The organism is Allorhizobium sp. nf9_anc (genome assembly GCF_056323085.1).
On sequence record NZ_CM150481.1, the window covers coordinates 2,317,988 to 2,373,398 of the forward strand.

The 55,411-nt window shown below is 62.4% G+C and carries 58 protein-coding genes (2 of these 58 cut by a window edge); 39 read left to right on the forward strand and 19 right to left on the reverse strand.

Annotated features, from left to right (window positions below; all coding sequences use genetic code 11):
* The 4 genes from fabF to fabD form a co-directional block, all read right to left on the reverse strand.
* On the reverse strand, positions 1-791 hold the 5' portion of the coding sequence (gene fabF / locus AC02Y0_RS11195) for a beta-ketoacyl-ACP synthase II (RefSeq protein ID WP_476378931.1). The gene continues 466 nt to the left of window position 1, outside the view; the window shows 791 of its 1,257 coding nt (coding positions 1-791); its start codon is at positions 789-791; the stop codon falls past the left edge of the window.
* Between the two features lie 131 nt (positions 792-922).
* Positions 923-1,159 carry an acyl carrier protein gene (locus AC02Y0_RS11200; protein WP_006727438.1) on the reverse strand — a complete coding sequence of 79 codons (237 nt, stop codon included), beginning with the start codon at positions 1,157-1,159 and terminating at the stop codon, positions 923-925.
* 276 nt (positions 1,160-1,435) lie between these two features.
* A complete protein-coding gene (gene fabG, locus AC02Y0_RS11205; RefSeq protein WP_006727437.1) occupies positions 1,436-2,173 on the reverse strand; it encodes a 3-oxoacyl-[acyl-carrier-protein] reductase in 738 nt (245 codons plus the stop codon).
* 30 nt (positions 2,174-2,203) lie between these two features.
* Entirely contained in the window at positions 2,204-3,148 is a 945-nt protein-coding gene (fabD, locus tag AC02Y0_RS11210; protein WP_476378934.1) for an ACP S-malonyltransferase, read from the reverse strand.
* 209 nt (positions 3,149-3,357) lie between these two features.
* Between fabD and AC02Y0_RS11215 the strand changes: the two genes are divergently transcribed.
* The 7 genes from AC02Y0_RS11215 to rplI all read left to right on the forward strand — a co-directional run bounded on the left by AC02Y0_RS11215 (position 3,358) and on the right by rplI (position 9,505).
* Positions 3,358-4,494, forward strand: a complete 1,137-nt coding sequence (locus tag AC02Y0_RS11215) for a hypothetical protein (RefSeq protein WP_476378936.1) — start codon at positions 3,358-3,360, stop codon at positions 4,492-4,494.
* A 101-nt stretch (positions 4,495-4,595) separates the two neighbouring features.
* The gene (locus AC02Y0_RS11220; RefSeq protein WP_476378938.1) at positions 4,596-5,639 is read left to right on the forward strand and encodes an aldo/keto reductase; all 1,044 of its coding nucleotides are present in this window, start codon (positions 4,596-4,598) and stop codon (positions 5,637-5,639) included.
* A 133-nt stretch (positions 5,640-5,772) separates the two neighbouring features.
* On the forward strand, positions 5,773-6,705 hold the full coding sequence (locus AC02Y0_RS11225) for a calcium/sodium antiporter (RefSeq protein ID WP_102021417.1): 933 nt from the start codon (positions 5,773-5,775) through the stop codon (positions 6,703-6,705).
* 312 nt (positions 6,706-7,017) lie between these two features.
* The gene (rpsF, locus tag AC02Y0_RS11230; protein ID WP_102021418.1) at positions 7,018-7,482 is read left to right on the forward strand and encodes a 30S ribosomal protein S6; all 465 of its coding nucleotides are present in this window, start codon (positions 7,018-7,020) and stop codon (positions 7,480-7,482) included.
* Between the two features lie 23 nt (positions 7,483-7,505).
* The gene (gene rpsR, locus AC02Y0_RS11235) at positions 7,506-7,754 is read left to right on the forward strand and encodes a 30S ribosomal protein S18 (protein WP_003502063.1); all 249 of its coding nucleotides are present in this window, start codon (positions 7,506-7,508) and stop codon (positions 7,752-7,754) included.
* Positions 7,755-7,935: 181 nt separating this feature from the next.
* On the forward strand, positions 7,936-8,913 hold the full coding sequence (locus AC02Y0_RS11240; RefSeq protein ID WP_476378942.1) for a DUF2232 domain-containing protein: 978 nt from the start codon (positions 7,936-7,938) through the stop codon (positions 8,911-8,913).
* 13 nt (positions 8,914-8,926) lie between these two features.
* Positions 8,927-9,505 carry a 50S ribosomal protein L9 gene (rplI, locus tag AC02Y0_RS11245; protein ID WP_476378944.1) on the forward strand — a complete coding sequence of 193 codons (579 nt, stop codon included), beginning with the start codon at positions 8,927-8,929 and terminating at the stop codon, positions 9,503-9,505.
* A gap of 90 nt (positions 9,506-9,595) precedes the next feature.
* On the opposite strand, the gene AC02Y0_RS11250 is transcribed toward rplI, so the two are convergent.
* Genes AC02Y0_RS11250 through AC02Y0_RS11260 form a run of 3 tightly spaced genes read right to left on the reverse strand, consistent with a single transcriptional unit; the run spans position 9,596 to position 12,766 of the window.
* Positions 9,596-10,642 carry an HlyD family secretion protein gene (locus AC02Y0_RS11250; protein WP_476378946.1) on the reverse strand — a complete coding sequence of 349 codons (1,047 nt, stop codon included), beginning with the start codon at positions 10,640-10,642 and terminating at the stop codon, positions 9,596-9,598.
* 19 nt (positions 10,643-10,661) lie between these two features.
* The gene (locus tag AC02Y0_RS11255) at positions 10,662-12,314 is read right to left on the reverse strand and encodes an MFS transporter (protein ID WP_476378947.1); all 1,653 of its coding nucleotides are present in this window, start codon (positions 12,312-12,314) and stop codon (positions 10,662-10,664) included.
* Positions 12,311-12,766 (reverse strand): MarR family winged helix-turn-helix transcriptional regulator, encoded by a 456-nt coding sequence (locus tag AC02Y0_RS11260; RefSeq protein WP_476378949.1) that lies wholly within the window; start codon positions 12,764-12,766, stop codon positions 12,311-12,313. Before AC02Y0_RS11260 ends, AC02Y0_RS11255 begins: the two co-directional genes overlap by 4 nt.
* 406 nt (positions 12,767-13,172) lie before the next feature.
* Between AC02Y0_RS11260 and AC02Y0_RS11265 the strand changes: the two genes are divergently transcribed.
* Entirely contained in the window at positions 13,173-14,669 is a 1,497-nt protein-coding gene (locus AC02Y0_RS11265; protein ID WP_102021424.1) for a replicative DNA helicase, read from the forward strand.
* Positions 14,670-14,710: 41 nt separating this feature from the next.
* Here the strand turns inward: AC02Y0_RS11265 and AC02Y0_RS11270 are convergent, their stop codons facing one another.
* From AC02Y0_RS11270 to AC02Y0_RS11280, 3 genes are all read right to left on the reverse strand, one after another.
* Entirely contained in the window at positions 14,711-15,013 is a 303-nt protein-coding gene (locus AC02Y0_RS11270) for an AzlD family protein (RefSeq protein ID WP_476378951.1), read from the reverse strand.
* A complete protein-coding gene (locus AC02Y0_RS11275; protein ID WP_476378953.1) occupies positions 15,010-15,711 on the reverse strand; it encodes an AzlC family ABC transporter permease in 702 nt (233 codons plus the stop codon). Before AC02Y0_RS11275 ends, AC02Y0_RS11270 begins: the two co-directional genes overlap by 4 nt.
* 68 nt (positions 15,712-15,779) lie before the next feature.
* The gene (locus tag AC02Y0_RS11280; protein ID WP_476378955.1) at positions 15,780-16,643 is read right to left on the reverse strand and encodes an AraC family ligand binding domain-containing protein; all 864 of its coding nucleotides are present in this window, start codon (positions 16,641-16,643) and stop codon (positions 15,780-15,782) included.
* A gap of 84 nt (positions 16,644-16,727) precedes the next feature.
* Here AC02Y0_RS11280 and alr point away from each other — a divergent pair, with 84 nt between their 5' ends.
* The 8 genes from alr to AC02Y0_RS11320 all read left to right on the forward strand — a co-directional run bounded on the left by alr (position 16,728) and on the right by AC02Y0_RS11320 (position 24,068).
* Positions 16,728-17,894: an alanine racemase gene (gene alr / locus AC02Y0_RS11285; RefSeq protein ID WP_476378957.1), complete on the forward strand. Its 1,167-nt coding sequence runs from the start codon at positions 16,728-16,730 to the stop codon at positions 17,892-17,894.
* A gap of 53 nt (positions 17,895-17,947) precedes the next feature.
* On the forward strand, positions 17,948-18,235 hold the full coding sequence (locus AC02Y0_RS11290; RefSeq protein ID WP_476378959.1) for a type II toxin-antitoxin system ParD family antitoxin: 288 nt from the start codon (positions 17,948-17,950) through the stop codon (positions 18,233-18,235).
* Complete coding sequence (locus AC02Y0_RS11295; protein WP_476378961.1) at positions 18,232-18,552, forward strand: type II toxin-antitoxin system RelE/ParE family toxin; 321 nt, start codon at positions 18,232-18,234, stop codon at positions 18,550-18,552. Before AC02Y0_RS11290 ends, AC02Y0_RS11295 begins: the two co-directional genes overlap by 4 nt.
* Entirely contained in the window at positions 18,553-19,956 is a 1,404-nt protein-coding gene (gene radA, locus AC02Y0_RS11300; protein ID WP_102021430.1) for a DNA repair protein RadA, read from the forward strand. It abuts the gene before it with no gap.
* A gap of 89 nt (positions 19,957-20,045) precedes the next feature.
* A complete protein-coding gene (locus AC02Y0_RS11305; protein WP_102021431.1) occupies positions 20,046-20,657 on the forward strand; it encodes a CvpA family protein in 612 nt (203 codons plus the stop codon).
* 125 nt (positions 20,658-20,782) lie between these two features.
* Positions 20,783-22,273, forward strand: a complete 1,491-nt coding sequence (gene purF, locus AC02Y0_RS11310) for an amidophosphoribosyltransferase (protein ID WP_476378963.1) — start codon at positions 20,783-20,785, stop codon at positions 22,271-22,273.
* A gap of 121 nt (positions 22,274-22,394) precedes the next feature.
* Entirely contained in the window at positions 22,395-23,135 is a 741-nt protein-coding gene (locus tag AC02Y0_RS11315; RefSeq protein ID WP_476378965.1) for an SDR family NAD(P)-dependent oxidoreductase, read from the forward strand.
* 54 nt (positions 23,136-23,189) lie between these two features.
* On the forward strand, positions 23,190-24,068 hold the full coding sequence (locus AC02Y0_RS11320; RefSeq protein ID WP_476378966.1) for a DMT family transporter: 879 nt from the start codon (positions 23,190-23,192) through the stop codon (positions 24,066-24,068).
* Here AC02Y0_RS11320 and AC02Y0_RS11325 read toward each other — a convergent pair whose 3' ends face one another.
* Positions 24,069-25,310 carry a GGDEF domain-containing protein gene (locus AC02Y0_RS11325; protein WP_476378967.1) on the reverse strand — a complete coding sequence of 414 codons (1,242 nt, stop codon included), beginning with the start codon at positions 25,308-25,310 and terminating at the stop codon, positions 24,069-24,071.
* Between the two features lie 312 nt (positions 25,311-25,622).
* Here AC02Y0_RS11325 and cysS point away from each other — a divergent pair, with 312 nt between their 5' ends.
* The 6 genes from cysS to rarD all read left to right on the forward strand — a co-directional run bounded on the left by cysS (position 25,623) and on the right by rarD (position 31,837).
* The gene (gene cysS / locus AC02Y0_RS11330) at positions 25,623-27,107 is read left to right on the forward strand and encodes a cysteine--tRNA ligase (RefSeq protein ID WP_476378969.1); all 1,485 of its coding nucleotides are present in this window, start codon (positions 25,623-25,625) and stop codon (positions 27,105-27,107) included.
* A gap of 35 nt (positions 27,108-27,142) precedes the next feature.
* Entirely contained in the window at positions 27,143-27,610 is a 468-nt protein-coding gene (locus AC02Y0_RS11335; RefSeq protein ID WP_476378971.1) for a GFA family protein, read from the forward strand.
* Positions 27,607-28,095: a GFA family protein gene (locus tag AC02Y0_RS11340; RefSeq protein WP_476378973.1), complete on the forward strand. Its 489-nt coding sequence runs from the start codon at positions 27,607-27,609 to the stop codon at positions 28,093-28,095. The genes AC02Y0_RS11335 and AC02Y0_RS11340 overlap by 4 nt, the downstream gene beginning before the upstream one ends.
* Position 28,096: 1 nt before the next feature.
* Positions 28,097-29,056, forward strand: coding sequence for a prolyl aminopeptidase (gene pip / locus AC02Y0_RS11345; protein ID WP_476378974.1), 960 nt, complete (start codon positions 28,097-28,099; stop codon positions 29,054-29,056).
* A 150-nt stretch (positions 29,057-29,206) separates the two neighbouring features.
* A complete protein-coding gene (gene cimA, locus AC02Y0_RS11350; protein ID WP_476378976.1) occupies positions 29,207-30,823 on the forward strand; it encodes a citramalate synthase in 1,617 nt (538 codons plus the stop codon).
* A gap of 117 nt (positions 30,824-30,940) precedes the next feature.
* A complete protein-coding gene (rarD, locus tag AC02Y0_RS11355; protein ID WP_102021441.1) occupies positions 30,941-31,837 on the forward strand; it encodes an EamA family transporter RarD in 897 nt (298 codons plus the stop codon).
* 10 nt (positions 31,838-31,847) lie between these two features.
* Here rarD and AC02Y0_RS11360 read toward each other — a convergent pair whose 3' ends face one another.
* The gene (locus AC02Y0_RS11360) at positions 31,848-32,468 is read right to left on the reverse strand and encodes an LOG family protein (RefSeq protein WP_476378978.1); all 621 of its coding nucleotides are present in this window, start codon (positions 32,466-32,468) and stop codon (positions 31,848-31,850) included.
* A 157-nt stretch (positions 32,469-32,625) separates the two neighbouring features.
* Here AC02Y0_RS11360 and AC02Y0_RS11365 point away from each other — a divergent pair, with 157 nt between their 5' ends.
* The gene (locus tag AC02Y0_RS11365) at positions 32,626-34,683 is read left to right on the forward strand and encodes a LysM peptidoglycan-binding domain-containing protein (RefSeq protein WP_476378980.1); all 2,058 of its coding nucleotides are present in this window, start codon (positions 32,626-32,628) and stop codon (positions 34,681-34,683) included.
* Positions 34,684-34,798: 115 nt separating this feature from the next.
* Positions 34,799-36,688 carry an ABCB family ABC transporter ATP-binding protein/permease gene (locus tag AC02Y0_RS11370; RefSeq protein ID WP_476378982.1) on the forward strand — a complete coding sequence of 630 codons (1,890 nt, stop codon included), beginning with the start codon at positions 34,799-34,801 and terminating at the stop codon, positions 36,686-36,688.
* Positions 36,689-36,712: 24 nt separating this feature from the next.
* Here AC02Y0_RS11370 and AC02Y0_RS11375 read toward each other — a convergent pair whose 3' ends face one another.
* On the reverse strand, positions 36,713-37,804 hold the full coding sequence (locus AC02Y0_RS11375) for a sensor domain-containing diguanylate cyclase (protein ID WP_476378984.1): 1,092 nt from the start codon (positions 37,802-37,804) through the stop codon (positions 36,713-36,715).
* Between the two features lie 442 nt (positions 37,805-38,246).
* Between AC02Y0_RS11375 and AC02Y0_RS11380 the strand changes: the two genes are divergently transcribed.
* The 3 genes from AC02Y0_RS11380 (at position 38,247) to AC02Y0_RS11390 (ending at position 40,148) form a co-directional block, all read left to right on the forward strand.
* A complete protein-coding gene (locus AC02Y0_RS11380) occupies positions 38,247-38,945 on the forward strand; it encodes a phosphatidylserine decarboxylase (RefSeq protein ID WP_476378986.1) in 699 nt (232 codons plus the stop codon).
* 11 nt (positions 38,946-38,956) lie between these two features.
* Complete coding sequence (locus tag AC02Y0_RS11385) at positions 38,957-39,817, forward strand: CDP-alcohol phosphatidyltransferase family protein (RefSeq protein ID WP_476378988.1); 861 nt, start codon at positions 38,957-38,959, stop codon at positions 39,815-39,817.
* A gap of 193 nt (positions 39,818-40,010) precedes the next feature.
* Complete coding sequence (locus AC02Y0_RS11390; RefSeq protein ID WP_166601271.1) at positions 40,011-40,148, forward strand: hypothetical protein; 138 nt, start codon at positions 40,011-40,013, stop codon at positions 40,146-40,148.
* A gap of 13 nt (positions 40,149-40,161) precedes the next feature.
* Here the strand turns inward: AC02Y0_RS11390 and AC02Y0_RS11395 are convergent, their stop codons facing one another.
* Positions 40,162-40,926, reverse strand: a complete 765-nt coding sequence (locus tag AC02Y0_RS11395; RefSeq protein ID WP_102021448.1) for an SOS response-associated peptidase — start codon at positions 40,924-40,926, stop codon at positions 40,162-40,164.
* On the reverse strand, positions 40,926-41,060 hold the full coding sequence (locus AC02Y0_RS11400; protein ID WP_476378991.1) for a hypothetical protein: 135 nt from the start codon (positions 41,058-41,060) through the stop codon (positions 40,926-40,928). Before AC02Y0_RS11400 ends, AC02Y0_RS11395 begins: the two co-directional genes overlap by 1 nt.
* Here AC02Y0_RS11400 and AC02Y0_RS11405 point away from each other — a divergent pair.
* The 9 genes from AC02Y0_RS11405 to AC02Y0_RS11445 all read left to right on the forward strand — a co-directional run bounded on the left by AC02Y0_RS11405 (position 41,059) and on the right by AC02Y0_RS11445 (position 47,026).
* Positions 41,059-41,484, forward strand: a complete 426-nt coding sequence (locus AC02Y0_RS11405; protein WP_476378992.1) for an NUDIX hydrolase — start codon at positions 41,059-41,061, stop codon at positions 41,482-41,484. The two genes, AC02Y0_RS11400 and AC02Y0_RS11405, sit on opposite strands and share 2 nt — an antisense overlap.
* Positions 41,481-41,909 (forward strand): TIGR02301 family protein, encoded by a 429-nt coding sequence (locus tag AC02Y0_RS11410; protein WP_476378993.1) that lies wholly within the window; start codon positions 41,481-41,483, stop codon positions 41,907-41,909. The genes AC02Y0_RS11405 and AC02Y0_RS11410 overlap by 4 nt, the downstream gene beginning before the upstream one ends.
* Positions 41,910-42,002: 93 nt before the next feature.
* Complete coding sequence (locus AC02Y0_RS11415) at positions 42,003-42,260, forward strand: hypothetical protein (RefSeq protein ID WP_102021450.1); 258 nt, start codon at positions 42,003-42,005, stop codon at positions 42,258-42,260.
* Between the two features lie 18 nt (positions 42,261-42,278).
* Entirely contained in the window at positions 42,279-43,019 is a 741-nt protein-coding gene (locus AC02Y0_RS11420) for a hypothetical protein (protein ID WP_476378995.1), read from the forward strand.
* Between the two features lie 95 nt (positions 43,020-43,114).
* Positions 43,115-43,948 carry a CAF17-like 4Fe-4S cluster assembly/insertion protein YgfZ gene (gene ygfZ / locus AC02Y0_RS11425; RefSeq protein ID WP_476378997.1) on the forward strand — a complete coding sequence of 278 codons (834 nt, stop codon included), beginning with the start codon at positions 43,115-43,117 and terminating at the stop codon, positions 43,946-43,948.
* A gap of 1 nt (position 43,949) precedes the next feature.
* A complete protein-coding gene (locus tag AC02Y0_RS11430) occupies positions 43,950-44,579 on the forward strand; it encodes an HD domain-containing protein (protein ID WP_476378999.1) in 630 nt (209 codons plus the stop codon).
* Positions 44,576-45,112, forward strand: a complete 537-nt coding sequence (locus tag AC02Y0_RS11435; RefSeq protein WP_476379001.1) for a tyrosine phosphatase family protein — start codon at positions 44,576-44,578, stop codon at positions 45,110-45,112. Before AC02Y0_RS11430 ends, AC02Y0_RS11435 begins: the two co-directional genes overlap by 4 nt.
* Positions 45,109-46,077 (forward strand): NUDIX hydrolase, encoded by a 969-nt coding sequence (locus AC02Y0_RS11440; RefSeq protein ID WP_476379003.1) that lies wholly within the window; start codon positions 45,109-45,111, stop codon positions 46,075-46,077. The genes AC02Y0_RS11435 and AC02Y0_RS11440 overlap by 4 nt, the downstream gene beginning before the upstream one ends.
* Positions 46,078-46,135: 58 nt before the next feature.
* Positions 46,136-47,026: a mechanosensitive ion channel family protein gene (locus AC02Y0_RS11445; RefSeq protein WP_476379005.1), complete on the forward strand. Its 891-nt coding sequence runs from the start codon at positions 46,136-46,138 to the stop codon at positions 47,024-47,026.
* Between the two features lie 58 nt (positions 47,027-47,084).
* Here AC02Y0_RS11445 and AC02Y0_RS11450 read toward each other — a convergent pair whose 3' ends face one another.
* From AC02Y0_RS11450 to nadA, 4 genes are all read right to left on the reverse strand, one after another.
* The gene (locus AC02Y0_RS11450) at positions 47,085-47,336 is read right to left on the reverse strand and encodes a hypothetical protein (RefSeq protein WP_476379007.1); all 252 of its coding nucleotides are present in this window, start codon (positions 47,334-47,336) and stop codon (positions 47,085-47,087) included.
* A gap of 240 nt (positions 47,337-47,576) precedes the next feature.
* Positions 47,577-48,482, reverse strand: a complete 906-nt coding sequence (nadC, locus tag AC02Y0_RS11455) for a carboxylating nicotinate-nucleotide diphosphorylase (RefSeq protein WP_476379009.1) — start codon at positions 48,480-48,482, stop codon at positions 47,577-47,579.
* A 13-nt stretch (positions 48,483-48,495) separates the two neighbouring features.
* On the reverse strand, positions 48,496-50,088 hold the full coding sequence (locus tag AC02Y0_RS11460; protein WP_476379011.1) for an L-aspartate oxidase: 1,593 nt from the start codon (positions 50,086-50,088) through the stop codon (positions 48,496-48,498).
* A 26-nt stretch (positions 50,089-50,114) separates the two neighbouring features.
* Positions 50,115-51,185 (reverse strand): quinolinate synthase NadA, encoded by a 1,071-nt coding sequence (gene nadA / locus AC02Y0_RS11465; RefSeq protein ID WP_476379012.1) that lies wholly within the window; start codon positions 51,183-51,185, stop codon positions 50,115-50,117.
* 252 nt (positions 51,186-51,437) lie between these two features.
* On the opposite strand from nadA, the gene AC02Y0_RS11470 reads away from it, so the two are divergent.
* From AC02Y0_RS11470 to AC02Y0_RS11480, 3 genes are all read left to right on the forward strand, one after another.
* Entirely contained in the window at positions 51,438-54,230 is a 2,793-nt protein-coding gene (locus AC02Y0_RS11470; RefSeq protein ID WP_476379014.1) for a DUF2339 domain-containing protein, read from the forward strand.
* Positions 54,231-54,296: 66 nt separating this feature from the next.
* Positions 54,297-54,950, forward strand: a complete 654-nt coding sequence (locus AC02Y0_RS11475) for an HD domain-containing protein (RefSeq protein WP_476379016.1) — start codon at positions 54,297-54,299, stop codon at positions 54,948-54,950.
* A 9-nt stretch (positions 54,951-54,959) separates the two neighbouring features.
* Positions 54,960-55,411, forward strand: the 5' portion of a protein-coding gene (locus AC02Y0_RS11480) for an MOSC domain-containing protein (RefSeq protein WP_476379018.1). It continues 394 nt past the right edge of the window; 452 of the gene's 846 nt are visible here — the first part of the coding sequence; its start codon is at positions 54,960-54,962; its stop codon lies beyond the right edge, outside the window.

Below are 55,411 nucleotides of genomic sequence, written 5' to 3' on the forward strand. Positions count from 1 at the left end.
ACAACTTCGGCGTAGATCTTGGCGCCGCGCGCCTTGGCATGCTCCAGCTCTTCCAGAACCACGATGCCTGCACCTTCACCCATGACGAAACCATCACGGTCCTTGTCATAGGGGCGCGAGGCTGCGGTCGGGTCGTCGTTGCGGGCCGTCGACAGCGCCTTGCAGGCGGCGAAGCCGGCCAGCGAGATGCGGCTGATCGGCGATTCCGTGCCGCCGGCGACCATGACATCGGCATCGCCGAGTGCCACGAGACGGGCAGCGTCACCGATTGCATGCGCGCCGGTCGAGCAGGCCGTGACCACGGAGTGGTTCGGACCGCGCAGCTTGTGGCGGATCGAGACCTGGCCGGAAGCAAGGTTGATCAGACGGCCGGGAATGAAAAACGGCGAGAGACGACGCGGGCCCTTGTCGCGCAGGATATGACCTGCCTCGACGATGCCTTCGAGGCCGCCGATGCCAGAGCCGATCAGCACGCCTGTCTGGCACTGGTCTTCATAGGTGGTCGGCTCCCAGCCGGCATCCTTGAGCGCCATGTCGGCCGCGGCCACCGCGTAGATGATGAAATGGTCGACCTTGCGCTGCTCCTTGAGCTCCATCCAGTCGTCAGGATTCCAGGCGCCTTCACCTTCGGTCGGGATGCGGCAAGCGATCTTGGCGGGAAGGTCATCGACCTCGAATTCCGTGACCAGACGTGCGCCGCTCTGGCCGGCAAGAAGCCGCTGCCAGGTCAGTTCCGTTCCACATCCCAGAGGCGATACCATGCCGGTACCGGTGATGACGACACGTCTCATCGTGCGAAGCCCACCCAATTTATTTGACCGAAGTCATTGTAAACAAAGGTCCAGATACAACAAGGCCCGCTCATCGCGGGCCCAAGCGGACAGGACGGGCTCTCGCCCGCCTTCCGCAGCAATGTGATCGATCAGGCCTGGGCCTTCTCGATGAACTTGACAGCGTCGCCGACCGTCAGGATCGAGTCAGCAGCGTCGTCCGGGATTTCAACGCCGAACTCTTCTTCGAAGGCCATGACGAGTTCGACGGTGTCGAGCGAGTCAGCGCCCAGATCGTCGATGAAGCTGGCGCCTTCGACGACCTTTTCAGCGTCTACGCCGAGATGATCAACTACAATTTTCTTCACGCGTTCTGCGATATCGCTCATGTCGGTATCCTCGACCTTCTAAAATTCAGAGGGAGCCTTAATGGCGTCCCTGCCCTGCATTCCGCCAGTGACACTTACGTCCCCACCAGCAAACCCGTTCGGCCCTGACCCAGAGCGGTTTATGCAAACAAAAGCATAAACTTCGGCTCATGAGACGGAGCAACTGCTCACAGTCATGGCCCGCTTAACACGGTTTAAGCGCGCCGCAAAGCCAGAAATTCGCCCCTTTGCCTCGGTCAACATCCTATTGCAGAGGGGCTCTTTCCGGCAATTCAATCAGATCATCGCCATGCCGCCGTTTACGTGCAGCGTCTGCCCCGTCATGTAGGAGGCTTCATTGGAGGCAAGGTAGACCACGGCGGAGGCGACTTCGGCGCCGGTGCCCATGCGCTTCATGGGGATTGCACCCATGATGGCCTCCTTCTGCTTGTCGTTCAGCTTGCCGGTCATCGCGCTTTCGATGAAGCCCGGTGCTACGCAGTTGACGGTCACGTTGCGGGTCGCGATTTCCTGGCCGAGCGACTTGGTGAAGCCGATCATGCCGGCCTTGGAGGCGCAGTAGTTGGCCTGGCCCGGGTTGCCGGTAACGCCGACGACGGAGGTGATGTTGATGATACGGCCGAAGCGGCGGCGCATCATCGGATGGGTCAGCTCGCGCGTCAGGCGGAAGACGGCCGTCAGGTTGACTTCCAGAACCGCGTCCCAGTCGGCATCCGACATGCGGACGAAGAGGCCGTCCTTGGTGATGCCTGCATTGTTAACGAGGATATCGACGCCTTCGAGTTCGGCTTCGGCCTTCTCGCCAAGCGCCTTCACTTCGTCGCGGTCGGACAGGTTGGCCGGGAAGATCTTGACGCGGTCGCCGAGATCGGCGGCCAGAGCTTCGAGCTTTTCGACGCGCGTGCCATGGAGGCCGACGATGGCGCCCTGGGCATGCAGCTGCCTTGCGATTTCCTCACCGATGCCACCGGTTGCGCCGGTGACGAGGGCCTTGCGGCCGGTCAGATCGAACATGATCGGTTTCCTTGTTGTTCGTTAAAGCGTTCAGCCGTTGAGGGCAGCGAGCGCTGCGTCGATGTCGGCCGGACCGTTCACAGCGACGCCATTGATGTTCTTGTCGATGCGGCGAGCGAGACCCGTCAGGACCTTGCCGGCGCCGATTTCATAAAGCGTGGTTACGCCATTGGCGCCGAACCACTCGACCGTTTCGCGCCAGCGCACCTGACCGGTGACCTGCTCGACGAGCAGATCGGCGATCTCGGCGGCAGACGTGACGGGGGCTGCACGCACATTGGCGATCAGCGGCACGACCGGATCCTTCTTTTCGACCTTGGCCAGCGCCTCGCGCATGGCATCGGCCGCCGGGCCCATCAGAGCTGAATGGAAAGGTGCGGAGACCGGCAGCATGATGGCGCGCTTGGCGCCCTTTTCGGTGGCGAGTGCTGCTGCTTTCTCGACAGCGGCCTTGCCGCCGGAGATGACAAGCTGCCCGCCGCCATTGTCATTGGCGATCTGGCAGGGACCTTCTGCGGAAGCAGCCTCGCAAACGGCCTGCACGTCGCCGTGCTCCAGACCGATGATCGCTGCCATCGCGCCTGCGCCGACCGGCACAGCCGCCTGCATGGCGTTGCCGCGGATGCGGAGGAGCCGAGCGGTGTCGGCGATCGAGAAGGTCCCAGCAACGCAGAGCGCCGAATACTCGCCGAGCGAATGGCCGGCGACGTAAGCAACCTCCGACTTGAGATCCAGGCCCTTGGCTTCCAGCACGCGGATGACGGCCATCGACACGGCCATCAGCGCCGGCTGGGCGTTGGCGGTCAGCGTCAGCGTCTCTTCCGGACCGTTCCACATGATGTCGGAGAGCTTCTGACCGAGGGCCTCGTCGACTTCCTCGAAGAGGGCACGGGCTTCCGGGAAGCTGTCCGCAAGGTCCTTGCCCATTCCGACTGCCTGGCTGCCCTGGCCCGGAAAAGTGAATGCGACTTTCATAGAGAGGGATCTCCTAATTCAGCAAACCTGCCCCGATCATGCGAACATCCTGCGGGACACATCATCAAATTGTTGACAGGCCCGGCTGGACAGCCGCAAAGGCGCCACTATCTCCGAGCTGACGCCCGGGGGCCGCTGTCCGATATACACTCGGATCCGTAGATCCGCGCGAACGCGACCGCCATAGCACAAAGAGATCGAAAGACAATATGAAACTGGAACGCCTCCTGGTTACTTCCGACTTGCTGCGCGTCACCGGCAAGGCCCAATCTCGTACCGGTTTCAAGACCAATACGGAATTCTTCCTGGCCCTTCTCGGACCGCAGCTCAGGGCCGCAACACGGCTGCCGATCGGTCTTCTGGAATGGGATGACACAAGCGATTTCGACGGCAGCAAGGTCTACGAGGCCATGGGCCTTACGGCGGATGCGACAGGCTGGGCGGAACTCTACGATTCCGCTCCGAACGCGGCGGCTGTCGCTGCATTTGCCCCGCATGTCGAAGGCGCACTTATCATCGGCTTCGAGCTGCCGCCCTTTGTTCAGCGGGTCCTCGATCGCCTCGGCGTCCCCTATGTCGACGCACGCTGGCACCCCTTGCGCTTCCTCGACGACATCTTCTTTGGTTTTCACAGCAATATTGAGGCTGTGGTCGACGCGATGGAGCCGTATCATCTGACGGCTGAAGAGGTTGAGATCCATGTCGGCATGCATCAGGCCTCGGCCATCAGACGCCAGGGCTTCGACACGCTTTCCACGGACTTTGACCGGCTGCTGATCGGCCAGACGCCCTTCGACAGCTCGCTGATCCATGCCGGACGCATCGCCACCTGGGACGCCTATGAGCCGGTGCTGGAGAACCTCCCGGCAGACAGCAAGACGGGATATCGACCCCATCCGTTCTCGCCGGAGCCCGTCGCTTCGCTCCGCGCCCTGCTTTCGCGCCACGGCATCGGCATCGCCGACAGCGGGTCGGACATGTACCGGCTGCTCGCCACCGGCAGCATGAAGGAGCTGATCAGCCTGAGCTCAGGTACGCTCATCGAAGCAGCCTTTTTCGGCATTCCGGTCCGCCGGCTTCTGCCGGAGCGGCAGGCTTACCTGCCCCACCCGCCGAAAGCACGGCGGACGGAAAATGATCAGACCGCCTATGCCGGCGTCTATCACGCGTTTCTCAGCATCGACTTCTGGGCGGATATCCTGCGTCCGGTGCTGGGTGAGACCTATCGCAATGAGCGGCCTCTCGCTTTCCGGGCCGATCGTCTGCGACAGATCAATGGTTCCTATTGGGGATATTCGGGATCCGGCGGCCAGAATCTTGTCATGTCCTATAACAGGCCGGAATGACCGAGCCGTCTTGATGTTGTGACCTGACCGGACGTAGTTATTGCAATAAGCAATTTCCCACCTCCCGCCAAAAACCAATCCATTGCAGAAAGCCCAAGACTATGAAGATGAACCGGCTCGGCCGAACCGATATCCTTGTTTCCGAAATCTGCCTGGGCACCATGACCTGGGGCTCGCAGAACAGCGCCGAGGAAGCCTTCGCGCAGATGGATTACGCGCTGGAACACGGCGTCAACTTCTTCGACACGGCCGAACTCTATCCCACGACGCCGCTTTCGGCCGAAACCTATGCCGATACGGAGCGGCTGATGGGCGACTGGTTCGAAAAGACCGGCAAGCGCGATCAGGTCGTGCTCGCGACCAAGGTTGCCGGCCCCGGCCGCCCCTATATCCGCGAGGGCAAGCCGATCACGGGCGCCGTGGTCAAGGAGGCACTCGACGCCAGCCTGAAGCGGCTGAAGACCGATTATGTCGACCTCTACCAGATTCATTGGCCGAACCGCGGCCATTTCCACTTCCGCGGCGCCTGGAACTATAACCCCTACAAGCAGGACAAGGCGCAGGCGGCTTCAGACATCGCTGAAATCCTCGAAGCGCTCGGCGACTGCATAAATGCCGGCAAGCTCAAGGCATTCGGCCTTTCGAACGAGACGACCTGGGGCACGCAGAAGTATCTTTCGCTCGCCGAAGCGAAGGGGCTGCCTCGTGTGGCGACGATCCAGAACGAGTACAACCTGCTCTACCGGCACTATGACCTCGACCTTGCCGAACTCTCGCACCACGAAGATGTCGGTCTGCTCGCCTATTCGCCACTCGCCGGCGGCATCCTGTCGGGCAAGTATCTCGAGGGGCAGAAGCCGGCAGGCTCGCGCGGCTCGATCAATGGAGACATCGGCGGCCGCCTCGTGCCGCAACAGCAGGCAGCGACCCGCGCCTATGTCGATCTTGCGAAGAAGCATGGGCTTGATCCGTCCGCTATGGCGCTCGCCTTCTGCCTGACGCGCCCCTTCATGGCCTCTGTCATCATCGGCGCGACCACGATGGACCAGTTGAAGGTGAATATCGGCGCTGCCGATCTCAAGCTTTCGGACGACGTCATGGCGGAGATCGCGAAGATCCATCGCGAATACCCGATGCCGATCTGAGGACTTGAATTTCGCTGGCTATTCAAACCAACAAAATCGTGAACACACGTGACCTACACATCGCCGCCGCGCATCACCACTTGCGGCGGCGATCGAAATAGGGCCTGCGGGCCATGGATGATGGGGGACTGACTTGGATTATCTGTTCGTTGCTGGAGGCCTGGTCGGCCTCTATTTCGGAGCCGAGTGGCTATTGCGCGGCTCGATCGCGCTCGCACAGAAGCTGGCCATTCCGACATTGATCGTGTCGCTGGTCATCGTCGGCTTCGGAACCTCGATGCCGGAATTGCTCGTTTCCGTGCGCGCCGCCATCAGCGGCTCCTCCGACATCGCCCTCGGCAACGTGGTCGGCTCGAATACGGCCAATATCCTCCTGATCATCGGCGCCTGTGCCATGATCTTCCCGATCACCCAGTGGGACAAGGGTGTCAAACGCGACACTTACGTGATGATCGCCGCAGCCGTTCTGCTGCTGGGTCTGGCACAGTTTCCGGCCATCGGCCGCCTGGCCGGCCTGATCATGGTCGCCGTGCTTCTGGCCTATGTGGTCTATGCCTATGTGAACAGCAGAGGCAGCGTCGAAGAAGCCACGGACGAAGAGGTCAAGCACGAGACTTTGAGCAACGCCTTTACGACCTTGCTGATCCTTGGAGGCCTCGGCACCCTTTTCGTCGGCGCGGAATTGCTGGTACGCGGTGCGACCAACCTCGCGCGTGACTTCGGCGTCTCGGAAGCCGTCATCGGCCTGACCGTGGTTGCGGTCGGCACGTCCCTTCCGGAACTCGCCACCGGCATCATGTCGGCGCTGCGCAAGCATTCGGACATCATGATCGGCAACATCGTCGGATCGAACATCTTCAACATCCTGTTCATCCTCGGCGTCACCTCCGTCATCCAGCCGATCGTCGTCGCGCCGCGCTTCGCAAGCTTCGACATTCCGGTCATGCTGGGCGTCACCCTCGGTTTCGCCTTCCTGCTTCTCGCCCATCTCGGGGTCCGCAGGCTGACGGCCGGCGCAATGCTGGTTGCCTATGTGGGTTACACGGTTGCGCTGGTTCAGGTCTAAAGCCTAGCAAACCGCCGACTATCGACAGGGCCGCCGGCAGAAAATGCCGCGCGGCCCTTGCTTTTGTGGCCAATGCGCGTATAAGCGCGCCGTTCACAACACCCGGTCCTCTGGCTGGTGGCTGAACGGAGGGCTGGCAGGCCGATAAGGCTTGCAGCAGGAACCATAAGGGTTTCCGGCCTCCCGTGTCTCCGCTCTCGACCGTCTCGAACACATCGCTTTTCTTGCCGCGGCGCATGCCGCACAGGAGCAGTCTGTGAGGCTTAGCGCCGGATCCGGGTGACGACAACCGCAAGAAAAGGCAAAGCTTACATGGCTCTTTACGAACACGTATTCCTTGCCCGGCAGGATATGTCCGCTCAGCAGGTTGATGCCCTCGTCGAACAGTACAAGGGTGTCATCGAAGCAAATGGTGGCAAGGTCGGGCGCGTAGAAAACTGGGGCCTCAAGTCCCTGACCTACCGCATCAACAAGAACCGCAAGGCTCACTACGCCCTGATGGACATCGAAGCTCCGGGTGCAGCGATCCACGAAATGGAACGCCAGATGCGCATCAACGAAGACATCCTTCGTTACATGACCATCGCCGTCGAAGCCCACGAAGAAGGCCCGTCTGCCATGATGCAGAAGCGCGACCGTGACGACCGTCCGCGTCGTGACGGCGACGACCGTGGCCCGCGCCGTGACTTCGGTGACCGTGGCGATCGTGGTCCGCGTCCGGACCGTGGCCCACGCGAAGGTGGCTTCGAGCGTCGTCCGCGCGAAGACCGCGCGTAATCTGAGCAATAGGAGAACACACAATGGCTGATGCATCCTCTTCTCAGGCACGTCGTCCTTTCCATCGTCGTCGCAAGACCTGCCCCTTCTCGGGCGCGAATGCTCCGAAGATCGACTACAAGGACGTCCGTCTCCTGCAGCGCTACATTTCTGAGCGCGGCAAGATCGTTCCTTCGCGTATCACCGCAGTTTCTCAGAAGAAGCAGCGCGAACTGGCCCAGGCCATCAAGCGCGCCCGCTTCCTCGGCCTGCTGCCTTACGTCGTAGCGTAACCTGATCCGAAGCCTGCCGGCTTATGCCGGCGGGCTTCATCCCTTCCGCGTTGGGCGCGGATCGGAACCGACCGCCAGATGGCGCGCTTTTGCGACATCCGGCGAAATCCCATGTTGGGGATGCTATTGCGAGATCGCTCAAGCCCCTCCCCTAACTGCTAGAACCAGCAGGACAGCGACGTTGAAAAAACTGGATGCGAAATTGCTGACGACCGGCTTTGTTGCCGGCATTACCGCCGCCCTGCTTGTGCTGGGTGCTGCGGCGCAGCCGACGCTTGCCTCCATTCTCTATGCGGCTTCCGCTCTTCCCATTCTCATCGTTGGCCTCGGCTGGGGCAATGTCGCGGCCATCACCGCGATCGTGACCGCCGCGTTGCTCGGCTCGATCCGCGTCTCGCCGATGTTCGCCTTCGGTATGGCGATCTTTACCCTGGCACCCGCCGGCTGGCTGGCGCATCTGTCGAGCCTTGCGCGCCCCGCATCCGAGATCGGCGGCCCGGACCATCTGATCGCCTGGTATCCGCTCTCAGACATTCTTCTGCAGCTCTGCAGCTTCGTCACGGTCGCCGTCGTTGTGCTCGGCGTCATCATCGGCTTTGGTCCTGAATTCACCGGCCAGCTGGTGGATGCGATGGCGCAGGCAATGAATGCGCAGGATCCGGCCATGGCACCGGATGCGGTCGCACTCGAGCAGCTGAAGCGCAGCATGGTCGTGCTTCTGCCGATCATCCAGGGCGGTACCTGGGTGCTGCTGCTCACCATGATGTATTACATCGCCATGCGGATCGTGACGGCTTCCGGCCGCAACAAGCGTCCGCGCGAAGACTTCCCGTCGGCGCTCCGGATGAACCGCAATACGGTCTTCATCTTCCTCGCCGGCATCATCGCCTGCTTCATCGGCGGCGTGCCCGCGATGATCGGGGCGACCGTCTGCGGCACCTTCGGCGCCGGCTTCCTGATGGCGGGCTTTGCCTCGCTGCATCACAAGACACGCGGCAAGGACTGGCGTCTGCCGGCACTCGTGCTTGCCTATCTCTCTTCGATCATGCTGCTTCCGCTCATGATCCCCTTCATCATCGGTCTTTCGGATACCCGGCGGACCGTTGCCCTTACGCCGGCCCAAAAGGCCGACCCTTCAAACTCCGATACTGACAACTGAAAGGAACAGGATCATGCAGGTCATTCTCCTCGAACGCATCGCAAAGCTCGGCCAGATGGGCGAAACCGTCAAGGTTCGCGACGGCTTCGCTCGTAACTTCCTGCTGCCGCAGGGCAAGGCGCTGCGCGCCAACGAAGCCAACAAGAAGCGCTTCGAATCCGAGCGCGCCACGCTCGAAGCTCGTAACCTCGAGCGCAAGTCGGAAGCCCAGGCCGTTGCCGACGCTCTCGGCGGCAAGTCCTTCATCGTCGTCCGTTCGGCTGGCGAAACCGGCCAGCTCTACGGTTCTGTTGCTGCTCGTGACGTCGTTGAAATCCTGGCTGCCGAAGGCTTCAACATCGGCCGCAACCAGGTCGAGCTGAACACCCCGATCAAGGCTATCGGCCTGCACCAGGTGACCCTGCACCTGCATGCTGAAGTCGAGCTCTCGGTCGAACTCAACGTTGCCCGTTCGTCTGAAGAAGCCGAGCGCCAGGCCAAGGGCGAAAGCCTCACCTCCGCCGACGCCATCTACGGCGTTGACGAAGACGCTCTGCGTCCGGAAGACTTCTTCGATCCGGAAGCCGACATGGACGGCGAGGACGACCGCTAAGACCTTTCACGCCTTCGGGTGTGAGTTCATGGAAAAGCCCGGCCTTGCACCTGCAAGGCCGGGCTTTTTCGTTCTACACAACCGATTGTCTCAGGCAGGATCGACGCTCTTGTCGATCCGCACGACCACCGACATGCCGGGGGTCAGAAGACCTGCTGCTTCCTGCATGTCGTCAATCGTGATCCGGACCCCCATGCGCTGGGCGATCTTGACGAAGTTGCCGCTCGCATTGTCCGCCTTGATGACCGAGAATTCGGAGCCAGTCGCCGGCGAGAAGCGCTCGACCTTGCCCTTCAGTACGCGGCGATCCAGCGCATCGACCTGGATTTCAACCGGCTGACCCGCTGCCATGCGGGCGAGCTGGGTCTCCTTGAAATTGGCGATGATCCACACTTCATGTGGCACGACCGCCATCAACTGCGTACCGGCGGCCACATATTGGCCGACGCGGACGCCGACTTCGCCAAGCTTGCCCTCGCGGGGTGCGCGGATCTCGGTGTTGGACAGATCGATCTTCGCCAGTTCCACGGCGGCCTGTGCATTCGCCACGGCCGCTTCGAGCGAACCACGGTTGACGATGATCGTCTGCAGATCCTGGCGGGAGACTTCGACAGCGGCCTTGGCCTGGGCCATGGCGGCACGCGCGCGTTCCAGTGAGGCATGCGCCTGTTCCTGGGCACTGGTGGCCACGACACCGCTGCGGATCAGGCTATCCTGGCGGTCGGACTGGCTCTGGGCCTGTTCGAGGTCTGCATTGACCGAATCGACCGCGGCCTCACTGGAAGCGATGCGCGCCTGCGCGGCAGTCTCCTGCTGACGGGAGTTGTCGAGGGCTGCCATCTGGGTGGCAAGCGCTGCCTGCGCCTGAGCGAGCTTCTGGCGGTAGATGCGGTCATCGATGCGGGCCAGGAGCTGGCCCTTCTCGACGGTCTGATAGTCCTGTACCGGCACATCGACGACATAACCGCTGACCTGCGGGCTCAAAGTCGTGACGTATCCGCGGACATAGGCGTTGTCGGTCATTTCGACCGAACTCGTGAAGGGCGGCAGGCGCCACGCGTAAAGCACCAGGGATGTGCCAAGCAGGGCGCCGAGGATGATCAGGATGGTTGCGGGTGTGAATGTCTTCTTCAACATGACGGCGGTTCTTTCGACTTCAGGATTGAGGGACGTGTTCGACCGGCGCGATCTGCGACAAACGGATCCGGCGCCAGGCGAGATGGACGAGCAGCACGACGAGGGCTGCGGTCGTCACAAGGGAAATCAGCAGGAAGGTGTCGGTATAGGCGAGCACATAGGCCTCGCGTGTCACCTGCTGCGAAAGCATGGTCAGCCCTTCTGCGTTGAGGATTGTCGGGTCGGTGATGACCTTGCGATAAGCACCGGCCAGTTGGCTGACGCGCTGGGCGACATCCGGGCGGGTCAGCAGAATGTTCTCGACGAGGACGCTCGAGTGGAATTTCTCACGGATGGTGACGAAGGTCCCGAGTGCTGCCGTCGTCAACAAGGCTCCCGTGATCTGGGTGAAGAGAAAGATCACGATGAAGTTGACGATGTAGGCCGGGCCCTTCTGCAGAGCACTCGCAAAGCCCTTCGCCATCACCGGCGGCAGGAACATGGCTGCACCGAAGGCAATCATGCCCTGGCTCAGATACATCTGTTCCGGACGGGTCAGGTTGGTCGCAAGGCTGTCGAGATAGGCACCGCCTGCAATCAGCGAGAGCGCGATCACATGGGCAGTCTCCACGTAGCGCGAAGACATCAGTGCCATGCAGAGCAGCGCACCACCGACCGAGGCGAGCAGGACAAGCGCCCAGAGAACAAACTGCTGATCGTTGAGCAGACCAATCTGCTGGAAGAAGCTGACGGCCGTCGACGACTGCTCTGACGAGACGGCGCGGAAGACCAGAAGGACGGCTGCCATATGCAGATTGTCCTTCGAGAAGATCCAGCGGAAATCGAGCATGGGGTTGGTGCGGCGGGATTCGATCAGCGCTGTCATCGACAGGAAGAGGATCGCTGCGGCGAGCAGTGCGCCGAGCCACCAGGTCTCGAACCACCAGTAGAGGCGACCGAGCGTCAGGAAGACCGCCAGACAGCCGATCCCGACCGCCATCAGAAGGTAGGATGCAATATCGATGCGCTCGATCACCTTGGCGCGCGGCGGTGGCGTGAGCGGCAGAGCGAAGATGATTGCCATCGACACCAGCGCCAGTCCGACCTCCAGGGAGTAGAGGGCGTGCCAACCGTCGAGTTCCAAAAGCCCGGGGGAGATCATGCGTGCGAGCGGTGCCGAGAGCAGCGTGCCGAGAAGCGCAATGTTCAGCCCCTGGCTGAGCTTGCGTTGCAGCGGAAAGGCTTCCAGCACATACATGAAGCCGAGGGTGGAGATCGGGGCTGCGGCACAGCCGCTGATGAAGCGCACGACAAGCGCCGAGTGCAGGTCGTTGACGAACAGGTTCAGCGCCGAGGCCGCCACGAAGAGCAGGATGCTCCATTCCGCAAAGGGGCGCAGTCCGTATTGTGTCCGCACCTTGAAGAGCGCAATCGAGAGCGTGGCATAAGGCGCCATATAGGCTGCCGACAGCCATGCGGCTTCGGCCGCCGTGGCGGAGAACTCGCCCTGCAGCTGGAACAGGTTGGCATTAACGATATTCATCCCCAACCCCTGGGTGATGAACAGCAGAAGTCCGGAGGCCACATAGATCGCAGCCAGCCAGAGCGGCTTTGCCGGGGGAGCAGCCGGAGCAGCGGCTACAGGCGCCGGGGCATTGTCTGACGGCGCGGTGGTTTGGACGACGGTGCTCATGGCCGCACCTTGCCCTGGTCGAGATGCTGCAAATTGCGCATCAGCCGCCGGACAACGGAGAGTGCCACGTCGATGTCATCTTCCGAGATGTCGGTGGCAATCTGTCCTCTTAGATCGGTCGCGAGGACATGCATGCGTTCAAAGGCGAGCTTGCCCGCCGCCGTCATATCGATGCGCTTGGCACGACGGTCTGTTGCGTCTTCGGTCCGCACGATCAGGTCCTGACGCGCCATGCCATCAAGCACGCGCACCAGAGTCGGGGTCTCGATTTCGAGTTCCTCGGCCAGCTCCTTCTGAGTGAGCGGCCCACGGCGGGAGAGCGCAAACAGGGCGCGCGCCCGGGCCAATGTCAGCCCCTCCTCCCGCACGGCGGCGTCGAAGAAGGCCCTGAGCTTGCGGTTGAATGCCGACATCTCATCGAAAAGCTGTTCATTCCTGGACTCGCGAGACATGCGTCACGCCTCCTAATAATTAGGTTGCCATCTATATTGACCCTAATTAATTGACCCGCAGCGAAATTCAACGGCATACATGTGATGGCAGCCATGCGTTGACGGCATGGACGAAATCTGCGAGCGGGAACGCTGAGCAGGCACAAGGACGGAAGAGGCTGTGATGCGTGCCCGCTTGCAACGCATTTTTCCGGCTCAATCCTGCTGCTCGCTCTGCTAGAATAAAGCCCTTCGAGGCCGATTCGGTGAATGTCACAGTCAACCGAAAAGATCGGATCCTTGGGCTTTTTCTAAAGTTGACAGGGCGTGCCTGTGAATCAATGTGGGTTGCGCTGCGAGCCATTTCGCCGGCCCAGCTTCTCGCTATGGTGCAGCCACCGCCGACACACTGATTGGATGCGAACGAATGAATGATGCTGCGCGCAAACTGAGCCCGGTCCAATCGACCGAGCCGCTCTATCGGGAGGCTCCGAACAACATCGAAGCCGAACAGGCCTTGTTGGGGGCGATCCTCGTCAACAACGATGCCTTCTATCGCGTGTCGGACTTTCTCAAGCCCGAGCATCTCTACGAGCCGCTGCACCGGAAGATCTTCGAGGTCGCTTCGGAAATCATTCGCATGGGCAAGACGGCAAACCCCGTCACGATCAAGACCTTCCTGCCGGCCGACCAGAAGGTCGGTGATCTCACGGTCGCGCAATACCTCGCGCGTCTGGCTTCCGAAGCGGTCACGATCATCAATGCGGAAGACTATGGTCGCGCTATCTATGACCTCGCACTGCGCCGCTCGCTGATCCAGATCGGCGAGGATGTCGTCAACATTGCCTATGACGCGCCGCTCGACATGCCGCCGCAGGCGCAGATCGAAGATACCGAGCGCCGCCTCTTTGCGCTCGCCGAAAACGGTCGCTACGACGGCGGCTTCCAGTCCTTCTCGGACGCGGTTGCCCAAGCCGTCGACATGGCCGGGGCTGCCTTCGAGCGTGACGGCAATCTCTCCGGCATCTCGACCGGCATCATGTCTCTCGACGCCAAGATGGGCGGCTTGCAGCGGTCCGACTTGATCGTGCTTGCCGGTCGTCCGGGTATGGGCAAAACCTCGCTTGCCACCAACATCGCCTGGAACATCGCAGCCGCGTACGAACCCGAAGTGCTGCCCGACGGCTCGTTCAAGGCGAAGAACGGCGGCGTCGTCGGCTTCTACTCACTCGAAATGTCGGCCGAACAGCTCGCCACCCGTATCATGTCCGAGCAGACAGAAGTCTCCTCGTCGAAGATACGCCGTGGTGACATCACCGAGCACGAATTCGAAAAGCTCGTGGGCTTTTCCCAGACCATGCAGAAGGTGCCGCTGTTCATCGACCAGACCGGTGGTATCTCGATCGCGCAGCTCGCCGCGCGCGCTCGTCGTCTGAAGCGCCAGCGTGGCCTCGACTTCCTCGTCGTGGACTATATCCAGCTGATGACCGGTGCCGGCAAGGCGGGCGAAAACCGCGTGCAGGAAATCACCCAGATCACCACAGGCCTGAAGTCGCTCGGCAAGGAACTCGCCGTGCCGATCGTCGCGCTGTCGCAGCTCTCCCGTCAGGTCGAAAGCCGCGAAGACAAGCGCCCGCAGCTCTCCGACCTTCGTGAATCGGGCTCGATCGAGCAGGACGCCGACGTGGTGCTCTTCGTGTTCCGCGAGGAATACTACGTGAAGAACCTCGAGCCGCGCGATCTGGCCGATCCGAAATATCCGGAATGGGAAGCGCATATGGAAAAGGTGAAGGGCACAGCCGACGTGATCATCGCCAAGCAGCGTCACGGACCGACCGGTACCGTGAAACTCGCCTTCCAGTCGGAATTCACGCGCTTTGCGGACCTCGCCGAGCCGAGTTTCGTTCAATACGAAGAACCGTGAGATCAAAGGGCGCCCCGAGAGGCGCCCTTTTCTTTTCGTGACTAGAGCCCCGCAGTCCTCAAGAGCGCCACGGAGAAGACGCCGAGTGCAGCCGCAGGCAACAGGGACAGACGCAGGGCTGCTGCGGCAACCACCAGGCATCCGATCGTCTCCGGCCAGCCCGTTGCCAGCGCCGTCGGCGCGACCACGGCCATCAACACGGCAGGCGGCACGGTGGCGAGTGCCTTTTCGGCGCCGGCGCCCAGTTTCAATCTGCGCACCAGGAAAGCTCCTGACAGACGTGTGAAGACGGTGGCCGCCATCATGGCGAGGATTGTGGCAAGGGTTGCGGGATCGAGGCTCATGCCGCCTGCTCCTTCTGCCTAAGCGGAATGAAGGCCGCTCCAAGGCCGGCCAATGCGCCTGCGGCAATGTACCAGGCGCCCGGCACGAACGCGTGGACGGCAAGTGCCGCAAGCCCGCTTGCCGCCAGCACCAGACCGGTCTCCCTGCCCTTCCAGAAGCCGGTCAGCAGCACGATGAAGACCGCCGGAAAGGCAAAATCCAGACCATAGATGGTGATGTCTCCGATCAGCGCACCGAAGAGCGCGCCAGCCAGGCTCGACGCCACCCAGCCAAGGTAGAAGGGTAAGGCGAGCCCGAGATAGTAGGCTGGTGTCAGCACGGTCGACCTTGCCCGCGCCTCCGCCAGCGCCCAGTTCTCGTCCGCCATGATGAGCAGCGTCGGCAGCTTCTGCCAGGGGCGGAAGAGGCCGAGGCTGCGCTCCAGCGAGGCGCCCATCAGCACGTGGCGGAGATTGACAAGAAGGGCGGCAAAACCGAGCGCCGTCCAGGAGGCCGGATGGGTCCACAGATCCATGGCGACGAATTGCGAGCCACCGGCAAAGACCAGCGCGCTCATAAGCACGGTCTCCAGAGGCGACAAGCCGTTACCGGTGGCAACCGCGCCGAAGACGAAACCGATGGGGACTGCGGCGATGATCAAGGGAAGGATAGCGCGAAAGCCGTCAATGGCTTCGCGCCGGAAAACATGTTCTGGCATGGGACCTCCTGTTGGCGGAGGATCTAGCCGCTTCGAAGTGGCGCCGTCTTGAACGAAAGTGACTGATGTCAGCCGGCGCGAAATACGGCTGGGGTCAGCCCCGTGCGCGCCTTGAACTGGCGGGTCATATGCGCCTGATCAGCGAAACCACAGGCGGCTGCCGTGTCGGACGGGGTCGCACCCGAGCGCAGCAGATGGCGGGCATGGCGGATGCGCATATCCGTCTGGAAGGCATGCGGCGTGATGAAATACTGCTTGCGGAAGGCCCGGATCATGTGGGCGCGGCTGAGGTTGGCCACTTTCGCCAGCGTTTCGAGGCCGATCTCCTCATCGAAATGGGAAGCGATATGGTCGCGGACCCGGCGCATGGCGAGCGGTTCGCGGTGGTCAGGCGCGCGGATGATCTCGCTGCCGTGGCGGGCAAACATGGTGGCGAGCACGCAATACATGCTCTCCTCGCCCTCGAGCGCTGCGACCTCGCCGCTCTCGATCCGGCGATGGGCGAGGTTGAAGGCATTGGCGAGTTCTGGATCCGTGAGAAGCTGTCGACCGAAGCTCGGCATGCCATGGAAAGCCCTACCCGTCACGTCCTCGATGATGTCGGTCAGTAGCGCGACCTCGGGATAGATCATCCGGTAGCGATAGCCGTCGGGCGCACCGGGCTGGCCGTCATGGATCTCGCCCGGATTGATCAGGTAGAGCGCGCCGGGGCCCGTGTGTTCGCGCGTGCCACGAATGCTCGCCACCTGGCAGCCGACTTCGATGGCACCGATTGAAAAGGTGTCGTGCGAATGCGGCGAGAATTCATGGGTGATGAACGATGCCGTCAGGCATTCCATGTCGCTGAAGCGTCCGTCCCGCCAGAAGCGGGTTCGCTCCTTGCGTGAGACCGGATTGGCCTCGGCGGCCTCCTGCTGCGAAACACTGTGCATAGCAGCATAATATCGGGCCGCCGCATTTTCGTCTTGAAGAAAAGTGCTAGGGTCGGCGCATCGATCAACTGACCCGAAGCCTTCATGACAGACCGTTTCACCATTCTCGATGCGCCGGAGGAGTTTCTTTCGGCACCGCTGCGCCTGACCGTGGATCTCTCGGCGATCGCCGAGAACTGGCGAGAAATGGCACGCCGCTCGGGCAAAGCGCGGGCTGCTGCTGTCGTCAAGGCGGATGCCTATGGTCTCGGCATCGAGGATGTCGGCCAGGTGCTTTACCGGGCTGGTGCCCGCGACTTCTTTGTCGCCGTGCCGGCGGAAGGAGCGACACTCCGCCCCTATGCGCCCGAGGCCCGCATCTTCGTGCTCTCGGGCATCTGGCCCGGCCAGGAAGAGATCTTCTTCGAGAACGATCTGGTCCCCGTGATCGCATCGGAAGAGCAACTCGCGTTCTGGATGGCGGTGCTCACCGAGCGAGGCCCCTACCCTTGCGCCCTGCATGTCGATACCGGCTTCAACCGGCTCGGGCTGCCGATGGCCGACGCGCTGGCGCTGACCGACGATGTCTCGCGTCCGGCCAGCCTCGATCCCGTTCTCGTGATGAGCCATCTCGCCTGCGGCGATGATCCGTCTTCGCCGATGAACCGCCAACAACTTGAAAAATTCCGGGAGGTTAGCGCGGCTTTCGAAGGTGTTGATTCCAGTCTATCGGCCTCGGCCGGTATCTTCCTCGGCTCTGACTACCACTTTGATCTGACCCGGCCGGGCATCGCGCTCTATGGCGGCGAGGCGGTCAACGGCGCGAAAAACCCGATGCAGCCGGTGGTCAAGGCCGAGGCGCGCATCCTGCAGATCCGCGAGGCCAAGACGGGCGAAAGCGTCTCCTACGGCGCAACGCATGTGCTCAGCCGCGACAGCCGTCTCGCCGTAGCAAGCGTTGGCTATGCCGACGGCTATCTGCGCAATCTCTCCGGCTCCGGCATTCCCCTGCGCGACACCGGCCTGCCCGGCGCGTATGGCGTGATCGCCGGCAAGCGCGCTCCCGTCGTCGGGCGGGTCACCATGGACCTCACCATCTTCGACGTCACCGACCTGCCTGACAATGCGGTCCGCAGCGGCGACTACATCGAACTTCTTGGCCCCTCGATGCCGCTCGACGACGTCGCTCGCGCCGCCGGCACGATCGGCTATGAGATGCTGACGGGGCTTGGTCTGCGCTACGAGCGCATCTACCTCGAGGGGGAAGACTGAGGTCTGGCGCGGGCGGATTTGTTCTGCTATTGTTCCGGCCAATGGAGCATCCAATGACTGAAGAACATCCAGCTCACTCGACTGTGCAGCTAGAGCTCGAACCAGACGAATCCGCATTCATTGAGCGGCAGGTCAGCAACGGCGCCTATGCTTCCGCCGAGGACATGCTGCGCGCGGGTCTGCGCCTGCTGGCCCAGAACGAGCGTCAAGAGCGGATTGCAGAACTTCGGTCGATGATCGATGAAGCCGATCAATCCGTCGAGGCTGGGGACTTCAAGGAATTTTCGAATCCGGGCGACCTCACTGCCTTTATCGTCGCCGAAGCGAAAGCACGAAGGTGAACAGCAGTTTTGGTCGACGCTATCGACTGTCGCCCCAAGCCGTCGAGGATTTGATCCAGATCTACAATTACCTCTATGAGCGAAGCCCTGTTGCGGCCGAGCGATTCACCCGCGATATCGAGCAGAAGATCACAGACCTTGCAGGATCCCGAAATCCCGGGGTCTCGCGTGACTGGCTGAAACCCGGCCTGCGCGCATTTCCCTATCGCCGCCGCTGCATCTACTTCCGTATCGTCGCAGATACTCTTGTGGTCCTCCGCATCGCGCATGGACGACAAGACATCACGTCCGATACCTTCCCTGAAAGTGACGACTGAATGGCCAAAGCCAAAACCCAATTCATCTGCCAGAACTGCGGCACGGTACATTCCCGCTGGGCGGGCAAATGCGACGGATGCGGCGAGTGGAATACCATCGTCGAAGAAGACCCCATGGGCGGGATCGGATCCGGTCCCGGCAAGGCACCGAAGAAGGGCCGGCCCGTCACGCTCACCTCGCTGTCCGGCGAGATCGAGGAAGCGCCGCGTATTCCGACCGGCATGGACGAACTCGACCGTGCCACCGGCGGCGGTTTTGTGCGTGGCTCGGCGGTTCTCATCGGCGGTGATCCCGGCATCGGAAAGTCGACGCTCCTGATGCAGGCGGCAGCAGCCCTGTCGCGGCGCGGCCATCGCGTCATCTATGTCTCGGGCGAAGAGGCCGTGGCGCAGGTTCGGCTGAGGGCACAGCGCCTCGGGGCCGCCGATACCGACGTGCTGCTGGCCGCCGAAACCAATGTCGAGGACATCCTCGCCACCGTTTCCGAAGGCAAGCGGCCAGATCTCGTCATCATCGATTCGATCCAGACGCTGTGGAGCGATACGGCCGACAGTGCGCCGGGCACCGTCACCCAGGTGCGCACCGGCGTGCAAGCGATGATCCGCTATGCCAAGCAGACCGGGGCCACCATGGTGCTGGTCGGCCATGTCACCAAGGAAGGCCAGATTGCCGGCCCTCGTGTGGTCGAGCATATGGTCGATGCCGTCCTCTATTTCGAAGGCGATCGTGGCCATCATTACCGCATCCTGCGCACGGTGAAGAACCGCTTCGGACCGACGGACGAGATCGGCGTCTTCGAAATGTCCGACAAGGGTCTGCGTGAAGTCGCCAACCCTTCCGAACTCTTTCTCGGCGAGCGCAACGAGAAAGCCCCCGGGGCTGCCGTCTTCGCCGGCATGGAAGGCACGCGCCCTGTGCTCGTCGAAGTCCAGGCGCTGGTGGCAGCAACCTCGCTCGGCACACCGCGTCGTGCCGTGGTCGGCTGGGATTCCTCACGCCTCGCCATGATTTTGGCGGTATTGGAGGCGCATTGCGGTGTACGGCTTGGGCAGCATGACGTCTATCTGAACGTCGCCGGCGGCTACCGGATCAGTGAACCGGCAGCCGACATGGCGATTGCTTCGGCTCTGGTTTCATCGCTGGCCGGTCTTGCCCTTCCGGCCGATTGCGTCTATTTCGGCGAAGTCAGCCTGTCAGGGGCCGTGAGGCCGGTGGCCCACACGGCCCAGAGGCTGAAAGAGGCGGAAAAGCTTGGTTTCTCCGCCGCGGTCTTGCCGGCTGCCTCGCCGGACCTTCCCAAAGGTTCGAAGGGCAAATGGAGGGAAGTGGACAGCCTTCCCGATCTCGTGGCGCGGATCGCCGGTTCCCGGCTGAAAGCCCCCACGGATCAGGAGGATGGTTGATCCGGTCCGACGCGTGTGACCCACGCGTTCCGGCGGTATCGCGGTGACATCAATGCCGGCTTTTGCCGGTGGCCCTGGAGTTGGAATTTATGCCCATCACAATTTTCGACGGTATCGTCATCGGCGTCGTCCTGTTTTCAGCGGTGCTGGCGATGGTGCGCGGCTTTTCGCGTGAAGTGCTCTCCATCGCAAGCTGGGCAGGCTCCGTCGCGGCCGCCTATTATCTCTATCCGCTGCTCGTCCCCTATCTGATGAACTATACCAGCGACGAGCGCATCGCGCTTGCCGGCTCGGCGGGCATCATCTTCCTGATCGCCCTGATCATCATCTCCTTCATCACCTCGCGCATCGCCGATTTCATCATCGACAGCCGCATCGGCGCGCTCGACCGGACGCTCGGCTTCCTGTTCGGTGCTGCCCGTGGCCTGCTTCTGCTGGTCGTCGCCGTCGCCTTCTGGAACTGGCTGATCGATTTCCGCCAGCGTCCCGACTGGGTCAACGAATCCAAGTCGAAGCCCTTCCTCGATTCGCTGGTTCTCAAGCTGGAAGCGGTTTTGCCTGAGGATATCGAGCCGCAGATCCGCGAACGTATCCTTGGCCGCGAAGACACCGAAGCGGGCACCGCTGGCGAGACGGCACCTGCCGAACAGGCGCCTGCCGACCAAGCCCCGGCCGAACAGGCTCCGGCCCCGAGCAACTGATCGTTTCGCGGCCAACAGCCGCGCGACCTTAAGACAAGACAGACGCCGCCGGATCGGGACAGACCGGCGGCTTCCCTGTTCAAAGCATACCACCCGCGTCTGTCCCCGGAGCAAAGGCCCTCGCCATGAAGCAGATCAGCCCTTCTTACGTCGTCTATGGCAATCAGGACGACAAGTTCCATGAAGAATGCGGCGTGTTTGGTATCCTCGGCCATCCGGATGCGGCAACGCTGACGGCGCTCGGCCTGCATGCACTCCAACATCGTGGCCAGGAAGCAGCCGGTATCGTCTCCTTCGACGGGCGGCAGTTCTACACCGAAAAGCATATGGGTCTGGTTGGCGATCACTACACCAACCCGGTGACGCTGGCGAAGCTGCCGGGGCCGCAGGCGATCGGCCACACCCGCTACTCGACGACAGGCGAAGTGGCGCTTCGCAACGTGCAGCCACTGTTTGCCGAACTGGAAGAAGGCGGCATCGCCATTGCCCATAACGGCAACTTCACCAACGGGCTGACGCTCCGCCGCCAGATTATCGCCACCGGCGCGATCTGCCAGTCGACCTCCGATACCGAAGTCGTGCTGCATCTTATCGCCCGTTCGCGCCACGCTTCGACCACCGACCGTTTCATCGATGCCATCCGCCAGATGGAAGGTGGCTATGCGATGATCGCGCTCACCCGCACCAAGCTGATTGCAGCCCGCGACCCGATCGGCATCCGGCCACTGGTCATGGGTGATCTCGACGGCAAGCCGATCTTCTGTTCGGAGACTTGTGCGCTCGACATCATCGGCGCCAAGTTCGTGCGCGATGTGAAGAACGGTGAAGTGATCATTTGCGAAACGCAGCCTGATGGCTCTGTGACCATCGAATCCCGCATGCCGGCGCGTCCGCAGCCGGAGCGCGTCTGCCTGTTCGAATATGTCTATTTCGCCCGTCCCGATTCGGTCGTCGCCGGCCGCAACGTCTACACGACCCGCAAGAGTGCCGGCATGAACCTCGCGCTCGAAGCGCCTGTAGAAGCCGATGTCGTCGTGCCGGTTCCGGATGGCGGCACGCCGGCGGCTCTCGGCTATGCGCAGCAGAGCGGCATTCCCTTCGAATACGGCATCATCCGCAACCATTATGTCGGTCGTACCTTCATCGAGCCGACGCAGCAGATCCGCGCTTTCGGCGTGAAGCTCAAGCACTCGGCCAACCGGGCGATGATCGAGGGCAAGCGCGTCGTGCTGGTCGACGATTCCATCGTCCGCGGCACGACCTCGCTGAAGATCGTGCAGATGATCCGCGATGCCGGTGCCAAGGAAGTGCATATCCGTGTCGCCTCCCCGATGATCTTCCATCCTGATTTCTACGGCATCGACACACCGGATGCCGAGAAGCTGCTTGCCAACCAGTATCTCGGCATCGAGGCCATGGCGAAGTATATCGGCGCTGACTCGCTTGCCTTCCTGTCGATCGACGGCCTCTACAAGGCGGTCGGCGGCAAGCCGCGTGATCCTGCCAATCCGCAGTTCACCGACCACTATTTCACCGGCGACTACCCGACGCGCCTCGTCGACAAGGAAAGCGAGAAGCCGGGCCGCAAGGAAAGCATGCTCGCCGCCAACGGCTGAGCTCCAGAGCAGGTCCAGCAAAAGTCCGCCAGCGGCTTTGCGTCCGGACTGCGTTAAAACAAGGAGATAGAGCATGTAATCCGGCCTAAGCCGGACATGCTCTAGGGATACAGGACAGATCATGACCATCGACCTCAAGGGCCGGATTGCGCTCGTCACCGGCGCCTCGCGCGGTATCGGCTATTTCACCGCGATCGAACTGGCCAAGGCCGGCGCCCACGTCATTGCCTGTGCCCGCACGGTAGGCGGCCTGGAAGAGCTTGACGATGCGATCAACGCCGTCGGCGGCACCGCAACGTTGGTGCCCTTCGACCTCTCGGACATGGCCGCGATCGACCAGCTCGGCGGTCACATCTTCGAGCGCTGGGGCAAGCTTGACATCGCCGTTCTGAATGCCGGCGTTCTCGGCGTCATCTCGCCGATCGGCCATGTCGAGGCGAAGGTCTTCGACAAGGTCATGACGATCAACGTCACCGCCACATGGCGGCTGATCCGCTCGCTGGAGCCGCTGCTGGTCAAATCGGATCAGGGCCGCGCGTTGATCCTGTCTTCGGGTGCCGCCCACAAGTGCCGCCCGTTCTGGGGGCCCTACTCCGCCTCCAAGGCCGCCGTCGAGGCGCTGGCCCGCACCTGGGCCGCCGAGACCCAGCGTCTCCCGCTGCGCGTCCTCTCCGTCGATCCCGGTGCCACCCGCACCGCCATGCGCGCCCAGGCCATGCCGGGGGAAGATCCGGCCACTCTGCCGCATCCTTCGGAAGTCGCGGCCAAGCTTCTGCCGCTCGTCGGCCCGGACCAGACGGAAACCGGCAGGCTTTACCAGCTGCGCGAAGGCAAGATCGTCGACTACCGGATGCCGGAGTAAGGCCTGCAGGATCGTGCCTGCGGCCTCATGGTCGTCAATTGTCAGGACTTAAGCATGGCCCCCAGAGACTTTGCCGCCTATGCCTATCTGTCTCTAGCCTGGGGCCTCTCCTTCCTGTTGTTGCTGCACGTCGTCGATGCCTTCGGCTGGATCGGTGCAGTTACCTTTCGATGCTTCATCGCAGGCGCCCTGCTTTATGCGATTGCGCTGATGATGCGGCGCAGGCTGGATTTTAGCGCCGGCTGGCTGCCCTTCACGATCGTTGGCGCCACGACCGTGGCCGGACAGTTGATCGGGCTCTCCTATGCGACACCGCTGATCGGAACGGCCATGGCCGCGATCTTCGTTGCCTCGATCCCGCTCTTCTCGATGGTCATCGCACAGCTCTGGGGACTGGAGCGCATTACGCCGACGCGCGTGCTCGGTCTGGTGCTCGGGACGATCGGAATCATGATGCTGGTCGGCTTTCCGGCCGTGCCTGTCACCGGCGCCTTCCTGCTCGGCTGCTTCGCGATGATTGGCTCGACCTTCTCGGCGGCCTTCGGCAGCAATTACGCGAGCCGGTATCTCGCCGACACCGGACCGTGGGAAGTCACCACCGGCTCCTTCATCGCTGGCGGCATCCTGACGCTGCCGCTTCTGTGGTTCGTGCCGGTGCCCGGCACGCCTGCCACCATCGATTACGTCTATCTGCTGGCCCTCGCCGCATTGATGAGCGCCCTCACCTATGTGCTCTATTTCGGGCTTGTCAAAAGCATCGGGGCAACCGCTGCGATCAGCGTGGAATTTGCCGTGACGGTGGTGGCGGTTCTGGTGGGTGGTCTGGTGCTCGACGAACCGCTGACCGTGCTTCAGCTCTGCGGCGGGGCCGTCATCATCATCGGATGTGCGCTGGTACTCGGGCTCGTTCGCCTGCCGCGGGCTGCCGCCTGATCAGCTGCTGCGGCGACGGATGCGGGCGAGCGAACGACGCGGCGCGCCGACAGCGAGCGCCAGCGTCTCGACTGTTTCTTTGAGCAGGATCGTCGGCTCATAGAGGCGGACGCAGTTTCGACCATCCGCCTTCGCCCGATAGAGAGCGGCATCCGCCCCGGCCAGCAGCGTGTCGAGGTCCATGCCGCGTGCATTGGCCTCGCTGACGCCGATGCTGACGGTGACATGCAGGGCAGAAGGCCCGGCGATGATCATGTCGGCGATGGCGAGACGCAGATTTTCCGCAACAGCAACCGCCTTTTGCGCACTCATGCGCGGCATGAGACAGCCGAACTCCTCGCCCCCGATGCGGGCAAAGAGCCAGCCCTTCGGCATGCGCTGTTCGATTGCGCGGGAGAAGGCGAGCAGAACCTGATCGCCAGCGGCATGCCCGTAGGTGTCGTTGACCGCCTTGAAGTGGTCGATATCGAGCAGCAGCAGGCTCGCGCCGCCCTCCTCCTGCTGCAGAACCTGATTGGCCTGCGTGACGAAGGTGCGTCGGTTGGCGAGATTGGTCAGCGGATCCCGTTCGGATGCCAGGCGGTAGCGAAGCTCGTCACGTTCTTTCGCCAGCATCAGCAGGGCAACCAGCGACAGCACGATCATCATGGAGTTTGCCAGAACGACAAAGGCAAACCAGGGCGCGGTGGACCCATCGGCGGCGTAAGCCGGCCCAACGAAAATGGAGAGCGGAGCCGGGGCCAGCCACACCACGCCGCGAATGACATTGGCGAGTGCCGCGAGCGACCTTGAAGGTAGCGGTTCCGGCTTCGCCTTGCGCATCATTTCGCCTGCCGTGAGGAAGCAGTAGGCTGCCACCAGGAAGCCGAGCACGCAGGTCCGGACAGTGATCGATTCATGGAGGATGGGCATGAACCAGAGAACAGCCCAGATCACCAGACCAACCGATGCCTTGAGGATGGAGACACGTCCACCTTCAAAGGCGACCACCGCCTGCCAGTAGAAACCGACAGCAAGTACGCCGAGGCCGAGACCCAGACCGGAGGACAAGATCAGAGGCAGTGTCTCGCGCGCGGCATGTAGCAGCATGGCGGCACAGGCCGCCACACCGGCGGCCACCAGCAACGGCATGATCCGGCTGCCGCGATTGCGAAACCACATGAATATCGTCACCACCGTCGAGATCAGTGTGATCAACGCGTGGACAATCATGATGGTAGGCAGATGCAGGCTGTGGTCCATGCCGAAGATCATCTCCGAGGGCGGGGGAATGCCTCGCTAGAATTGGGGGAGTTATCTTGAAAAAGACTTAACCCGAAGCGTGACTATCCACAGTTGCCACCTGGCGTGTGGCCTATTCCGGCACGATGGCATGTGCCCTTGACCAAAATCGCGACGCGCGCCATAACAGCGCCCATGAAAACGAGCCTCTGCATCATTTGCGGGATCATTATTCGCTAGCGCTTCGCTGGCCTGGCCGTTTTCGTCTCCTGCATAGACCCAGATGACAAACGACCCGGTCCAGCCGGGTACCATTCGTTCTGGGAGTTTCTCATGGCCGGCGGCCTCAAGCTTTACAACACGCTCACACGCGACAAGGTCGATTTCGAGCCGATCGACCCGGACAATGTGCGCCTGTATGTCTGCGGACCGACCGTCTATGACTTCGCCCATATCGGCAATGCGCGCCCCGTCATCGTCTTCGACGTGCTCTATCGCCTGCTGCGCCACACCTATGGGGCGGACAAGGTCACCTATGTCCGCAACATCACCGACGTGGACGACAAGATCAACGCACGCGCCTTGCGCGATTTCGGCGGACAGATCGCCGATGGTTCGATGAGCCTCAACGAGGCGATCCGGGCTGTCACCGGCAAGACGGAGAGCCAGTTCCACGAAGACGTGGCCTCGCTCGGCTGCCTGAAGCCGACCGTCGAGCCGCGGGCTACCGACAATATTCCGCAGATGATCACGATCATCCAGCGGCTGCTCGATATGGGGCACGCCTATGTCGCCAGTGGTTCGGAAGGCCACGAAGTGCTGTTTTCCACCGCCTCGATGGCGGATTACGGCATGCTGTCGAAGCGCAAGCTTGAGGACCAGCAGGCGGGCGCCCGCGTCGCCGTCGAAAGCCACAAGATGAACCCGGCTGACTTCGTGCTATGGAAACAGTCTGCAGACACTGAACCCGGCTGGCCGGCGAGCTTCACTTTCGAGAAGACGACCACGCCGATCTATGGCCGTCCCGGCTGGCATATCGAATGCTCCGCCATGGCCGACCGCTATCTGTGGGAAGAGATCAAGGATCGCCTTTCGCCAAAGGCAAAGTCAAAGCCGCACCAGTTCGACATCCATGGCGGCGGGCTCGACCTGATCTTCCCGCACCACGAAAACGAGATCGCCCAATCCTGCTGCGCCTTCGACAACGACCTGATGGCCACCGTCTGGATGCATAACGGCTTCCTGCAGGTCGAGGGCCGCAAGATGTCGAAGTCGGACGGCAATTTCGTCACGATCAACGAGTTGGTGGCGACGGAAAAATTCGGCGGGCGGAAGTGGCCGGGTGAAGTTCTGCGGCTTGCGATGCTGATGACGCACTATCGCGAGCCGATTGATTTCTCGGTGAAGCGGCTGGAGGAAGCAGAACGCCTGCTGGCAAAATGGCCGGCGGGTGATCCCGGCGATGTGGCGCCGGATGCTTCCGTCCTTGAAGCCCTTGCAGACGACCTGAACACGGTCGCAGCCGTTCAGGCGGTCCATGCGCTGGCCCAGGCGGCAAATGCCGATCCGTCGAAGCTGCCGCTGTATGTCGCCTCGGCGGCCCTTCTCGGTGTTGCGCCGAAGAAGGCCGAAGTCAGCGACGACCTCTCCGCCGCCGTTCAGGCGCTGGTCGACATGCGGCTCGAAATGCTGAAGGCGAAGAACTTTGCCGAGGCCGACCGGATCCGCGACGAACTTGCCGCCAAGGGCATCCAGCTCAAGGACGGCAAGGACAAGGAGACCGGCGAGCGGGTCACGACCTGGGAGGTCAAGCGGTAGGATGGTTTTGGCTGCAGCGGAATGAGGACGAACAGATGAGCGAGACCCATAGCGGCGGCTGCCAATGCGGCGCGATCAGGTTCCAGGCGTCGAAGCTGGGACGGCCGTCGATCTGTCATTGCCGCATGTGCCAGAAACATTTCGGCTCCTTCTTCGGCGCCTTCGTCACCGCTGATCAAGCGCATCTGACCTGGACGCGCGGACAACCGATGCTCTACCGCTCCTCGTCCAAGGTGAAGCGCGGGTTCTGCGGCAAATGCGGCACGCCGCTTTCCTATCATCACCCAAACGGGGTGGAACTTGCGATCGGCGCCTTCGACCATCCGGAGAATTTCGAACCGCAGGTTCAGGTGAACCACCAGAAGCGCCTGCCGTGGATCGATCAACTCTTCGAGAAGCCCGCCTATTCCAGCCCTGCGATGGAGGAGTTTTTTGCCTCGGTCGAGAGCTTCCAGCATCCCGATCACGATACGCCTGCATGGCCGCCGGAGGATGAACGATGACCCGTCAGGTGCATTCCGGCGGCTGCCAGTGCGGCGCGATCCGCTACAAGATCGCGGGCGAACTCGGCTATCCGCATATCTGCCACTGCCGCATGTGCCAGAAGGCGAGCGGCAATGTCTTCATGGCGCTTGCCGGCTCCCGGCAGGAGGATTTCCTGCTGATGCGCGGCGAGCCGAGCTGGTTCCAATCATCAGACCCTTGCGGGCGCGGCTTCTGCAAGGACTGCGGCACGCCGCTGTTCTTCCGCACGAAGGGTTCGCCCTATATCAGCGTGACAATCGGCAGCCTCGACAAGCCGGAACTCGCAGAGCCCATCTCGCAGGACGGCGTCGAGAGCCGGGTGCCCTATTTCGACAGACTTTTCGGCCTGCCCGAGAAGCAGACCGACCGTTCGGACCTTCCGGCGGGCAATGCCGGGATCGCAGCCACCTCACGGCAGCATCCCGATCACGATACGGTGGCCTGGCCACCGAAGAGGACATGACATGACGAAAGAGTTGCGCGGCTTTTATCCTGAGATCGAACCCTATGAGACCGGCATGCTCGATGTCGGCGACGGTCACCAGATCTATTGGGAACGCTTCGGCACCAAGGGCGCCAAGCCGGCCGTCTTCCTGCATGGCGGTCCGGGTGGGGCCATCAGCCCTACACAGCGACGTCTCTTCGATCCCGCCCTCTACGACGTGATCCTGTTCGACCAGCGCGGCTGCGGCAAATCCACACCGCATGCCTCGATCGAGGCCAACACCACCTGGCACCTCGTGGCCGATATCGAACGTCTGCGCGAACTGATGGGCGTCGAGACATGGCTCGTCTTCGGTGGCTCCTGGGGCTCGACGCTGGCGCTCGCCTATTCCGAGACGCATCCCGAGCGGGTGTCAGAACTGGTGCTGCGCGGCATCTACACGCTGACCCGTGCGGAGCTCGACTGGTACTACCAGTTTGGCGTCTCCGAGATGTTCCCGGACAAGTGGGAGCGCTTCATTGCCCCGATCCCGGAAGAAGAGCGTCACGAGATGATGGCTGCCTATCGCCGGCGCCTCACGGGCACCGACCGCGAGGAACAACTGCGCTGCGCCGTTGCCTGGAGCACCTGGGAAGGCGAGACCATCACGCTTCTGCCTAATCCTGATTATTCCGACCACTTCTACGACCCGGAATTCGCATTGGCCTTTGCGCGCATCGAGAACCACTTCTTCGTCCATGCCGGCTGGCTGGAAGAAGGACAGTTGCTGCGCGATGCATACAAGCTGAAGGACATACCGGGCGTGATCATCCATGGCCGCTATGACATGCCCTGCCCGGCCAAGTATGCATGGGCTCTGCACAAGGCCTGGCCGAAGGCGGATTTCCATCTGATCGAAGGGGCGGGCCACGCCTATCTCGAGCCTGGCATTCTCGACCAGCTGATCCGGGCGACGGATCGGTTTGCGGGGAAGAACTGAAGTAAAGACTGCCCCTCACCCTACCCTCTCCCCGCAAGCGGGGAGAGGGGGCGCAAGCGGTGCCGCATCGCCCTTCTCCCCGCCTGCGGGGAGAAGGTGGCGGCAGCCGGATGAGGGGCCGATATCACCGAGTTGTCCAAGGATTGCATCATGACGCTTGAAAAGATCACCCTGTTCGACACGACACTGCGCGACGGCCAGCAGACGCCGGGCGTTGATTTCTCGGTCGAGGACAAGATCGCGATTGCGGCCATGCTGGACGAGTTCGGCATCGACTTCATCGAGGGCGGTTATCCCGGGGCGAACCCGACGGACACGACGTTCTTTTCCAGGAAGCGCACGCAAAAGGCCGGCTTCGTCGCCTTTGGGATGACCAAGCGCGCCGGCATCTCCGCCTCTAATGATCCGGGCCTGAGCCAGCTCATCCAGTCGAAGGCGGATGCCGTCTGTCTGGTCGCCAAGAGCTGGGACTATCATGTGAAGGTCGCGCTCGGCTGCACCAACGAGGAAAACCTCGAAAGCATCCGCGACAGCGTCAAGGCCGTGGTCGAAGCGGGCAAGCTTTCCATGGTCGACTGCGAGCACTTCTTTGATGGCTACAAGGCCAATCCTGACTATGCCCTCGCCTGCGCCAAGGAGGCTTACGACGCCGGCGCGCGCTGGGTCGTGCTCTGCGACACCAATGGCGGCACGCAGCCGCCAGAAATCCGGGACATCGTTTCGGCCGTCATCGCCTCCGGCATCCCCGGCTCCTCGCTCGGCATCCACGCGCATAACGACACCGGGCAGGCGGTTGCCAATTCACTCGCCGCCGTCGAGGCCGGCGTGCGGCAGATCCAGGGCACGCTGAACGGCATCGGCGAACGCTGCGGCAATGCCGATCTCGTCACCATCATCCCGACGCTCTGTCTGAAGGAGACGTATTCCTCGCGCTTCGAGACCTCGATCGATCGCGAGAAGCTGGTTGGCCTGACGCGCCTGTCGCGCGCCTTCGACGAGTTGCTCAACCGCTCGCCCAACCACCAGTCGCCCTACGTTGGCGGCTCGGCCTTCGCCACCAAGGCCGGCATCCATGCCTCGGCACTTCTGAAAGATCCGAAGACCTACGAGCATGTGGAGCCGGAAAGTGTGGGCAATTTCCGCAAGGTCATGGTGTCGGACCAGGGTGGCAAGGCGAATTTCCTCAACGAGTTGAAGCGTCGCGGCATCACGGTTGCCAAAGACGATCCGAAGCTCGACACGCTGATCTCGGTCGTCAAGGAGCGGGAAGCCTCGGGCTATGCCTATGAAGGGGCCGATGCCAGCTTCGAATTGCTGGCGCTGAAGACGCTCGGCACTGTGCCGGAATTCTTCGCCGTCGAGAGTTTCCGCGTCATGGTCGAACGTCGTTTCGACAGCCATGGCCGGCTGAAAACAGTCTCGGAGGCCGTGGTCCGGGTGATCGTCGATGGCGAAACCGTCATGTCGGTTGCGGAAGGCGATGGTCCGGTCAATGCGCTCGACATCGCGCTGCGTAAGGATCTCGGCAAATACCAGTCCGAAATCCTCGACTTGGAGCTGGCGGACTACAAGGTCCGCATCCTCAACGGCGGCACCGAGGCCATAACCCGCGTGTTGATCGAGTCCACCGATGCGACAGGCGCCCGCTGGTGGACGGTGGGCGTGTCCGAGAACATCATCGACGCCTCCTTCCAGGCCCTGATGGACTCGATCGTCTACAAGCTGATGAAAAACCGCGAACTTGCGGGCCAGATCGCGGCGGAGTGAGATCGGCCGCGCGCAAATCATCGGCCCGGCTGAACGATGCTTCACAGAAATGAATTGGCGCCTGCAACCCTGCGGGCGTAATCCCGTTTCCAAGCATAACAAAAGTCAGGAAACACCATGGCCGACGTCTCCGCTCCTGCCGAGAACCGGGACAGCCTGAATGGCTTTCTCTTTGCGCTCTCGGCCTATCTCCTGTGGGGCTTCCTGCCGCTCTACATGAAGGCGCTCGCGCATATCTCGCCGGCGGAGGTGATCGCGCATCGCATTCTCTGGTCGATCCCGGTCGCCGGCCTTCTCCTGATCATCCTCAAGCGCACCGATGAGTTGAAGAAGGCGATGCGCAATCCGCGCATGCTCGGCATGGCCGCCGTCACTGCGACGCTGATCAGCGTCAACTGGGGCATCTATGTCTGGGCAATCGGAACCGGCCATGCGCTGGACACTGCACTCGGCTATTTCATCAACCCGCTGTTTTCGATCCTGATGGGTGCGGTCCTCCTGAAGGAAAAGCTGAAGAAGACCCAGATCGCGGCCCTGGCGCTCGTTGTGCTCGCCGTGGTGATCCTGACCGTCGAAGCGGGCCGACTGCCGGTGGTGGCGCTGGCGCTCACCTTCTCCTGGGGCTTCTATGCCTTCTTCCGCAAGACATTGCCGATCGGGCCGAACCAGGGCTTCCTCCTGGAAGTGCTGCTGCTCTCGCCGATCGCGCTCGGCTATCTCGTCTATCTCAACTTGCAGGGCGGCGGGCATTTTCTGATGGGCAACATGACCGATACGATCCTGCTCGCCTCGGCGGGGCTGGTGACGGCGGTGCCGCTGATCCTCTATGCCAATGGCGCCAAGCTGTTGCGCCTCTCGACCATCGGCATCATGCAGTATATCGCGCCGTCGATGATCTTCATCACCGCCGTGTTCGTTTTCAACGAACCCTTCAGCATGGCGAAGGCTGTCGCCTTCCCGCTCATCTGGTCGGCACTGGTGATCTATACGCTGCCGATGCTTCGGCAGCGCTGATCGCTTCGTCTCAAAGCTTTGAGATTGTCTCCGGGTCGCCTTCGGGCGCTCCGGTCTCGGCCCAACGCTTTTCGATCGCCGGCACGATATCCTCGATCCTGTCGATAACCAGCGGCCGCACGAGATGGGCCGTGTGGATGAAGCCGGAGGCAGACATGTGGTCGACGAGCTCCAGCATCGGCTTCCAGAAGTCATTCACATTGGCAAAGACCATCGGCTTGGCGTGACGGCCAAGCTGGCCCCAGGTCATGATCTCGACGATCTCCTCCAGAGTACCAATGCCGCCGGGCAGCGTCACGAAGGCATCCGAGCGCTCGAACATGGCGTGCTTGCGCTCATGCATGTCCTTGGTGATGATCAGTTCGTTGAGCTGGCCGAGCGAATGGCGCGTCGCTTCCATATCGACGAGGAATTCGGGTATGATGCCCGTCACGTGACCGCCGGCTGACAAAACGCCCGAGGCAACTGCCCCCATGATGCCCTTGGTGCCGCCGCCATAAACCAGGCGGAGGTTGTTTTCGGCCAGCGCGCGGCCGAAATTGCGGCCTGCTTCCATGAAGGCGGGATCGCGTCCGGGCTGAGAGCCGCAATAGACGCAGACGGATCGAATCGGGGTTTTCTGTTCGCTCATACGGGGCAAAAAACAGGCTCGCCCGCTGAAGGTCAACAAAATTGGCTGAAAACCCTTGTCCGGCCGGGTGGATTGATCCATCGCCGCTTGTCGATTCATCGGGTTGACGCTAGCAATTCCAAGGGAATGGCGGCTGTTCCGCCGGGAGACTTGAGAAATGAAGAACCGTGCCCTCTGGGTGGTCCTGCTGGTCCTTGCCATCGTCAGCCTGCTGATGGTGTTCGTCATCATGCCGCGGCTCAACACGCCGACGGCCGATCTGCCGACGGTGAACGCGGCCGCCGATGCTGCGAAGTCCGCAGCCGACCAGGTCCAGGCCACTGCCGAGACCGCAGCCGCCGATGTCGCCGCAACGGCAGCAGAGAAGATGGATCGCCTGAAGAGCGAGGCGGTGAAGGCCGTCGACGGCATCTCGGCGCTGTTTGCCGATGGCCGCACGCCAGGCATCGAGGCCTATTCGGCAGCCAAGACGCTGGCCCAGGGCGCACTCGAGGCTCTTTCGACCATCGATATTCCAGAGGGGCTGGATACGGCCGTAATGGATGGCATCAAGGCGGTTCAGGCTGATGCCGCGCTAGCGCTGGCGCTCGTGCAGAAACTGCCTGCCGACCCTGCCCAGGCAGCCAACATGGTCGCGTCGATCAAGGACGCGCTTCTCGGCAAGCCGGTCGCTCCGGCACCGGTGGCGGAGGCTCCTGCTGATGCTGCGCCGCGTTTCGACATCCTGCGCGTCGAGCCGGATGGTTCGACCGTCATTGCCGGCAATGCAATCCCCGGCGCCAAGGTTGAAATCCTCAATGGCAACGAGGTCATTTCCTCGCAGACCGTCGACGGCACGGGCGATTTTGCAGCCGTGCTCGATCAACCGCTGGCACCTGGCGACCACTCGCTGCAGATCCGCGCCACGGCCCCCGATGGTAATGTCGTGACCTCGGAAGAAGTCGCAACGATTTCCGTGCCGGAAGGTGGCAAGGGCGAGCTGCTCGCCATGGTGTCGAAGCCGGGCGAAGCGAGCCGCATGATCACGCTTCCCGGCTCTGACAATGCGTCCACTACGGCGCCTGCACAGACTGCGGCAGCAACCACGCCCGCGACGGCTGGCGGCGTCACCCTGCCGGAACTTCCGGCTGCGGCGAGCGAACTTGCGACCTCTGCACCCGTCATGCCCGGCAGCGCGGAGACTGCGGCTGCCCCTGCCAACCAGCCGACGACCGAGACCCCGGCGTCGCTTCCGGGCGCCACAGAGGTTCAGGTTACCGCCGTCGAGATCGAGGGCGACCGCATCTTCGTGGCCGGAAAGGCACCGGCCGGTGCCACCGTGCGCGGCTTTGCCGACAAGGCCGTGATCGGTGAGGCCGTCAGCGACACGAGCGGCAATTTCGTCATCGAGGGCGAGATGAAGCTCGAAGTCGGAAACCACATCATCGAAGTCGAACTGCTGGATGCGACCGGCAAGGTCGTCGTGCGCGCCTCGGTGCCCTTCGAGCGTCCTGCAGGCGAGCAGGTCTCTGTCGTCGCCCAGACGGCACCGGCTGCAGCAGCTGCCGCGGCAAGCCCTGAACAGGCAGAGTTCGAGCGGCTGCGCATCTCGCTCACCAAGGCGATGACGATCCTCGAAAACCTCTTCGCAAACGGTCAGAAGCCGGCACTGGAGCAGGCAGCTGCGGCCCGTTCGGCAACGGAAATCGGGCTGCAGTCGATTGCCGCCTTCCGAGCCGGCCCGAACGCCGATCCGGCCTTCATCGCGGCGGTCGATGCCCATGCTGCAAAGGCGCGGGAAGCCTTGGCACTGCTCCAGCCGATTGCCGCCGGTGATGTGGACGCGCTGGGCGCTGTCTTGCCGAAGCTCGTCGCCCTGATCCGTGATCTGTTGAACGAGCCGACACCGGCCGTGACGGCGGCACCGGCTGCAGATGCAGCGGCCCCGGCACAATCGGCAGCCGCGGCCTCGTCCGAGCCGAAGACGATCCAGCAGGCGCCGCTTGCCCAGAGCGACAGCAGCGTGATCATCCGTCGGGGCGACACGCTCTGGCAGATCTCGCGCCGCGTCTATGGCCAGGGCGTGCGCTACACGACGATCTATCTCGCCAACGAGAACGAGATCAACAATCCGGACATGATCGAACCCGGCCAGATCTTCACCGTCCCGCGCGATGCGCTGCCGAATGCGGAGGAAATCCACCGCAAACGTCTCCGCGGTGAGGCTGTGAACTGAGCTTTCACAGATCCGTCATTGTATTCGCGCAAGCGAAAACCTAATTGAGTAAGAGCGGCGGTCCTCCCAAGGGATCGCCGCTTTTTGATCTGCATGCAAGCGAGAGGGTCCGGGGATGGCTGAGGCGAAGAAGAAGACGGTATCGGCCGACGACGGCAACCCGATGCAGACCCTGGTCAACCTCTGGCCCTATATGTGGCCGGCCGATCGCTTCGATCTAAAGATGCGTGTGGTCTGGGCCACCGTCTTCCTGATCATCTCGAAGTTTGTCCTGATCCTCGTCCCCTATTTCTTCAAATGGGCGACCGATGCGCTGGATGGCCGGATCGACATGGCAGGTCTTCTGCCGACCTTCCTGCTCGGCGCCGTCGCGCTCGTCATCTTCTACAATCTCACCCGCATCCTGCAGGTCGGCCTCAACCAGCTGCGCGACGCGCTGTTCGCCAGCGTTGGCCAGCATGCGGTGCGCCAGCTCGCCTACAAGACCTTCGTGCACATGCACCAGCTGTCGCTGCGCTTCCACCTGGAGCGCAAGACCGGCGGCCTGTCGCGCATCATCGAGCGCGGCACCAAGGGCATCGAGACGATCGTGCGCTTCACGATCCTCAACTCTATTCCGACGCTGATCGAATTCATCCTGACGGCCGCGATCTTCTGGTGGACCTACGGCTTCTCCTACCTTGGCGTCACGGCCTTCACGGTCTGGGCCTATATCTGGTTCACCATCCGCGCTTCCGACTGGCGCATCGGCATCCGCCGCGCGATGAACGACAGCGATACGGACGCCAATACCAAGGCGATCGACTCGCTTTTGAACTTCGAGACGGTCAAGTATTTCGGCAATGAGGAGATGGAAGCGAAGCGCTTCGATGCTTCCATGGCGAAATACGAGAAGTCGGCGACGCAGGTCTGGACCTCGCTCGGCTGGCTGAACTTTGGCCAGGGCCTGATCTTCGGCATCGGCACTGCGATCATCATGGTGATGTCGGCGCTTGCCGTGCAGCGCGGCGAGCAGACGATCGGCGATTTCGTCTTCGTCAATGCCATGCTGATGCAGCTCTCCATCCCGCTCAACTTCATCGGCTTCGTCTATCGCGAAATCCGCCAGGGCCTGACCGATATCGAACAGATGTTCGATCTCCTTGAGGTCCAGGCCGAAGTGGTGGACAGCCCCGATGCCAAGCCGCTGGTTATTGCGCAGGGCGCCATTGCCTTCAAGGATGTGCATTTCCACTACGACCCGGAGCGTCCGATCCTGAAGGGCGTTTCCTTCGAAGTCCCGGCGGGCAAGACGGTCGCTGTGGTCGGACCGTCGGGTGCCGGCAAGTCCACCATTTCCCGCCTGCTCTACCGCTTCTATGATGTGCAGCAGGGGTCGATCACCATCGATGGTCAGGACGTCCGGGACATCACGCAGAAATCGCTGCGCGCGGCCATTGGCATGGTCCCGCAGGATACCGTGCTGTTCAACGACACGATCGCCTACAACATCCGCTATGGCCGGCCGGGCGCTGCCGAAGACGACATCGTCCAGGCGGCCGAAATCGCGCAAATCTCGAACTTCATCAAGGATCTGCCCGATGGCTTCGAGACCAAGGTCGGTGAACGCGGCCTGAAGCTCTCAGGCGGCGAGAAGCAGCGTGTCGCGATTGCGCGTACCGTGCTGAAGGCACCGCCGATCCTCATCCTCGACGAAGCGACTTCGGCGCTCGACACCACCACCGAGCACGAAATCCAGTCGGCGCTCGACATTGTATCCAAGAACCGCACGACGCTGGTCATCGCTCACCGGCTGTCGACGGTCGTTGCTGCCGACGAAATCATCGTTCTGAAGGGCGGGGAAATTGCGGAGCGCGGCAGCCATGCGGACCTGCTGGAGCAAAATGGTCTCTATGCCTCGATGTGGAATCGTCAGCGCGAAGCGACCCAGGCCGAAGAAAAGCTGCGGCAGGTCCGCGAGAGTGACGAACTCGGTGTCGTGGTGCGTCGTCCTCCGGCCATCTAAGCTGACGGACAGCCCGGCCGGCGCTTAATCGGCTTTGCAGAGCCGGTTGCGCCCGTCGCGCTTCGCCCGATAGAGCGCGAGGTCCGCGCGGCGCAGGGCGTGGTCAATCGTTTCCTGCGCCGGTTTGAAATCGGCAAGACCGATGCTGATCGTCCCTGCAGTCCCGACCTCCGTCGAAATCTGGCAGTATCGGGCGATATCGGCCCGCATGCGATCGAGGATTTCGGCTGCGCGTGCGGCATACTCTTCCGAGAAAAAGGCGAAGAATTCTTCACCGCCGGCGCGAGCAATCAGCACGCCATCGCTCTCATGCGCCCGCAGGGTATCGACGATCGAGCACAGCGTCAGATCGCCCTCGCCATGGCCGAGCGCATCATTGATCGACTTGAAGTGGTCGATGTCGATCACGGCGACAGCGAAGGTGCTGGACAGGTTATTCGAGGCCTGCTCGATGGCGGAGGCGGCCGCCTGGAAGAACTTGCGGCGGTTATAAGCATTGGTCAGCGGATCGCGCTCGGCGGCAGCGGTCAGGCGCGCCTCCAGTTCCTTGCGCTCGGTGATGTCGATCAGCACACCCGCGATACCGCGCAAGCCTCCGTCAGGAGCGGCGACGCAGGCCTTGTGCAGCATGATGTGGCGCATGCCGGTTTCCGGCAGGCAGACATCAGTTTCCACCCTGAGCACGCCGCCCTGCCGCATGACTTCCAGATCCGACTCGCGGTGGGCCTCTGCAACATCCTTGGGCAGGAAATTGGCCAGTGTCTGCCCGATCACCTGGTCCCGATGTGTGCCGACGAACTGGCTGAAGGCGGTGTTGCAACCGAGATAGCGACCACCGACGTCCTTCAGGTAGATCGGTGTGGGCAAATGGTCGAGGCCGGCCTGCCAGGCATCGATATGGTCTTGCAGAGCCTCACGCGTCCGCTCCCGGGCTTCCACCAGCTTCAGATGCCGTCTGGCACGGAGCAGAGAGCGCAGCAGGTGATGCGGGCCGTCCTCCAGTAGCAAGTCGTCGGCGCCAGCCTCGAACAGATTGGTCTGGAATTCGGTGCTCGCCGGGCCCGTCACGGCGACAACGTAGAGGTTATCCTGAAACTCCGTCCGCAGCCGATGCATGACGTCGAGGGCGACCCTTGTCGTTGCATCCAAAAAACAAACGGAGGAAGCCTGGAGCTGATCCAGATTGCGCAAACATGCAGGTCCGAGAGAGCCAATCGCCGCAGGTGGCGGCAGGCCGTCCTCGGAATACCAGGCGATCGCGACCTGCGGCGCAGTGTCCGAAACCGTTTCAATTTTCCTGGCGAGCTGCAACAGTCAGTCCTTGCCCGGAGCAGCCCTTAACGGTGCCACAATCCGGATCCCCCATTTTTTCATCTCCCCTTTTTTAGGGTGCAGTTATTTACAAAATCTCGCCAGGAAACGAACAAGGCATTCTTTTTTTGGGCCAGCGGTGGATTGTCACAACTGGTTTACGCCGGCTTGATTTGACCGTCGGCATTGCCCAAGTGCGGCTTTCAGAGTAGTCACGGGCGACACAATTCAGAGACTGAGGACCCAAATGGACCTGTTCGAAACCATCCGCAAGACGATCGTGCCCGTGCACAAGGAAGGCTATCCCTTCGTCGCGGCCTTCTTCGTCGCATCGCTGGTGCTCGGCTGGATCTGGGATCCGCTGTTCTGGGCCGGCATGGTTCTGACCCTGTGGTGCGCTTACTTCTTCCGCGACCCCGAGCGCGTCACACCGCAGGACGACGACCTGGTCATCAGCCCGGCTGATGGACGCGTATCCTCTGTGCAGATGTCGGTGCCGCCGGAAGAGCTCAATCTCGGTCGCGAGCCGATGCTGCGCATCACCGTCTTCATGAACGTCTTCAACTGCCATGTGAACCGCGCGCCTGTGCGCGGCCGGATCACGACCATCGTCTACAAGGAAGGTCAGTTCCTCAATGCGGAACTCGACAAGGCCAGCATCGACAACGAGCGCAACGGCTTGGTCATCGAAAGCAAGCATGGCCAGATCGGCGTCGTCCAGATTGCGGGCCTCGTCGCACGCCGGATCATCTGCTGGTCCAATCCGAACGACCCGCTGGATGCTGGTGAGCGTTTCGGCCTGATCCGCTTCGGTTCGCGCCTCGACGTTTTCTTGCCGGCCGGTTTCGAGCCGCGCGTCTCGCTGGGACAGACCGCCATTGCGGGTGAAACCGTGCTGGCGGAATTTGGCTCGCCCAAGGGGCCGACGATCAGCCGCCGCAGCTAAGGACAGCTCCGATGGAAGAACCGAACCCGATCACAGAGACCCGCCCCGCATCCGGCACCGATTCCGGTGCGCGCGGGCCGCGGCTTCGTGAAATCCCGCTTCGGCTGATCGTTCCGAACCTCATTACCGTTCTCGCCATCTGCGCTGGCCTGACCGGGGTACGCCTCGCCTTCGAGAACCGCTACGAGCTTGCGGTGGCGATGGTGCTGGCCGCCGCCTTCCTCGATGGCATCGACGGGCGTGTGGCCCGCATGATGAAGGCGACCTCGAAATTCGGCGCGCAGATGGATTCGCTCGCCGATATCATCAATTTCGGCGTCGCCCCTGCCCTCGTCCTCTACGTCTTCGTGCTCGACCAGGCCCGGTCGCTGGGCTGGATCGCTGCGCTGATCTACGCGATTGCCGCAGGTCTTCGTCTCGCCCGTTTCAACGTCATGGACGAGCGCGAGACCAAGGCGCCCTGGCAGTCGGAGTTCTTCGTCGGCGTGCCGGCGCCTGCGGGTGCAGCTCTCGTGCTGCTTCCGGTTTATCTCGGCTTCCTCGGCGTGGCACCGGTCGGTGCCTTTGCCTATGCGAGCACGGCCTACACGATCATCATCGCCTATCTGCTAGTCAGCCGCCTGCCGGTCTGGTCGGGCAAATCCGAGACGAGCCACATCCGCCGCGATCTGGTGCTGCCGATGATTCTTGGCGTCGTGCTTTATGTCGCGCTGTTGATGAGCTTTACCTGGGAAGTGCTAGTTGTGACCGTGCTTCTCTATCTCTGCTCCCTGCCCTTCGGTGCCCGAAACTGGCATCGCCGCTACGGCACGCTGACGATCGGCGAAGAATCAGCGGAAAAGGGACTTTCGGAGATAGACCGGGGCGTTTGACCCCGTTTTTTGTTCAAAACTGCACAATTTGAGCCCCGCCAAGCCTGAAAACTTGTGCGGGACTCTCCTTATCTACTCTTTTTCTTCAAATTTGATTTGTGTCACAGCCTCGGTCACGCTTTTGTCATGATCTCCGCAGAGAGAGCCGCGAACAAAAAACACCGGTCAGGAAACACTCCCGAGGAACATGACGATGACGACGCAGAACGACGCCGAGCAGCAGAAGCCGGCAAACGAGAATCTGGCCTTGAATTACCGTCCGCTCGGCCTGAAGGCTGTGCTGGCCGCAGCCCTGATGCTCAAGCGCAAGCCGGCACCGAAGGTCGCCTGAGCGAGGTCTCGCTCTAGAACAAGTTCATCTGCCCGTCGTCGGATTTGTCCGCGGCGGGCTTTTGCTTTTTGGGTGCCGGGATCACAGGCGTCTGGAGCTCGGCGCCGACATTGGCGACCTTGTTGACAAGGTCCGAGACCGGGATCGCCTCGAAGTAATCCTCATCTGCCGGGCGCATGAGATCGACGATGTCGCGCGGCTCGCCATTGCGGCAATCGAGCCAGCGGGCGAAATTCTGCGGCTCGATCACCACCGGCATCCGGTCATGAATCTCGCCGATCGTGCGATTGGCCCCGACGGTCAGTATGCAGCCTGTGTCGAGCTCCGATCCGTCCTTCGACATGTAGGTTTCCATCAGGCCGCCAAAGCAGACGATGCCGCCCTTCTTCGGGCGGATCCAGTAGGCCTGCAACGGCTCGCCGCTCTCCTTCGAGGGCCTGTGCCACTCGTAGAAGCCGGAGGCTGGCACCAGGACCCGGCGGTGGCGCATGGCGGCCCGGAACGAGGCCTTCTCGATGGCCGTCTCGGAGCGCGCGTTGAGCAGCAGCGTGAACTCCTTGGGGTCCTTGACCCAGGACGGGATAAGCCCCCAGCGCACGAGAACCGCCACGCGGTCCGGACGATTGGACCCTGGATCCAGTGGCGGTGCTGCGACCGCAACCAGAATGGGCTGCGTCGGCGCGATGTTGTAGCGCGGCGGAAAGCCCTCAAGCTCCATCACGCCGAGGATCTCGCGCACTTCTTCCGGGCTGGCTGTCAGGGCAAAACGTCCACACATCACTCGTAGATGGCAGTCCGCCTGCCATGGGTCAAGGTGACGCCCTGCTTGCAGGGGACCCCAAAGCCCGCGATAATCGCCGCACGCTGCTTCGCCGAAGCGGTGCCGTCTTCGACCGGAGTTCGTCTTTTCATGAGCATGCCCCGCCTCGCCTCTTCTGCCATCGTCGAACGAGCCGGGCGCTATCTTCTCGTGCGCCGCGGCAATCCGCCGGCTGCCGACCTCTATGCCTTTCCCGGCGGTCGGGCCGAGCCTGGCGAAACGCCCGCGGAGACGGCACTCAGGGAACTCCTGGAAGAGACCGGGCTCACCGGACGCAATCCGCGGCTGTTCGAGACCGTGGAACTGCTGCCCGAAGCCGGGGTCAGCGGCAGTCACTATATGCTGTCCGTTTTCCAGGTGGATGCCGATGATGCTGAACCCGTCGAGGCTCAAAGCGATGCGCTGGAGGCGAAGTGGTTCCTGCCGGAGGAAATCCTCGATCTTCCGACGCCTGAAAGCGTGCGCGCCTGCGTGCTGCGTCTGGCGCCCAGCCTCAGCGCCCGAGGTGCCGCATGAGCCGTCCGACCACACTGATCCGCGCCTGCCTGCTCGTGCTCTTTGCCGCTTTCGCCGGAGAAGCCGTTGCTCAGGATGGCACCGTGGTTGCTGTTCCGCCCCCTGCGGACACGGAGAAGCCGACACCTTATGACGACCGCCTCGCCCGGCTTTCGGAAATCATTGGCGCGGTCCACTATCTGCGCAATCTCTGCGAGGCGGATGGCGAACCGGAATGGCGCCAATCGCTGCAGGATCTTCTCGACGCGGAAACGAGGACCGAGCCGAAGCGGCGGGCGCGACTGACCGCCGCCTACAACCGCGGCTACCGCTCGTTTGCGTCTGTCTATACCTCTTGCACACCGGCTGCAGTTCGTGCAGAGCAGAATTACCGTAACGAAGGCGCAACACTTGCCACAGAAATTACCGCGCGCTTCGGAAATTAACGATTAATTCACCTCTTTTGGTGGGCCCCCGTGTCGTTTTGGCAAAAGGCTGATAGGGTCGTTAAGGACTGAGTAAGTGCTTCGAGGAATGCCATGGAACCGCGCCGCAACGAAATCGACGACATGATCGTGCACGAAAAGATGCAGGCTGCGCTGGAATACCAGAACGAAGCCTGGGCTGACGGCATGGCCGATGGAATCGAGCCCGAGATCATTGCGGACGCAGCGTTCGCACTGGCCATGCGCGAGACGATCCGTATCCACGGCGAACACGGCGCCGAGGCTATCCTCGACGCGCTCAAGACCCGGCTGCTCGCCGGCGAATTCTCGCCCGAGCGGCAGCTTCAGTAACAGCAATCGAGGGACAGAATGATGATCTCGCCGCGGGTCAGGCTCTTTCGCTTGACGAGCGCGCTGACGCTCATGCTCGCCTGCGCATTCGCGGCCCTGCCCGCCCATGCGCTGTCCGACATCAAGGACATCACACCCCCTTCAGCCGATACCCCATCTGACACTGCCGAGCCCTTGCCGAACGAGGAGCAGGATGTGATCGAGGATTCGATCCCGGTCATTCCCGATCCGGATCCGCTGATCAAGCGCGACGAACCGCAAGAGCCGGAGAGTGTCGAGCCGACGACACCGCCGGCGGAAGTCATCTACGATATCGAAAAGGCCCCGGAGCCGGTGCGGCGCATGCGCCAGTTGATCATCGATGCGGCGACGACAGGCGATATTTCCAAGCTCAAGCCGCTGATGAACCCCGGCCCCGATCAGACCGCCGTTCCGCTGCAGGATCCCGAACAGGATCCGATCGAGGCGCTCAAGGCTATTTCCGGCGACAGTGAGGGCGTGGAAATCCTCGCTATCCTGCTCGACATCTTCTCGACCGGTTTCGTCCAGCTCGACAAGGGCACGCCGGAGGAGGCCTATGTCTGGCCCTATTTCACCGGCAAGTCGCTCGGCCTGCTCACGCCGAAGGAAAAAGTAGAGCTGCTGCGCATCGTCACCGCCGGCGACGTGGCGGAAATGCAGGAATACGGCAACTACAATTTCTTCCGTGTCGGCATCACACCCGACGGTCGCTGGAAGTTCCTGACCGTCGGCGACTGAACGCGTGTTGAAACTGTGGGCTGTGATGCGGACTGCTTGTCGTCTAGACTGGCAGCGCCTAACTCTCTCGGCAAAGCAACAGCCCGGTGATCCCCATGCCTTCAGCCTTCCTGCCCGATCGCGCCTTTGTCAAAATTGCGGGTGCGGATGCCGAGCACTTTCTGCAGAACCTCATCACCACGGATCTTGGCGCGCTTGCGGAAAACGAGCTGCGTCCGGGCGCATTGCTGACGCCGCAGGGCAAAATCCTCTTCGACTTCCTGATTTCACGGAATGGGGACGGTTTCCTGATCGATATCCCCGCCGATCAGAGGGACGCCTTCATTCGGCGCATGACGATGTACAAGCTGCGCTCGCCGGTGACGATTGAGGCCTTGCCTGAGACAGGCGCGACGGTCACCTGGGGTGAAGCGGCTGATGGCGTCGCCGATTACCGATTCGCGCTGGCTGGTACCGAGCTTCGACGCCAAGCCGGTCGCGCAGGCGATCCTTCCGACCGCGAAGGATACGACGCGCTGCGCATCCTCCACGGCGTGCCCGAATCGGGCGCCGACTACGCGCTGCAGGATGCCTTTCCGCATGACGTTCTGTTCGACAAGTCGGGCGGCGTCTCCTTCCGCAAGGGCTGCTATGTCGGCCAGGAAGTCGTATCGCGCATGCAGCACCGTTCGACCGCCCGTCGACGCGTGGTCATCCTATCAGCTGAAGCTTCTCTCCCCGCCACCGGCACCGAGATCACCATCGGCGGCAAGTCGATCGGCGCCCTCGGCACCGTTGCCGGCGAAAGGGCGCTTGCGATCGTCAGGATCGACAAGGCCGGCGAAGCGATGACAGCGGGCGAGCCTATCCTGGCCGGCAACGTGCCCGTGACGGTTACCCTCCCGAGCTGGAGCGGGCTTACATTCCCGGCTGCGGCCGAGGACGCCTGACATGGGATCGGCCGCCTCTCTCTCCGCCCGTGCCTGGCAGCGCATGCTCTCCGGCCGCCGGCTCGATCTGCTCGATCCCTCGCCGCTCGATGTCGAGATCACCGACATCGCCCACGGCCTTGCCCGGGTCGCCCGCTGGAACGGGCAGACCTCCGGCGATCATGCCTTTTCGGTCGCCCAGCACAGCCTGATCGTCGAGGACATCTTTCGCCGCTGCAATCCCAAGGCGACGACGGACGATCTGATGGTGGCTCTGCTGCATGACGCGCCGGAATATGTGATCGGCGACATGATCTCGCCGTTCAAGGCCGTGGTCGGTGGCGGCTACAAGGTGGTGGAAAAGCGGCTTGAGGCGGCGATCCATCTGCGCTTCGGGCTGCCCGCCCATCCGAAGGCGGGACTGAAAGATCTGATCAAGAAGGCCGACATGATTGCTGCCTATTTCGAGGCGACGGTTCTTGCCGGCTTTGCGGAGGCCGAGGCGCGGAAATTCTTCGGCCAGCCAAAGGGCTTTACCCGCGACACGATCCTGATCGAGCCGTTGCCCGCCTATCAGGCGCAGGCAAAGTTCCTCGAGCGATTCGAAGAGATCGAAGCTGACAGGCAATCGACGACCTGGGCACCGGCATGAGCCTGATCGTCGTCTCGCCGCTCGCCCGCATTGCTGAAATGGCCGTCCGCCACAAGGCGCGCGAGATGATCAGCCTGCTTGCCGCCAACCAGGATTTTCACCGCCCGGCCGTCATCCAGGCGGAGCGGCACCTCAAGCTTGCCATGAATGACATCAGCTTTGCGGGCACCGGCGATCTGATTGCGCCGCAGGAGAAGCATGTCGCCGAGATCATCGAATTCGCCAAGGCCTGGGACCAGGCCTCGCCGCTCGTCGTGCATTGCTGGATGGGGGTCTCACGCTCGCCGGCGGCGGCGATGATCGCGAGCCTTGCGGTAGCACCCGACGACGACGATGACGCGTTGGCAAGGCGGCTGCGAGACGCTTCGCCCTTCGCCACGCCGAACATGCGACTGGTCGAGATCGGTGACGAGATGCTTCAGCGCGGCGGACGGTTCACGAAGGCTGTCAAGGCGCTGGGACGCGGTGCGGATGCGGACGGCAACACCCCCTTCACCCTGCCGCTGCCCTTGCGGGAGCCGGCCAGTCCATGACGTCACCGGCGGAGATCGAGATCGGCCTCAATGCCGCGATCGTCGCGATCAGCGCCCGCACGCCCCGCCTGCTCGTTGTGGATGATGATGCCGACGCGCTCGATGCCCTGCCCTTCGGCCCCTTCGATCCGAACCGGCACCGGACCATGGAAATGTCGCTCCGGCACACTGTCGAGACCCAGACAGCGCTGGAACTCGGCTATATCGAACAGCTCTATACCTTCGGCGACCGCGGTCGCCACAAGATGCCCGGCGACCAGGGTCCGCATGTCGTCTCGGTCGGCTATCTCGCGCTGACAAGGCTCGACAGCGATCGCGATGCCCGGCTGGAGCTATCCCGTGCCCGCTGGCGCGACTGGTATGGCTATCTGCCCTGGGAGGACTGGCGCCAGGGGCGGCCGGCGCTTCTCGACGGTGCGATCCTGCCGGCGCTCAGCGTCTGGGCGGACGAGGCGCCAATACCCGCATCGACATCGCGCCGCTCGCGGCTGAAACTCGCCTTCGGGCTCGACGACTTCCCCTTCGACGAAGAGCGCGTGCTGGAGCGCTACGAGCTTCTCTATGAAGCCGGGCTTGTCGAAGAGGCCGTCCAGGATGGGCGCATCGAACGATGCCGGACGACAGTGGCGCTCGGCCGCCCGATGCGACACGACCACCGGCGGATCGCGGCCACCGCACTTGCGCGGCTGCGCAGCAAGATCAAGTATCGCCCTGTCATCTTCGAGCTGATGCCGCCGGAATTCACGCTGACCGACCTGCAAGGCACGGTCGAGGCGATCGCCGGCCGGCATGTGCACAAGCAGAATTTTCGCCGTCTTGTCGAGGGTGCCGAACTCGTGGAACCCACTGGCTCGACCGAACCCGCGACGGGTGGGCGTCCCGCCGCCCTCTTCCGCTTCCGCCGTCAGGTTCTCGAAGAACGCCCGGCTCCCGGTCTCAAGGTCGGCGGCCGCACCAGCGGTTGACCTCGCGGCGCCCTGCCCCATCTAGCCCTTGACATCAACGGCCAAGGAGCATGACGGCATGGAGTTCGAAGCGAATGAGGCAATCCTCGCGACACAGGCGGCATTGGCACAGGCAAGCCAGCTCGCCGTTCAGTATTCCTTCTCGATCGTCGGGGCTTTGCTTCTTCTCTTCATCGGCTGGTGGCTGGCAGCCCTGCTCAGCCGCTGGACCCATGCCGGGCTCAGCCAGATTCGCGGCATAGACGAGACCCTCTCCCGCTTTTTCTCGACGGTCGTGCGCTACGGTGCGCTCATTCTGGTGTTCGTCACCGTGCTCGGCCAGTTCGGTGTCCAGACCGCCTCGATCATCGCGGCGCTGGGTGCTGCGGGCCTTGCCATCGGTCTGGCGCTCCAGGGCACGCTGCAGAACATTGCCGCCGGCATCATGCTTCTGGTGCTGCGGCCGTTCCGGGTTGGCGAGTATATCGATACCGGCAATATCTCAGGGACAATCGTCGAGATCGGGCTTTTTGCCACCGAGCTCAAGACACCTGACGGCCTCTATCGGCTGGCACCCAACTCGACGCTGTGGAACGTGCCGATCACCAATTTCAGCCGGCTGCCGACACGTCGTTTCGAGCTGAAGGTGGGGATCGGCTACGAGGACGACATCGATCTGGCCGAGAAGATCATGCGCGACCATGCGGAGGCCGACTCGCGTGTCCTGAAAGACCCCGCCATCTCCACCCATGTCGATCAGCTTGGGGACAGCGCGGTTGTGATCACCCTCTGGTACTGGACGGCGGCCTCGAACTTCTGGCCGACCTCACGCGAGATGATCAAGAAGGTGAAGAAGTCCTTCGACGAGAACGGAATTTCCATCCCGTTCCCGCAGGTGACCTATCACGGCACGCCGCAAATGGTCGCCCTGCCGGAGCGCTTCGTCGACGCTCGGTCGAAGGAGGCCTGAGCAAAGGCCGCCGCCACGACCAGGGCTCAGGGTCACGGTTTCCAAGCCTGCAGGGGGATCAGGTCTCGCCCTGCAGTTTTTCCGTATTTTCGAGATGTCTGTCGATGATGCGCTGCATCTCGGCCAAAACTTCGAGCACGCAGACGGTATCGTCTTCGGTCATGCCGGAACTTGCCTGTTGCTCCTGCATAGATTTCGGCAGGTCGGCGGCACGCAGTTCAACCGTAGTAGAAGACATCTCCTCCGAAGCATTGTTTCGGAATGTCGCGGCGCCGACAGCGCTATCAGGCCTCAGGATTGTCGTCGTCATACTAGCCCCACACGTTACAAACGTCGTTTCGTCTGCATCCCCGCCTGCAATACAATTTGCATGCATGATCGAGCGCTAGGAGATTCTGTTCCAAGGGTCAAAAACGAGGAATCACAGGTGAGAACTAGCGAAGCATTTGCTGATATATCAGCAAGATGTTGTCCTATATGGCTTTTTTAGAACACACAGGAATGCGGCACCTGCTGCAGCGCAAAAATACACGCAAAGTTTGTCGTGGATTTACGAGACCACGATATCCAGGCCGATATCGAGCGTCGGCGCGGCCATCGTGATCTTCGAGGTCGAGATGTAATCGACGCCCGTTTCGGCAATCGCGCGGATCGTCTGGATGTTGACGTTGCCTGAAGCTTCCAGGACGGTGCGGCGCACATCCGACGGATAGGCTTCGACGGTCAAGCCGTGATGCTCCCGGTTGATCGTCACCGCTTCGCGCAGCAGATCCGGTCCCATATTGTCGAGCAGGATGACATCAGGGCGGGCGGTGAGCGCCTCGCGCATCTGGTCGAGGCCGTCGACCTCCACCTCGATCTTCACGAGATGGCCGGCATAGGCCCGCGCCATATCGATCGCAAAGGCAACACCGCCTGATACTGCGATGTGGTTGTCCTTGATGAGGATCGCGTCATCGAGGCCGAAGCGATGATTGGAGCCGCTGCCGAGCCGCACGGCGTATTTCTCGACCGCCCTCAGGCCCGGAAGCGTCTTGCGGGTGCAGGTGACGCGCGCCTTCGTGTGAGCGATCTCGGTGGCGAAACGGGCGGTGTAGCTGGCGACGCCCGAGAGATGCATCAGGAAGTTCAGGGCCACCCGCTCTGCCGACAGAACCGAGCGGGCATTGCCGGACACGCGGGCGATGGCCTGCCCGGGCACCAACGTATCGCCATCCGCAACCAGGGCCTCAAATCGAACGGAGGCATCGATCAGGCGGAAGGCTGCTTCGGCAAGCGGCAGACCGGCCACCACGCCCTGTTCACGGCTGTTCAGCGCAGCGGCCGCCGTCTTTTCCGGGCCGATCGTGGCATAGGTGGTGATGTCGCCCGCGCGGCCGAGATCTTCCAGCAAGGCATTGCGGACGAGATCCTCGATCATCAGCGGGGAGATTTGCGGGCGAAGGCTCGTGGTCATCGGCGTTTCCTCCTCAGCCGGCCAGTTCGGCGGCGATGCGGTTTGCATCCTTGAGCGTCAGATAGGTGCGGTGGCGTAGCGCTTCCTGCGGGGCCGGGTGATCGGCGCGCATGTGTGCGCCGCGACTTTCCGTGCGCAGATAGGCGCCGACGGCAATCAGCTTGGCGGTCGCGACGATGTTGGAGAAGCGCACGCGGGGACGCTTGCGCTCCAGCCCGACCAGTTCGCGGATGAGAAGCTTTACGCCCGCCTCGTCGCGGATGACGCCGGCATGGGCGCTCATCAATCCCCTGAGCGTCGAGAGTTCAGGACTGTCCTCGATCGTCACCAGATCGTCGTTTTCGCCCGCCGTCTTCGCCCATTCATAGAGTGCCGATTCCGGCAGCATGCCCTTGATCGAATCGGCGATGCGACCGGCGAAAACCACGGCTTCGAGAAGCGAGTTGGAAGCCAGACGGTTTGCGCCATGCACGCCGCTGGACGTCACTTCGCCGGCGGCCCAGAGGCCGTCGAGCGAGGTGCGGCCATCGGCATCCACGAGCACGCCGCCCATGTGGTAGTGCACCGCCGGCACGACCGGGATGGCTTGTGTCGCGGGATCGATACCCGCCGCGATGCAGGAGGCGTAGACGGTCGGAAAACGCTTGGCGAAAGCCTTGCCGATCGCCTTGGTGCAATCAAGGAATGCGCCGCGACCGGCTGACACTTCGGCGAAGACACCGCGCGCGACGATGTCACGGGGGGCAAGTTCGGCGTCTGCATGCAGGTCGGTCATGAAGCGATGGCCGGCACGGTTGACGAGCACGGCACCGTCGCCGCGCAGGGCCTCGGTCGCGAGTGGCGCCGGGTCCTGGCCGATATCGATGGCCGTCGGATGGAACTGGACGAATTCCGGATCTGCAATCATGGCACCGGCCTTGGCGGCCATGCCGACACCGGTCCCGCGCGCCTCGGTCGGATTGGTCGTCACCTGGTAGAGATGGCCAACGCCTCCTGAGCAGAGCACGACAGCGCGGGCGGGAAAGGCGACGCGGGTCTTCGACTGGCCGGCATCGGGCCTTGCAATGACACCGGAGACGAAGCGGCCCTCGGCGATCAGTTCCTCGACGACATAACCTTCCATCACTCGGATCGACGGCGTGCGGCGGACAGCAGAGATCAGCGCCTCCATGATCGCGCCGCCGGCCCTATCACCCGCCACACGCACGATGCGCCGCTCGGAATGGGCGGCCTCGCGCGACAGCAGAAGATGCCCTTCGAGATCGCGGTCGAAGGGCACGCCATAGCCGAGCAGGTCATGCACGCGGTCTGGCCCTTCCGAGATCATCAGCCGCGCCATCTTCTCCTCGACCAGTCCGGCACCGGCAACAACCGTGTCGGCCAGATGCTTGTCGAAGCTGTCACCGGGGCTCATGGCGGCGGCAATGCCGCCTTGGGCCCAGGCCGAAGACGCGCCCTGCCCGATCGGGGCGGCGGCCAGCACCGTGACGGGGCGTGGTGCCAGCTTCAGCGCGCAGAAGAGGCCGGCCAGGCCGCCACCGACGATGACGATATCGTCGATGCCCTGCCAGGATTGCGGCCGCATGGATTCAAGATTGGTTGGCATTCAGCCCTCCCCGGCCGGCCGGTATTTCAGTTCTTCAGATTGATCATCCGCTCGACGGCCAGCCGTGCGCGGCCGGCAATCGTGGGATCAACCGTCACTTCCTCGGTCATGAAGAGCAGGCTGTCGAGGATCTTCGGAAGGGTGATGCGCTTCATGTGCGGACAGAGGTTACAGGGTTTAACGAAGTCAACCTCGGGCACTTCGACCTGAATATTGGAGGCCATCGAGCATTCGGTGACCAGCAGAACGCGGGCCGGGCGCCTGGTCTTGACGTAGTCGATCATGCCCTTGGTCGAGCCGGCAAAGTCGGAGACCGCAAGCACGCTCGGATGGCATTCCGGATGGGCGACGATCTCGATGCGCGGATCGGCGCGCTTGTATTCCAGGAGTTCGTCGGCCGTGAAGCGCTCATGCACCTCGCAATGACCCTTCCAGGTGAGGATCTTCTTCGTCGTCTGGTTGGCGACGTTCATTGCCAGATATTCGTCGGGGATGCAGAGCACAGTATCGCTGTCGAAGCTGTTCACCACGTCGACGGCGTTTGCCGAGGTGCAGCAGATATCGGTCTCGGCCTTCACATCGGCGGAGGTATTCACATAGGTGACGACGGGCACGCCGGGATAGCGCTCGCGCAGCAGGCGAACGTCGGCGCCGGTGATCGATTCTGACAGCGAGCAGCCGGCGCGGCCGTCGGGGATCAGCACCGTCTTTTGCGGATTGAGCAACTTCGAGGTCTCGGCCATGAAATGCACGCCGCACTGGACGATGATCTCGGCATCGACGCTGACAGCGTCGCGGGCGAGCTGCAGCGAATCGCCCTTAATGTCGGCGACGCAGTGGAAGATCTCCGGCGTCTGGTAGTTGTGTGCCAGAATGACGGCGCCGCGCTCTTTCTTCAGCCGGTTAATGGCATGGATGTAAGGCGCAAAGACCGGCCATTCGATCGCCGGGATGAAATCGCGGACACGCGCGTAGAGGTGCTCGGTCTCCTTGGCGACAGCGGGCGTATAGGTCAGATCAGGGCGTTCCCAGACGCCGAAACGCTCGGCTGCGGTGCGGATCGCGGGGCGGGTTTGCGGCAGGTGCTGCGCTTCCATGGCCATCTCCTCCATTAATTATGCTCAAATCGAGCATAATAAGCGCCAAAGAAAACCGGCGATCGCCGGTAGTCCGGATTTAAGAAGTTTCGCCCGCGATTGCAAGAGGTCGCTGCCGCACGCACGGTGGTCCTCCTGTTGCCGCCTTGGCAACCAGCTACCGGCCCGTTGGAACACTGCGTGACGCGCAACGCTTTTCCTTCCCGAGAAAACCGTTAGTTTGTGACCTCGTTTCGCAAGCTGCGAGGAAGCATGTTCGAATTGTTGCCGCTGATTCTGGTCGGCGTTCTCTTCATCATCAACCGAGGATCCACCAAGCGGATCGACCGGCTGGAAAAGGAACTCGGCGAAGTCCGCGAGCGGTTGCTGCGGTTGGGCGGAGCTGACATCGAACCGGGCGTTGCCGCGATTTCGACGCGGGCTCCTGCGCCCGAAACTGCGACGAGCGCCGCAGAGATCGAAGACAGCCTTGATGGCGAAGAGCCGCCGCTGGAAGCGATGCCGCCGCGGGGCCAGCCGCAACCTGCCTTGGTCGAGGACGAACCGGAGTTCGAGCCTCTGCCTGCGGCTGCACGCGCGCAGACTGCGGCATCCGCACCGGCACCGGCACCAGCCGAAAGCCTCGAAAACCTGCTCGGCGCACGCTGGGCGGTCTGGGCCGGCGGCCTGGCGCTCGCGCTCGGTGGCGTCTTCCTCGTGCGCTACTCGATCGAAAGCGGACTGCTCGGCCCCGGCGTACGGCTCACACTTGCCGCTCTTTTCGGTCTCGCCCTCATCGCCGTGGGCGAACTCATCCGCCGCAAGGCCTTGCCAAAGGCAGAGGCTCTGTATGCCAATGCCATGGTCCCTGGCATTCTAACGGCAGCCGGCGCGGTCTCCCTGTTCGGCGCGATCTATGCGGCTCATGGGATCTATGAATTTTTCGGCCCTACGCTAGCTTTCATCCTGCTGGCGCTCACCGCCTTCGGCGTGCTCGGCCTTTCGCTCATGCACGGCCAGGCGCTGGCGGGGCTTGGGCTTGCGGGCTCGATGCTGACGCCGCTCCTCATCTCGACCACGGCGCCAAACCTCTGGACGCTGTTCATCTACCTGACCGTCGCGCAGGTCGCGACATCCGTCGCATCGCGCTTCAAGGGCTGGCTGATCGTGCCATCGATCGCTCAGGCCCTGCTGGGGATCTGGGCGCTGGTAGCGCTGATCGACACATCTGAAATCACGCCGATTGCGCTGTCGCTGATCGCCATGATCGCGGCCTGGATGCAGATCTGGCCCGGCACCGCAGGCAAGGATCCGGCGGAGCCGGACACGCCGCTGTCGTTCGAAGCACTCGGGCGGCGGATGTCGTCAGGTACCGTCGGTCTCGACATCACATTGTCGCTCGCGGTTCTTCTGCCGGCGATCATGATGCTCGAACGGGACATCACGGATGTCTTCCCGCTCTTCGGCTTTGCCGCGCTGATCGCCGCGCTTGCTGCAGCGGGCAGCGCTCGTCACGGCGCTTTCTGGCCGACAGTCATTGCCGCAGCAGGAGCCTTGCTCGCGGGCGTGGTCGAAACTGGCATGGTGGGTCAGGCGCAGGCCATGTTACTTGGCTGGGATCTGGTCAAGACCAGCCTGCCGGCACTTGATGTGACCACGATGTATGTGCTGCTCGGTCTCGCCGCGGTTTTCCTGTTCATCGGCCTTGCCCAGATCCGCCGTCGCTTTGCCGAGGATCCGTTGTTCTCGACGGTCTGGGCGGTGATTGCGGCGGCTCTACCTGTCCTGCTAGCCGCGATCAGCTTCATTTTCTACGGCATCTACGCGCGGGATTGGCTGCATGGGCTCTTCGCCATTGGCCTTGGTGCGGTGCTGCTCGGGGCTTGTGAATTCCTCTTCCGCAGAGGCGCCTTCCCCGTCTTCCGGCGTGGCATCGATATCCTTCTGACAGGCAGTTTCGCCGCCTTCGCGCTCGCCTTACACACCCTAACAGACGGCCTGGTGACCACCATCCTGCTGGCGCTTCTCGGCTTTGCCTATCTGATGGCGACGCGAAAGCGGCGCTGGAGTGGATTGCCTTGGATGATGGTCATCGGGCTTGCCGGCGTGCTCTTCCGCATCGCCTGGGATCCGACGCTGGTCGGTCCGGATGCCTTGTCGCGCACACCCATCCTCAACCAGCTGCTGCCCGGCTACGGCATCCCGGCGCTGCTGGCGCTTCTCTCCGCCTATGAAATGCGCAACTGGCCCGGCCGCCGGGTTCAAAATGCGCTGCAGGGGCTGGCCAGCCTTCTCGGCCTTCTCGCCATCGCCATCCTGGTGCGCCACGCGATGAATGGCGGCGTGCTTGATTCGTCGACGCCGACACTCGGGGAGCAGTCGATCTACACGCTGCTGGTCGTCGGGCTCTCCGGCATCCTGATGACGCTTGATCTCAAATCGCCGAGCCCCGTCTTCCGCTATGGCTCGATGGTGGCAGGCGGGATCGCCATCGCCCAGACGGTCAGCCTGCATCTCGGCGCGCTTAACCCCTATTTCACCGGCGAGAACACCGGCAGCTGGCCGCTGATCAACCTGCTCTTGATCGGCTATCTGCTGCCCGGCCTCGCCTATGCGGGCCTCGCCTTTTATGCCCGTGACAAGCGGCCCCTGCCCTATGTCGTGCTGCTGGCACTTACCGGTGCGGTGCTCGGCTTCGCCTGGGTGACGCTTTCTGTCCGGCGCTTCTGGCAGGGCGAGTTCATTGCCTATTGGAAGGGTTTCGAGCAGGCGGAAACCTACAGCTACTCGGTCGCCTGGCTTGCGATCGGCGTCGGGCTGCTCGTGCTCGGCTCGCGCTTCGATGCCAGAAGCCTGCGCATCGCGTCGGCGGTCATCGTGATGCTGACCGTCGCCAAGGTCTTCCTGATCGACATGGCCAATCTCGAAGGCGTGCTCAGGGCGCTCTCCTTCATCGGCCTCGGCTTCGTTCTGATCGGCATCGGGCTCTTCTACCAGAAGATCCTGAGCGGCAGGTCCGCCAGACCACCAGCCGTGGACGAGGACGAGGCGCCGACGGGGATCTGATCAAGGGCGGTTGAACAGTGGGCGCTCGCAAGGCTAGATGCGCCCAGCCGAAACGGGGACTGACACTTGACCGCCCTTCTAACCGCCGCCGATTTTGCCCCCCACGAGGCGCTTGCCGCCGATCTCCTCGAGCACGCAACCGAGGGAGATGATGGCTCGCATGACCTCGCCCATATCCACCGCGTCTTCAAGAATGCGCTGAAGATCCAGGCCGGCGAAGGGGGCGATCCTCAAATCCTCGCGGCGGCCGTGCTGCTGCATGACTGCGTCGCCGTCGAGAAGAGCTCGCCGCTCCGGTCCCAGGCCTCGCGGCTTGCGGCAGAAAAGGCCAGCGGCATTCTTGCCGGGCTCGGCTGGTCTGAGGCGAAGATCGCAGCGGTCGCGCATGCGATCCTGACCCACAGCTTTTCCGCCAATATCCCGCCGGAAACGCTGGAAGCGAAGATGCTGCAGGATGCCGACCGGCTGGATGCGATCGGCATGGTCGGTGTGGCGCGCTGCTTCTATATCGCCGGCCGCATGGGCTCCGGGCTCTATCACCCGGGTGATCCAGATGCGGAGAATCGTCCGCTCGACGACCGGTCTTATGCCATCGATCATTTCCCGGCCAAGCTGCTCAAACTTTCCGACGGTTTCCAGACCGAGACGGGTGCCAAGCTCGCAAAAGAACGGCACGAGCGGCTCAGCCTTTTCCTCTCCCTTTTTCGCGACGAAATCTGAAGGTGCGGCATGCAGATCACTGACCTCTTCATCTATCCATTCAAGAGCGCCCGCGGAATTGCCCTTCCCCAGGCGCGGATCGATGCGATGGGCCTTGGCGGTGACCGGCGGATGATGCTGGTCGATCCCTCCGGCCACTTCATCACCCAGCGGGAATTGCCGGATCTTGCCCGCCTCACCGCCCTTCCGGCAGCGGCTTATCTCACACTGCGGCTGGATGACGGGCGCGAGATGATGGTCGCGCCACCGCAGCCGGACAATCGCATGGATGTCGCGATCTGGCGCTCGATCGTCAGCGCCGCCGTCGCCCATGACAGCATCAACGACAAGCTCTCGGACTGGTTTGGACGACCCGTCAAACTCGTCTTCATCGATGGCGACAGCCGCCGCAACGCGAACGCGGAATGGGCGGGCGAGAATTCGCCCATGGGCTTTGCGGACGGTTACCAGATCCTGGTGAC

Excerpts from the sequence above, each read along its gene's own strand:
- AC02Y0_RS11290 (WP_476378959.1), top strand. The coding sequence starts at position 17,948 with ATGACTGAAGAACATCCAGCTCACTCGACTGTGCAGCTAGAGCTCGAA.
- AC02Y0_RS11430 (WP_476378999.1), top strand. The coding sequence starts at position 43,950 with ATGGGATCGGCCGCCTCTCTCTCCGCCCGTGCCTGGCAGCGCATGCTC.
- AC02Y0_RS11375 (WP_476378984.1), bottom strand. The coding sequence starts at position 37,804 with ATGCATCGGCTGCGGACGGAGTTTCAGGATAACCTCTACGTTGTCGCC.
- AC02Y0_RS11335 (WP_476378971.1), top strand. The coding sequence starts at position 27,143 with ATGAGCGAGACCCATAGCGGCGGCTGCCAATGCGGCGCGATCAGGTTC.
- AC02Y0_RS11370 (WP_476378982.1), top strand. The coding sequence starts at position 34,799 with ATGGCTGAGGCGAAGAAGAAGACGGTATCGGCCGACGACGGCAACCCG.
- nadA (WP_476379012.1), bottom strand. The coding sequence starts at position 51,185 with ATGGAAGCGCAGCACCTGCCGCAAACCCGCCCCGCGATCCGCACCGCA.
- AC02Y0_RS11260 (WP_476378949.1), bottom strand. The coding sequence starts at position 12,766 with ATGTCTCGCGAGTCCAGGAATGAACAGCTTTTCGATGAGATGTCGGCA.
- AC02Y0_RS11390 (WP_166601271.1), top strand. The coding sequence starts at position 40,011 with ATGACGACGCAGAACGACGCCGAGCAGCAGAAGCCGGCAAACGAGAAT.
- AC02Y0_RS11405 (WP_476378992.1), top strand. The coding sequence starts at position 41,059 with ATGAGCATGCCCCGCCTCGCCTCTTCTGCCATCGTCGAACGAGCCGGG.
- ygfZ (WP_476378997.1), top strand. The coding sequence starts at position 43,115 with ATGCCTTCAGCCTTCCTGCCCGATCGCGCCTTTGTCAAAATTGCGGGT.
- AC02Y0_RS11215 (WP_476378936.1), top strand. The coding sequence starts at position 3,358 with ATGAAACTGGAACGCCTCCTGGTTACTTCCGACTTGCTGCGCGTCACC.
- AC02Y0_RS11400 (WP_476378991.1), bottom strand. The coding sequence starts at position 41,060 with ATGAAAAGACGAACTCCGGTCGAAGACGGCACCGCTTCGGCGAAGCAG.
- alr (WP_476378957.1), top strand. The coding sequence starts at position 16,728 with ATGACAGACCGTTTCACCATTCTCGATGCGCCGGAGGAGTTTCTTTCG.
- AC02Y0_RS11280 (WP_476378955.1), bottom strand. The coding sequence starts at position 16,643 with ATGCACAGTGTTTCGCAGCAGGAGGCCGCCGAGGCCAATCCGGTCTCA.
- cysS (WP_476378969.1), top strand. The coding sequence starts at position 25,623 with ATGGCCGGCGGCCTCAAGCTTTACAACACGCTCACACGCGACAAGGTC.
- AC02Y0_RS11385 (WP_476378988.1), top strand. The coding sequence starts at position 38,957 with ATGGAAGAACCGAACCCGATCACAGAGACCCGCCCCGCATCCGGCACC.
- AC02Y0_RS11460 (WP_476379011.1), bottom strand. The coding sequence starts at position 50,088 with ATGCCAACCAATCTTGAATCCATGCGGCCGCAATCCTGGCAGGGCATC.
- AC02Y0_RS11250 (WP_476378946.1), bottom strand. The coding sequence starts at position 10,642 with ATGTTGAAGAAGACATTCACACCCGCAACCATCCTGATCATCCTCGGC.
- pip (WP_476378974.1), top strand. The coding sequence starts at position 28,097 with ATGACGAAAGAGTTGCGCGGCTTTTATCCTGAGATCGAACCCTATGAG.
- AC02Y0_RS11315 (WP_476378965.1), top strand. The coding sequence starts at position 22,395 with ATGACCATCGACCTCAAGGGCCGGATTGCGCTCGTCACCGGCGCCTCG.
- AC02Y0_RS11395 (WP_102021448.1), bottom strand. The coding sequence starts at position 40,926 with ATGTGTGGACGTTTTGCCCTGACAGCCAGCCCGGAAGAAGTGCGCGAG.
- AC02Y0_RS11440 (WP_476379003.1), top strand. The coding sequence starts at position 45,109 with ATGACGTCACCGGCGGAGATCGAGATCGGCCTCAATGCCGCGATCGTC.
- fabD (WP_476378934.1), bottom strand. The coding sequence starts at position 3,148 with ATGAAAGTCGCATTCACTTTTCCGGGCCAGGGCAGCCAGGCAGTCGGA.
- AC02Y0_RS11200 (WP_006727438.1), bottom strand. The coding sequence starts at position 1,159 with ATGAGCGATATCGCAGAACGCGTGAAGAAAATTGTAGTTGATCATCTC.
- AC02Y0_RS11255 (WP_476378947.1), bottom strand. The coding sequence starts at position 12,314 with ATGAGCACCGTCGTCCAAACCACCGCGCCGTCAGACAATGCCCCGGCG.
- AC02Y0_RS11450 (WP_476379007.1), bottom strand. The coding sequence starts at position 47,336 with ATGACGACGACAATCCTGAGGCCTGATAGCGCTGTCGGCGCCGCGACA.
- AC02Y0_RS11270 (WP_476378951.1), bottom strand. The coding sequence starts at position 15,013 with ATGAGCCTCGATCCCGCAACCCTTGCCACAATCCTCGCCATGATGGCG.
- purF (WP_476378963.1), top strand. The coding sequence starts at position 20,783 with ATGAAGCAGATCAGCCCTTCTTACGTCGTCTATGGCAATCAGGACGAC.
- AC02Y0_RS11320 (WP_476378966.1), top strand. The coding sequence starts at position 23,190 with ATGGCCCCCAGAGACTTTGCCGCCTATGCCTATCTGTCTCTAGCCTGG.
- cimA (WP_476378976.1), top strand. The coding sequence starts at position 29,207 with ATGACGCTTGAAAAGATCACCCTGTTCGACACGACACTGCGCGACGGC.
- AC02Y0_RS11470 (WP_476379014.1), top strand. The coding sequence starts at position 51,438 with ATGTTCGAATTGTTGCCGCTGATTCTGGTCGGCGTTCTCTTCATCATC.
- AC02Y0_RS11340 (WP_476378973.1), top strand. The coding sequence starts at position 27,607 with ATGACCCGTCAGGTGCATTCCGGCGGCTGCCAGTGCGGCGCGATCCGC.
- rarD (WP_102021441.1), top strand. The coding sequence starts at position 30,941 with ATGGCCGACGTCTCCGCTCCTGCCGAGAACCGGGACAGCCTGAATGGC.
- AC02Y0_RS11220 (WP_476378938.1), top strand. The coding sequence starts at position 4,596 with ATGAAGATGAACCGGCTCGGCCGAACCGATATCCTTGTTTCCGAAATC.
- rpsR (WP_003502063.1), top strand. The coding sequence starts at position 7,506 with ATGGCTGATGCATCCTCTTCTCAGGCACGTCGTCCTTTCCATCGTCGT.
- AC02Y0_RS11265 (WP_102021424.1), top strand. The coding sequence starts at position 13,173 with ATGAATGATGCTGCGCGCAAACTGAGCCCGGTCCAATCGACCGAGCCG.
- fabG (WP_006727437.1), bottom strand. The coding sequence starts at position 2,173 with ATGTTCGATCTGACCGGCCGCAAGGCCCTCGTCACCGGCGCAACCGGT.
- nadC (WP_476379009.1), bottom strand. The coding sequence starts at position 48,482 with ATGACCACGAGCCTTCGCCCGCAAATCTCCCCGCTGATGATCGAGGAT.
- radA (WP_102021430.1), top strand. The coding sequence starts at position 18,553 with ATGGCCAAAGCCAAAACCCAATTCATCTGCCAGAACTGCGGCACGGTA.
- rpsF (WP_102021418.1), top strand. The coding sequence starts at position 7,018 with ATGGCTCTTTACGAACACGTATTCCTTGCCCGGCAGGATATGTCCGCT.
- AC02Y0_RS11435 (WP_476379001.1), top strand. The coding sequence starts at position 44,576 with ATGAGCCTGATCGTCGTCTCGCCGCTCGCCCGCATTGCTGAAATGGCC.
- AC02Y0_RS11275 (WP_476378953.1), bottom strand. The coding sequence starts at position 15,711 with ATGCCAGAACATGTTTTCCGGCGCGAAGCCATTGACGGCTTTCGCGCT.
- AC02Y0_RS11415 (WP_102021450.1), top strand. The coding sequence starts at position 42,003 with ATGGAACCGCGCCGCAACGAAATCGACGACATGATCGTGCACGAAAAG.
- AC02Y0_RS11410 (WP_476378993.1), top strand. The coding sequence starts at position 41,481 with ATGAGCCGTCCGACCACACTGATCCGCGCCTGCCTGCTCGTGCTCTTT.
- AC02Y0_RS11360 (WP_476378978.1), bottom strand. The coding sequence starts at position 32,468 with ATGAGCGAACAGAAAACCCCGATTCGATCCGTCTGCGTCTATTGCGGC.
- AC02Y0_RS11305 (WP_102021431.1), top strand. The coding sequence starts at position 20,046 with ATGCCCATCACAATTTTCGACGGTATCGTCATCGGCGTCGTCCTGTTT.
- AC02Y0_RS11380 (WP_476378986.1), top strand. The coding sequence starts at position 38,247 with ATGGACCTGTTCGAAACCATCCGCAAGACGATCGTGCCCGTGCACAAG.
- AC02Y0_RS11325 (WP_476378967.1), bottom strand. The coding sequence starts at position 25,310 with ATGGACCACAGCCTGCATCTGCCTACCATCATGATTGTCCACGCGTTG.
- AC02Y0_RS11365 (WP_476378980.1), top strand. The coding sequence starts at position 32,626 with ATGAAGAACCGTGCCCTCTGGGTGGTCCTGCTGGTCCTTGCCATCGTC.
- AC02Y0_RS11445 (WP_476379005.1), top strand. The coding sequence starts at position 46,136 with ATGGAGTTCGAAGCGAATGAGGCAATCCTCGCGACACAGGCGGCATTG.
- AC02Y0_RS11420 (WP_476378995.1), top strand. The coding sequence starts at position 42,279 with ATGATGATCTCGCCGCGGGTCAGGCTCTTTCGCTTGACGAGCGCGCTG.
- rplI (WP_476378944.1), top strand. The coding sequence starts at position 8,927 with ATGCAGGTCATTCTCCTCGAACGCATCGCAAAGCTCGGCCAGATGGGC.